Raw genomic sequence first — 57671 nt, 5'->3', positions numbered from 1 at the left:
GTCTTGGCCTTGGCCAATGCTTTGTGTGGGAGGGGGCTTGCCCCCGATGGCGGTGGGCCAGTCAACAGATGCAGTGACTGACACTCAGCCATCGGGGGCAAGCCCCCTCCCACACTGAATCTGCGCCACCCTACGTCCTGCGCCCATTACACGCTTTCCGGAGTTTTACCATGACGGCCCATGCCGATCTTTCGCCGACCCTTCAACTTGCCATCGACCTGATCCGTCGCCCCTCGGTGACGCCGATCGACGCCGATTGCCAGAAGCTGATGATGCAGCGCCTGGGCGACGCCGGTTTTGCGCTGGAGCCGATGCGCATCGAAGACGTGGACAACTTCTGGGCCACCCACGGCAAGCATGACGGCCCGGTATTGTGCTTTGCCGGCCACACCGACGTGGTGCCGACCGGCCCGGTACAGGCGTGGCAAAACGACCCGTTCGACGCACTGATCGACGAAAACGGCATGCTCTGCGGGCGCGGCGCGGCGGATATGAAAGGCAGCCTGGCCGCGATGCTGGTTGCCTCCGAGCGCTTTGTGAAGGACTACCCGGACCACAAGGGCTCGGTCGCCTTCCTGATCACCAGCGATGAAGAAGGCCCGGCGCACCACGGAACCAAGGCCGTGATCGAGCGCCTGGCGGCACGCAAGGAACGCCTGGACTGGTGCATCGTCGGCGAACCGTCGAGCACTGCTCTGGTGGGCGACGTGGTCAAGAACGGCCGTCGCGGCTCCCTCGGCGCCACCCTGACCGTGCGCGGCGTACAAGGCCACGTGGCCTACCCGCACCTGGCAAAGAACCCGATTCACCTGGCCGCGCCAGCCCTGGCTGAACTGGCCGCCGAGCATTGGGACAACGGCAACGCCTTCTTTCCGCCGACCAGCTTCCAGATCTCCAACCTCAACTCCGGCACTGGCGCCACCAACGTGATCCCGGGTGACCTGACGGCGGTGTTCAATTTCCGCTTCTCCACCGAATCCACCGTCGAAGGCCTGCAACAACGGGTCGCGGCGATTCTCGACAAGCATGGCCTGGACTGGCATGTGGAATGGGCGCTGTCGGGCCTGCCGTTCCTCACCGAGCCAGGCGCGCTGCTCGACGCCGTGTCGGCGAGCATCAAGGCGATCACCGGCCGTGAGACCCAGGCGTCCACCAGCGGCGGGACCTCCGATGGACGGTTCATCGCCACGCTGGGTACCCAGGTGGTCGAACTGGGCCCGGTGAACGCGACGATCCACCAGGTCAACGAACGCATCCTGGCCAGCGACCTCGACGTGCTCACCGAAATCTACTACCAGACCCTGATCAAGTTGCTCGCCTGATGCTGGCCTGCCCCATTTGCAGCGCACCGCTCAACGCGGTGGACAATGGCGTGGCGTGCCCCGCCGGGCACCGTTTTGACCGTGCGCGCCAGGGTTATCTGAACCTGTTGCCGGTGCAGCACAAGAACAGCCGCGACCCGGGCGATAACCTGGCGATGGTCGAGGCGCGCCGCGACTTCCTCAACGCCGGGCACTACGCCCCGGTGGCCAAGCGCCTGGCCGAACTGGCCGCCGAACGCGCGCCGCAACGCTGGGTGGATATCGGCTGTGGCGAGGGTTACTACACCGCACAGATCGCCGACGCCCTGCCCCACGCCGACGGCTACGCCCTGGATATCTCCAAGGAAGCGGTCAAGCGTGCGTGCAAGCGCAACCCGGCGCTGACCTGGTTGATCGCCAGCATGGCCCGCGTACCCTTGGCCGATGCCAGCTGCCAGTTTCTCGCCAGTGTGTTCAGCCCGTTGGACTGGCAAGAGGCCAAACGCCTGCTCAGCCCCGGCGGCGGCTTGATGAAAGTCGGCCCCACCCGCGGCCACCTGATGGAACTGCGCGAGCGTCTGTACGACGAAGTGCGCGAATACACCGACGACAAGCACCTGGCCCTGGTACCGGACGGCATGAGCCTGGCGCACAGCGAGACCCTGGAGTTCACCCTTAGCCTGGCTGAGCCCAAGGACCGCGCTAACCTGCTGGCCATGACGCCCCACGGCTGGCGCGCCAGTGCCGAGCGCCGTAGCGAGGTGATTGAGGCCGTCGAACCGCTGCGGGTCACCGTATCGATGCGTTACGATTATTTCGTGCTTCAATAACCGACTTTTAAACATCCGCGAATGGATTTTCGAATCCCGCAACGAGGAACATCCATGCGCCAACCCGATATCGAGATTTACCTGAAGGACGCCGACGTCGACCACAAGGCCATTGCCGCCTGGCTGGGCGCCGCCCTCGGCCCGTGCAGCGACTGGGTGCAGAAGGGTCAGACCTACAAGTGCAAGGCCGGCAACGTGCCCGTGACCTGGCTGCCGAAAGCCGTAGGCAAGTGGAACAGCCTGTATCTGGAAAGTGACCAGACGCCGTGGGAAGACGACATTGCCTGCGCCCGCGCTGCGTTTGCTGCGCTGAATGTGGAAGTGCGCTGCGCGCCAGGGAGCTGGGTCGAGGAGGAAGGTGAGGAAAGCGCCGACACCTGGATTCGCATCAGCACAGACGGTGAAGAGCAGATCACCTGGAAAACTGCCTGAGCCTGAGCGGTAAACCACAATCAACATGTGGGAGGGGGCTTGCCCCCTCCCACATGGGTCCTGCGGTGTAACAAATCCGCATTACAAACCGACCACATCCTCTGCCTGCAAGCCCTTCTCGCCGCTCACCACGGCGTATTCCACCTGCTGGCCCTCGGCCAGGGAACGGTGGCCCTCGCCACGAATGGCGCGGTAGTGCACAAACACATCCTTGCCATCTTCACGCTGGATAAAGCCATAGCCCTTGGCGTCGTTGAACCACTTCACATTACCGGTTTCACGCGTTGCCATCTGTTCACCCCCACTTGATTGTTATTGTTGAGTCGGTCGCGTTGAACTGCCGAGTATAAGACAGGCTCAAAAACGATCAACTCAAGTTTACATCGCTGCTTTTTTGCCGATTTTCGGCGAATACGGCACACTACCCGCCCGAGCGCCTGCTCGGTTTTTCCCACTTGAAGCAGCTCGCCTATGACCCGCTCCCCGTTCCGCCGTCTGGTGTTTGGCACCTTGCGCCGACTGCTGTACCTCTGGGTTCGCTCGGAGACGATCAACCAGTCGTCCCTAACCCTTAACCTCGACCGCAGCCGACCGGTGTTCTATGTCCTGCAATCGCCCTCCCTGACCGAACTGGCCGTAGTCGACGCCGAGTGCACCAAGGCCGGCCTGCCGCGCCCGGTGTTGCCGGTGTCGGTGGGCCCGCTGATGGAGCCCGCGGCATTCTTCTACCTCACGCCCGAGCCCGATTGGCTCGGCCGCCAGGACAAGCGCGGCGCGCCGCCAACCCTGACCCGCCTGGTCGACACCCTCACCGCGCACGCCGAAGAGAATGCACAAATCATTCCGGTCAGCGTGTTCTGGGGGCAGTCACCCGAGAGCGAGTCCAGCCCGTGGAAACTGCTGTTTGCCGACAGTTGGGCGGTCACCGGGCGTCTGCGTCGTTTGTTGAGCATCCTGATCCTCGGGCGCAAGACCCGCGTGCAATTCTCCGCGCCCATCAACCTGCGTGAATTGATCGAGCACAATAAAGGTCACGAACGCACCGTGCGAATGGCCCAGCGCATCCTGCGTGTGCACTTTCGTAACCTGAAAACCGCTGTCATCGGCCCCGACCTGTCCCACCGCCGCAACCTGGTGAAGGGCCTGGTGAATATGCCGCTGGTGCGCCAAGCCATCGCCGACGAAGCCGAGCGCGAAAAGATCAGCCCCGAAAAGGCCAAGGCCCAGGCGTTGCGCTATGGCAACGAGATTGCCTCGGACTACACCTACACCGCGATCCGCTTCCTGGAAGTGGTGCTGAGTTGGTTCTGGAACAAGATCTACGACGGCATCAAGGTCAATAACATCGAAGGCGTGCAAAAAGTTGCCCAGGGCTACGAAGTTATCTATGTCCCATGCCACCGCAGCCATATCGACTACCTGCTGCTGTCCTACCTGCTGTTCAAGAACGGCCTGACCCCGCCGCACATCGCCGCCGGGATCAACCTGAACATGCCGGTGATCGGCAGCCTGCTGCGCCGTGGCGGTGCGTTTTTCATGCGCCGCACCTTCAAGGGCAACCCGCTGTACACCTCGGTGTTCAACGAATACCTGCACACCCTGTTCACCAAGGGCTTCCCGGTGGAGTACTTCGTCGAAGGCGGGCGCTCGCGCACCGGGCGCATGCTGCAACCGAAAACCGGCATGCTGGCAATCACCCTGCGCAGCTTCCTGCGCTCCTCGCGCATGCCGATTGTGTTCGTGCCGGTGTATATCGGCTATGAGCGCGTACTCGAAGGCCGCACTTACCTCGGCGAACTGCGTGGCGCGAGCAAAAAGAAAGAATCGATCTTCGATATTTTCAAAGTGGTCGGCGCGCTCAAGCAGCGTTTTGGCCAAGTCGCGGTCAACTTTGGCGAGCCGATCAAGCTGGCGGAATTCCTCGATGCCGAGCAACCCGACTGGCGCGCCCAGGAGCTCGGCCCGAACTACAAGCCGGCGTGGCTCAACGAAACCACCAACCGCCTCGGCGAACAGGTAGCGCGGCATTTGAACGAAGCCGCGGCAGTCAACCCGGTGAACCTGGTGGCCCTGGCGTTGCTGTCCACCACGCGCCTGGCCCTGGACGAACAGGCCATGGCCCGTCAGTTGGACCTGTACCTGGCGCTGTTGCGCCGCGTGCCCTACTCGCCCCATACCACGCTGCCCGAAGGCGACGGCATGGCGCTGATCAAGCACGTCAAGGACATGGACCTGTTGTCGGAACAGAGCGATGCCCTGGGCAAAATCCTGTACCTGGACGAGCAGAATGCTGTCCTGATGACCTACTACCGCAACAACGTACTGCACATCTTCGCCCTGCCGGCGCTGCTGGCGAGCTTCTTCCAGAGCAGTTCGCGCATGAGCCGCGAGCAGATCCTGCGCTACACCCACGCGCTGTATCCGTACCTGCAATCGGAGCTGTTTATCCGCTGGTCGCTGGAAGAGTTGGATACGGTGATCGACCAGTGGCTGGAAGCGTTCATCGAGCAAGGGCTGCTGCGCTTCGAAAACGACGTATACCTGCGCCCGGCACCGAGTTCACGGCACTTTGTATTGCTGACGCTGCTGTCCAAGAGCATCGCCCAGACCCTGCAACGCTTCTACATGGCGATCTCGCTGTTGCTCAACAGTGGCCAGAACAGTATCAGCGCCGAAGAGCTGGAAGACCTGTGCACGATCATGGCCCAGCGCTTGTCGATCCTGCATGGCCTCAATGCTCCGGAGTTCTTCGACAAGAGCCTTTTCCGACATTTTATCCAGACGCTGCTGGAGCAGGATGTGCTGCGCCGCGATGAAGCCGGCAAATTGAGCTATCACGACCTGCTCGGCGAACTGGCTGAAGGCGCCGCCAAGCGCGTGCTGCCGGCCGAAATTCGCTTGTCGATCCGCCAGGTGGCCTTGCATCGCGTGGATGGTGCTGGGGAGGCGCCAGTCGAACCTGCCCCGCTCAAGCCTGAAGAAAGCCGCTAGATTGAATAAGGTGCCGGAAGGATTCCGGTGCCGCTTACAAGGAGCCGCACCATGAAAAAAATCATTCTCCTGGGCCTCACCGCCCTGCTCGGAGCCTGCCAATCCATGCACCCTGCGCCCAAGGCCAGCCTCGACGGCGAGGTCTTCTACCTGCAACGCATCGCCCTGCCGCCGACCGCGACCTTGAGTGTCAGCCTGCAGGACGCGTCCCTGGCGGATGCGCCCGCCGTGACCCTGGCCGAGCAAAAAGGCCCGGTCAAAGGCCAGGTGCCGTTGCCGTTTCACCTGAGCTACGACCCCGCCCAGGTCAAGCCCGGCCACAGTTATTCGCTCAGCGCTCGCATCGAACTGGATGGCAAGCTACTGTTTATCACCACCGAACGGCACGCCGTGCAGCTCAACGGCCAAGACCCACAACCGCTGCGCCTGCGGGTTGACGCGGTCGCTCACTGAATTCATCGAACATAAGGAAGCGCCCATGCTCCGTAACTCCCTTCGCCTCACTGCCCTGTGCGCCGGCCTGCTGCTCGGCGCCAACGCCATGGCCTTGGACCTTGGCAGCCTGTCCCAGGGCGACGCCAGCGGCGGCCTCAAGGACGCACTGACCCAAGGCGCACAGATTGCCGTGAAACAGCTGGGCGTGCCCGGTGGCTTCAGCAACAACCCCGAAGTGAAGATCGGCTTGCCGGGCAAGCTGGGCAAAGTCGCCGACAAGCTGAAAATGTTCGGGCTGGGTGATCAGGTCACTCAACTGGAAGACAGCATGAACAAAGCGGCTGAAACGGCCGTGACCCAAGCCCAGCCGATCCTGGTGAACGCCGTGAAAAACATGAGCGTGACCGACGCCAAGGGCATCCTCACCGGCGGCCAGGACTCGGCCACCCAGTACTTGAACAAAAGCAGCCGCGAACAAATTCGCGCCAAGTTCCTGCCGATCGTCAAGGCCGCCACCGACAAGGTCGGCGTGGCCCAGCAGTACAACGCCCTGGCTGGCAAGGCTGCGGCCTTCGGTGCGGTCGACGCCAAGAGCGCCAATGTCGAGAACTACGTGACCGAGCAGGCGCTGGACGGTTTGTTCAAGATGATTGCGCAACAGGAAGAAACCATTCGCAAGAACCCGGCGGCGGCGGCCACCAGTTTGGCGAAGAAGGTGTTTGGCGCGTTGTAAGCTGCGAGAGGATCGTTCCCTGCAACGGGGAACGATCCTAATGCATGACCGAATCAGCCAGTCGCCCCATCATCAGGGTGGCGAAGCAACCGATCGCAACCGATGTCGCACGGTTGATCTTCAATGGCGTCAGCCAGCTCTTCGGCATCCCTTCGAATCGGCTTCCCAGTAGCACCCACGCAGCCCCCACCGGGACCACCACCAACGCCAAAGTCCCCATGAAGGCGACATAGCCTGGCGCAGTAGTAAAGGCGTCGGCTGGCGCAATAAACGACACCATCAGCAAACCCTTTGGGTTCATGACCGTCATGGCAAAGAAATACAGCCCGGTGAAGCGGTCCTTGCCCGCACCCACGTCACTGCTTTTACGTTGCCAGAGCTTGCAAGACACATACAGCAGGTAGCAAGCCGCGGCCAGTTGTGTCGCCTTCAGCGCCCACGGTGAATAGGCGGCCAGATAGAGCAATGCAACGCCCCATACCGTGACCTGCAGCAGGTAAGCCAGGCATTCGATAAACGCCAACCGCCATGACGCCCTGAACCCGAACAACACCCCGGCACGGAACAGCAGGGTGTTGGTGGGGCCAGGGGCAAGCAGTAGCAACATCAAGGCTGAAACGGTGGCCAACATGATTACGCGTCGTCCTTCCTCACTCGGAACCACGCAGCATACAGGGCCGGCAGGAACAATAGCGTCAACGCCGTCGCCACAATCAACCCGCCCATGATCGCCACCGCCATCGGCCCGAAGAACACACTGCGAGACAGCGGGATCATTGCCAGCACCGCCGCCAGCGCTGTGAGAACGATCGGCCGGAAGCGTCGGACGGTGGCTTCGATAATCGCCTGCCACGGCGCCAGGCCAGCCTTGATGTCCTGTTCGATCTGATCCACCAGGATCACCGAGTTACGCATGATCATCCCCGACAACGCGATAGTGCCGAGCATGGCCACAAAACCGAAGGGTTGGCGGAATACCAACAGGAACAATGTCACGCCGATCAAGCCCAACGGCGCCGTCAGAAATACCATCGCCGTGCGTGAGAAACTGCGCAATTGCAGCATCAGCAGGGTCAGCACTACCACGATGAACAGCGGCACGCCGGCCTTGACCGAGTTCTGCCCACGGGCGGAGTCTTCGACGGTACCGCCGACGTCCAACAGATAGCCGTCCGGCAACTCGGCACGTACGCCTTCCAGGGTCGGCAGGATCTGCTGGACCAGGGTCGCCGGTTGTTCCTTACCGTAGATGTCCGCGCGCACGGTCACCGTCGGCAGGCGGTTGCGGTGCCAGATGATGCCTTCTTCGAAGCCATATTCGAGGGTCGCGATCTGCGACAGGGCCACGCTCCTGCCGTTGTCGGTGGGCACGGCGAGGCTCGGCAGCAACGACAGTTCTGTACGTTCATGCACGGTGCCGCGCAGGAGGATTTCGATCAACTCGTTGTCCTCCCGGAATTGGCTGACGCTGGAGCCGGTCAAGGAACTCTGCAGGAACTTCGACAAGTTGGCGGTGCTCACGCCAAGGGCACGGGCGCGGTCCTGGTCGATATTGAGGTAGACGATTTTACTCGGCTCTTCCCAGTCCAGGTGCACATTGGCCACGTGGGGATTTTCGCGCACCTTGGCCGCCACCTTGCGTGCCAGGGCGCGGACCTCTTCGATATGTTCACCGGTCACGCGAAACTGCACCGGGTAGCCCACGGGAGGGCCGTTCTCCAGGCGGGTAACGCGCGAGCGCAGGGCGGGGAATTGTTCGTTGAGGGTTTCGATCAGCCAGGTGCGCAGGCTTTCGCGTTCTTCGATGGTTTTGGCCAGCACCACAAATTGGGCAAAGCTGGCGGCGGGTAATTGCTGGTCCAGAGGCAGGTAGAACCGCGGCGAACCGGTGCCCACATAGGCCACGTAGTTGTCGATGCCGGCATGTTCCTTCAGCAAGGCTTCGAGCCGTTTGACCTGGTCGGCGGTGCTGCTCAGGGAAGCGCCTTCGGCGAGTTTCAGGTCGACCATCAGTTCCAGGCGGCCAGAAGCCGGGAAGAACTGTTGCGGTACAAAACGGAACAGCGCCACCGAGCCGATAAACAGCAGCAGGGTCAGCACAATGACGGTTTTACGCCGCTGCACGCACCACTCCACCAAACGCCTGACGCGCTGGTAGAACGGCGTGCCGTAGGGATCCGGGCCGTCGACGCCGTGTTTGGCCGCATGAATCTTCGCCAGGTCCGGTAGGAGTTTTTCCCCCAGATACGGCACAAACACCACCGCCGCCACCCATGACGCCAGCAGCGCAATGGTCACCACTTGGAAGATCGAGCGGGTGTATTCGCCGGTACTCGATTGCGCCGTAGCAATGGGCAGGAAGCCGGCCGCCGTGATCAACGTACCGGTGAGCATCGGGAATGCGGTGCTGGTCCAGGCGAAACTGGCGGCCTTGAGCCGGTCGTAGCCCTGCTCCATTTTGATCGCCATCATTTCCACGGCGATAATTGCATCATCCACCAGCAAGCCCAGGGCCAATACCAAGGCGCCGAGGGAAATCTTGTGCAAGCCGATGCCGAGGTAATACATGGTGGCAAAGGTCATCGCCAGCACCAACGGAATCGCCAGGGCGACCACCATGCCAGTGCGTACGCCGAGGGAGAAGAAACTCACCAGCAATACAATGGCCAACGCTTCGGCCAGCACCTGAACGAATTCTCCGACACCGGTTTTCACCGCCGCCGGCTGGTCCGACACCTTGCGCAACTGCATGCCTGCCGGGAGATTCTTCTGCAAGCGTGCGAATTCCCCTTCCAGCGCCTTGCCCAGCACCAGGATGTCGCCACCGTCGCGCATCGCCACCGCCAGGCCGATGGCGTCGTCGCCCATAAAGCGCATGCGCGGTGCCGGTGGGTCGTTGAAGCCGCGGTGGATCTCGGCGACATCGCCGATACGGAAGGTCCGATCACCCACACGAATCGGGAAATCACGGATCTCTTCGACCGTCTTGAAGTTGCCGGAGACCCGCAGCTGCACACGTTCACTCGGCGTTTCAAAGAAACCGGCGGTGGAGACCGCATTCTGTTCCTGCAACGCCTGTTGCACCGCCGCCAGGGGCAAGCCGAGGGTGGCAAGCTTGAGGTTGGACAGTTCAATCCAGATCTTCTCGTCCTGCAGGCCCAGCAGCTCCACCTTGCCCACATCGGGTACGCGTTGCAGCTGAATCTGGATGCGGTCGGCGTAGTCCTTGAGCACGGCGTAATCGAAGCCGTCGCCAGTCAGGGCGTAGATATTGCCGAACGTGGTACCGAACTCGTCGTTGAAAAACGGCCCCTGGATATCCGGCGGCAAGGTCTGGCGAATATCGCTGATCTTCTTGCGCACCTGGTACCACAGCTCGGGAATCTGCGCCGAGCGCATGGCGTCACGGGCGATAAAAGTGACCTGGGACTCACCGGGGCGCGAGAACGAAACGATGCGTTCGTACTCGCCGGTCTCCATCAGCTTTTTCTCGATGCGCTCGGTAACCTGGCGCGAGACTTCCTGGGCGGTGGCCCCCGGCCAATTGGTTTTGATCACCATGGCCTTGAAGGTAAACGGCGGGTCTTCGCTTTGCCCCAGCTTGGTGTAGGACAAGGTGCCGACCACTGCCAGAAGTATCATCAGGAACAGTACGATCTGGCGATTACGCAACGCCCATTCGGAAAGATTGAAACCCATCGGGGACTACTCCTTGTTGGCCGCCAGGTTCACGACACGATTGGAGCGATCCACCGGGCGCACTTGCTGGCCCTCATGGAGCACGTGCACGCCGGCGGCAATCACCCAGTCAGAGGGGCTCAGCCCTTCCAGAACCGGCACGGTTTTTTCACCGAAGGCGCCGATACGAACCGGGGTGCGCTTAAGGGAGTTGTCCGCCAGTACGCGCCAGACGTAGGAAGCACCGTTTTCCGCGCTGAGGGCAGACAGCGGGACCGACAGCGGAACAACGCCGTCGGCCTGTATGAATACGCGAGCACTCTGGCCCAGTTCGGCCGGGACTTTGCCGCTGGTGAACGCGACTCGGGCGGCAAAGGTGCGTGATTTTGGATCGGCGGCGGGGGACAATTCACGTATACGTCCGGCAAACCGCTGGTCTGGCTGGCTCCACAACTCGACCGCTACCGGTTGGCCGACCTTGAACCGACCAAAGCCTTGTTCGGGCAGGCTGATCAGCACTTCTCGCTCACCGTCGGTGGCGAGGGTAAACACGGTCTGGCCGGCGGATACCACTTGGCCGACTTCCACCACGCGCTTGGCGACCACACCGTCCTGTGGCGCACGCAACACGGCGTAGCCGGCCTGGTTATTGGCCACGTCGAACTCGGCCTTGATCTGCTTGAGGCGTGCAACACCTGAGCGGTAGAGATTTTCCGAATTGTCGTACTGGGAGCGACTGACCATCTGACGGTCCATCAGGGTCTTGTAGCGATCACGCTCGGCACGCACCAGGCTCAGGTTGGCCTCGGCGGCCGCGACTTGGGCACGGGTAGCCTCCAATTGCAGGCGCACATCCTGGGGATCGAGTTCCGCCAGCGCCTGGTTGGCCTTGACGCGCTCGCCCTCCTCCACCAGCCGCTTGCTGACTTTGCCGCCGATGCGAAAGGCCAGGTCAGGCTCATAACGGGCGCGCACCTCCCCGGGATAGCTGTCCATCGCCTGCGCCGATGGCTGCGGTTGCACCACCATGGCCGGGCGAATGGACGTTGGGGTCGCTTCTTCATGGCCACAGGCGGCCAATAGGAAGACCAGGCTGGCTGGCAACGCAAGAGGCAGGAAAGAGCTGCGCATGCTGAAGGACCTTTCGCAAATGGAGCTAGGAATAATTATACTTGCCGGTATGTTATTAATACCAAACTCGCCAGTCCAGTATTAAAGGTAAAAATGTCCGACAATCCTGTATCCACCAATAGCCCTGGGCGTCCCAAGGACATGGCAAAACGCCAGGCAATCCTCGAAGCAGCGAAAATCCTGTTTTTGAGCAATGGCTACGCCAACACCAGCATGGATGCCGTGGCCCTTGAGGCCGGCGTGTCGAAACTGACCGTCTACAGCCACTTCACCGACAAAGAGACCTTGTTCACCGCGGCCGTGGTGGCCAAGTGCGAAGAACAGTTGCCGGTAATGTATTTCGAGCTGCCGGAGGGCGTGCCTGTGCAGACGGTGCTGCTGAATATCGCGCGCGGGTTCCATCGACTGATCAACAGCGAGGAGTCGGTGAACCTGCATCGCCTGATGATGACCACCGGCAACCAGGACGTGAAACTCTCACAGATTTTCTTTGAAGCCGGGCCCATGCGCATGTTGCAGGGCATGGAGCGCCTGCTCAGCCGGATTGATCAGAGCGGTGCCCTGAACATCGATAAACCGCTGGTCGCGGCCGAGCACTTCTTCTGCCTGCTCAAGGGCGCGGCGAATTTCTGTTTGCTGTATGGCTGTGGTGACCGGCTGAGCGAAGAAGCGGCCGAAGCCCATGTGCAGGAGGTAGTGGGGTTGTTTATGCGGGCCTATAGAGTTTGAGCGGGCGTGAGCAGGCTTGAGTGGGCTTGAGCAGGCTTGAGCGGGCTTGTTGTGGCGAGCGGGCTTGTCCCGCGTTGGGCTGCGCAGCAGCCCCAGTAAGAACACCACGCTTACTCAGGCAGACCGAGGCGTAGGGTTTTGGGGCTGCTGCGCAGCCCAACGCGGGGCAAGCCCGCTCGCCACCAAGCCCGCTCGCCACAAAGACACTCTGGATACGTTTAAGGCTTGAGCGCTTTCTTGGGATAAATGTCATACCGGCTGGACTTGCCATCCAACGCATGGCTCGGCTTCGGTCCTTCGATACATGGAGCCTTGCGCGGGCGCTTGACCACCACCCGATGGCTGGCCAGCGCCAGCGCCGCCGCGAGCAAGGCCGGCGCATCCGGATCATCCCCCACCAATGGCCGGAACAAGCGCATTTCCTTCTTAACCAGGGCAGTTTTCTCACGGTGCGGGAACATCGGATCGAGATAGATCACCTGAGGCGGCTCGCCCTGCCAATTGAGCATTACATCGATGGAATTGCCCTTGAGCAACTCCATGCGTGCCACGATCGGCGCCACTTCAAAGTCCTGCGCACCGCGCGCCAGGCCATCTTCGAGCAAGGCGCCGATCAGCGGCTGGCGCTCGATCAGGCTCATGGTACAACCCAGGCTGGCGAGTACGAACGCGTCCTTGCCCAGCCCCGCCGTAGCATCCAGCACCCGTGGGCGCACGCCTTGGGCAACGCCCACGGCCTTGGCGATCATTTGCCCGCTACCCCCGCCGTATAAGCGCCGATGGGCCGCTCCCCCTTCGACAAAATCCACACGCACCGGCCCCGGCGCCTCGGGCCCGAGCTGTTGCAATTGCAGGCCATGCTCACCCACTTGCAGGGAGAAATCCGCCTCCGCCAGTTGCAGAGGCAAGCCAAGCTGCTCAGCCCACTGCTCGGCGCGGGCCTGGAAACCCTCGGCCAAGGCCTCGACCCGAATGCGGCTGGCCGCTGGTTGTTCGCTCATCAATCGCTACGCTCAAAAATATTAAGGATCGGCAAACAACGGCCGATAAAAACAACAGTCAGGTATTTTGCCAGAGCTGAGCGTCGACCGAGAAAAATGTCAGACATTCTTCCCCTAACCATCGGTGTACTGCCGACCCATAACCACTACGGCCTGCGCAATACTCAAGCGCTGGCCGGGGTGAGTCATGTATGGCAAGACTTCTTCGCCCGAGCGTTGGCCGAGCAGCTCGGCGATACGCCGGACGCGCTCGCCGCCAAGGCGCCGGCTCCGGTGGATCCTGCGGTTGAACCCAGCGAAGGCGCGGACCTGTTGTCGCAAATCCTCACCCAGCGTGAATGCGATGTAAAAGACACCGAAATCGCCCCACCTGAGCCACTGTTCCTGCCGATCGCGGAATTCGAAACCGACTTGCTGCCCCCGCCGGCCAGCCCGTTTCCAGCTGAAGAAATCGTCGCCCAGCAGCGCCAGCAAGACTTTGAAAGCAGCTGGGTACGCCCGCTTGTCCTGACCGCAGGCCAGCCGCTGCCCGAGCCAGGCCCAGCGCCGGAACCGCGTCCACTGCACCTGCCGATTGCCGAGTTCGAACTGGACCTGCTGCCACCACCGGCCACGCCGTACCCGAGCGAAGAACTCGCGGCCCAGCAGAAGGCCCTGGACTTCGACTACTACTGGGCGCGCCCACTGGTCACCCAGAACCTGCGCCTGGCGGCGTAAGCCTGCGCCATACGCCCAACGCGCAGGCAGCCGCCAGCAACAGCAGCCCACGCGTGAACTTGAAACAACGCCCCGATCATTTCTTGAAGAATTGGCTGGCCTGGCTATACGACATCGAACGCTCGGTGAAGGTAAAAGTGCCCGACTCAAACACCTCCTGCGCCGCCCGGTAGAACTCACCATAGGCCGCCAACGCCATGGCGGAGCCAACGCTGATGCGCTTGACGCCCATCTCGCTCAGTTGCGCCACGCTGAGTTTCAGGCCGCCGGACATCAGCACATTCACCGGCTTGGGCGCAACGGCCTTGACCACCGCCAGCACCTCCTCGGCACTGCGCAGGCCCGGTGCGTACAACACGTCGGCGCCGGCCTCAGCGTAGGCTTGCAGGCGGCGCAGGGTATCGGGCAGATCCAGGCGGCCATGCAGCAGGTTTTCTGCGCGCGCCGTCAGCATGAAGGGAAACGGCAGGCTACGGGCCGCGGCAACAGCCGCTTCCACACGCTCGACAGACAAATCAAAAGGGTAGATCGGGTCGACGGCAATGCCCGTGGCATCTTCGATAGAGCCGCCGACGATACCGGTCGCCGCCGCACGCAGGATGGTCTGGGCACAGCCTTCGGGCGTGTCGCTGAAACCGTTTTCGAGGTCGGCTGCCACCGGCAACGCTGTGGCCCGGGCAATCATGCCGGCATTCACCAGGGTGTCGTCCAATGACAATGCGCCCTCGGCATCCGGGCGGCCCAGGCTGAACGCGTACCCCGCACTGGTGGTGGCGAGGGCTTCAAAGCCGAGGCTGGCGAGCATGATCGCCGAGCCGGCGTCCCACGGGTTGGGCATCACGAACGCGCGATCGCGCTCGTGCAGGGCCTTGAAGGTTTCGGCGCGAAGGGTTTGGGCATCCATGACTGACTCCTGGCGGGGAAAGGAGCCCTAGAGTAACCCCAGTTGCTCCGCTGCGGGTTCCCGATACAAGGTCGGCAAGCCTGGCAGGCCCGGCAAGCGCGCCATCAGTTGGTCGTGAAAACGCAGGGCCAACTGCGCGGCGAGGCGGTTATCGGAGGTGTGCAGGAACATGTAGGGCGTGCGCCCTTCTTCAATCCAACCGGCGATTTTTTCCACCCACGGGAGCAGGAACGGGTCGTTGGCCTCAAGCTCCGGATGACCGATAAACCGTACCTGGGGAAACAGCGTCAGTGCCGCCGGGCGTGGTGGCACCTTGGGTTTTTTCGATTGTGCGTGCAGCACCGCAGCCGAGGTGGATGTGCAACTGAACAAGGCGCGCGGGTCGAGGCAGATCCGCTCGACACCACGGTCACGCAGCAGGCGGTTGAGCATGCGCTCGGCATCGCCCTTGGCGAAGAACTCCGGATGCCGCACTTCCACCGCCATGGGCCGCTCCAAGCCATCGATAAACCCGGCCAGTTCGCCCAGGCGTTGCGGTGAAAAACTCGCCGACAGTTGCAGCCACAGTGGCGCGACGCGCTCACCCAGCGGGCTCATCAGGCCGACAAAACTTTCCGCCGCCGGCAACTGCTCACGCAAGTCGCCGCCATGGCTGATATCACCCGGAAATTTAGCGGTGAAACGAAAATCCCCAGGCATGATTTCGGCCCAGCGCTGCACAGTGGCGGCTGAGGGGCGAGCATAAAACGTGGTATTGCCTTCAACGGCGTTGAAGACCTGGGAATACAGGGCGAGGTAATCGCTGGAACGCGCATCGACAGGGTACAGGTACTCGCGCCAGGCGTTTTCGCTCCAGGACGGGCAGCCAATGTAGTAAGGCAGGCGCATCAGATATGAATATCGAGGCCCAGCACTTCCATATCCCATTCAACAAAACCGGCGGTGGTCAGGTAGCTGGCCAGTGCGGTGGCAACGCTTTTGCTCATGGAGCGAGGGAAGACCATATCTTGCTGACGGGCGGGAAGACCGCTGGTACGGGCGCTGGCGGAGCCTTGGGCGCTGGACGATGCCTCAGACTGGACATCGATGAAGTCCGGCGAGTCCTCAACGGAATCGTCTACCGTGACGTTCGCCTTACGTGGCTTACGCTTGAGGGGGTAGGACTGTGAGGAAAAGCCGTCTATGCGCATACATGCGAACTCGGTATCGGTGATGGCATTTTAGTGGCGCGATCCGTGGCGCGCAAATGCTCTGGTGATAACTAGAACACATAATTTGAAAAAGGTTTAAAAACGCGGGCAAATTCTGACGATTGGCGACTTTTGCCCCAAATTGCCATCATTTTTGGCGTCAAATTATCCCGCGCTCAGCCTTGGTTTGCGCCACCTTGTCGCGCAGGTACACAGGCGCGGCTTGATCGGCCGGAATCGCCTCGCCACGCTCGAATGCAAAGCGCGCCAGGGTCAGCAGGTCTTCGGCGTGGGGCAACATGGTGGCATCCTGGGCCACCAGCGGCACACCCATGCGCTCGCCATACCCCCAACCAGTGCCAGCACCGAACCAATCACCGCTGGCATCCTCCGGCAAAACCGCTGCCTCCGGTGGCTGTACAGCTTCCACCCCCACCAGGCGCATTTCGCCAGCGATTTGGCGGTAGCAGCCCCAATACACTTCATCCATGCGGGCATCGATGGCCGCCGCGACCTGCTGCGCGCCGTGTTCACGCAAGGCGCGCTGTGCCAGCACCGCAAGGTTGGACACCGGCAATACCGGGCGCTCCAGCGCAAAGGCCAGGCCCTGGACCACGCCGATGGCGATACGCACACCGGTAAAGGCCCCCGGGCCACGGCCGAAGGCAATGGCATCCACGGCAGACAGGGTAATGCCCGCCTCTTCAAGCAATTGCTTGATCATCGGCAACAGCTTCTGCGCATGCAGACGCGGGATCACCTCGTAGTGGCTTGTAACTTTGCCATCGTGCAGCAAGGCAACGGAGCAAGCTTCAGTCGCGGTGTCCAGGGCCAGCAGGGTGCTCATCGGTGTCGGTGTCCAAGTCGAAAAAAAGTGCGCCAGTATAAACAACAACGGCCCGCAAGCGGGCCGTTGTCGATGAAGCCGATCACTTGATCAGCTCAGCGCTTGCAGCACCTTGGCGGTGATGGCTTCAACCGAGCCAACGCCAGGGATATGGCTGTACTTCGGCTTGCCTTGGGCAGCCGACAGCTTCTGGTAAAAATCCACCAGCGGCTTGGTCTGGGAATGGTAGACGGACAGGCGATGACGCACGGTTTCTTCGGTGTCGTCCTTGCGCTGCACCAGGTCTTCACCGGTGACATCGTCCTTGCCTGCCACTTTCGGCGGGTTGTAGACGGTGTGGTACACGCGCCCCGAGGCTTCGTGAACGCGACGACCAGCAATACGCTGGACGATTTCTTCATCTTCAACCGCGATTTCGACCACGGCGTCCAACTCGACACCAGCCGTCACCAGGGCTTCAGCCTGGGGAATGGTGCGTGGGAAGCCGTCGAACAGGAAACCCTTGGCGCAGTCAGGTTGCGCGATACGGTCCTTGACCAATGCGATGATCAGGTCATCGGACACCAGGCCACCGGCATCCATGATGCTTTTGGCTTTAACGCCCAGCTCGGTGCCTGCTTTTACCGCAGCGCGCAGCATGTCACCGGTGGAGATTTGTGGAATGCCAAATTTTTCAGTGATGAACTTTGCCTGAGTACCTTTACCGGCCCCGGGAGCTCCCAGCAGAATGACGCGCATCGATGTGCTCCTCAATTTTTTATAGAGATGACGCTCGGATTCGCCGCGTGGGGCCAATCTCGTAAAAATATGGCTCATAAAAATATGGGCCCAAGCCGCCCAAACGGCCAAAGGCTGATCAAGATACACAGCAGGCCCTAACCACACAAGCCGCCAAAAGTCGGAGGAACCCGCGCCGCGCATACGTCATAGGTAGGGTGTGCCTGGGTGCAACCCGGCCGCTCAAACAACGACCGCCCGTTCAGGGCGGTCGTCACGGTTTACCGGCAAGGCGTCGAGAACGCGCAAAAAACCTCAGCCGGTGTTACGCAACCCGGCGGCGATACCGGCCACGGACACCAGCAGCGCTTGTTCCAGAGGGCTGTCCTGCGCCGCTTCCTGTTGACGGGAGCGTGCCAGCAGTTCGGCCTGCAACAGGTGCAAAGGGTCCAGGTAGGTGTTGCGCAGGCGGATGAACTCCAGGGTGTCGGGGCTATGCGCCAGCAGTTGCGACTGGCCAGTCAGGCCAAGTACCACCTGGCACGCCTGCGACAATAGGTCGCGTAAATGCGCACCCAATGGCAGCAGGTCCGGCTGCACCAGGCGCTCGTCATACAGCCGCGCGATGTCGGCATCGGCCTTGGCCAGCACCATTTCCAACATATCGATGCGGGTGCGGAAGAACGGCCACTGCTCGCGCATTTGCCCCAGCAGTTCGCCTTCGCCACGCTCCAGCGCCTTGCTCAGGGCCGCTTCCCAGCCCAGCCAGGCGGGCAACATCAGGCGGGTCTGGGTCCAGCCAAAGATCCACGGAATCGCCCGCAGGCTTTCAATACCACCGGCACGGCGCTTGGCCGGGCGGCTGCCCAGAGGCAAGCGACCGAGTTCCTGCTCCGGCGTCGACTGGCGGAAGTACTCGACGAACTGCGGATTTTCCCGCACTACGGCGCGATAGGCGCTGACACCGTCTGCCGCCAATTCATCCATCAAATGCCGCCACGCAGGCTCCGGTGGCGGCGGTGGCAGCAGCGTCGCTTCCAACACGGCAGCCAGATAGAGATTGAGGTTCTGCTCGGCAATGTCTGGGAGGCCGAATTTGAAACGGATCATTTCCCCTTGTTCGGTGGTACGGAAACGCCCCGCCACCGACCCCGGTGGCTGCGACAGGATCGCCGCGTGGGCCGGGCCGCCGCCACGGCCCACGGTGCCACCGCGACCGTGGAACAACAGCAGTTCCACCTGTTGCTCACGGCAGATATCCACCAAGCGTTCCTGGGCACGGTACTGCGCCCAGGCAGCGGCAGTGGTGCCGGCATCCTTGGCTGAGTCCGAGTAACCGATCATCACTTCCTGCGGGCCCTGCAACCGTGCGCGGTAACCCGGCAACAGCAACAGTTGCTCGATCACCGGGCCCGCGTTATCCAGGTCGGCCAGGGTTTCGAACAGCGGCACCACCCGCATCGGCCGTTGCACGCCCGACTCTTTAAGCAACAGTTGCACCGCCAGCACATCCGAGGCGGCCCCGGCCATGGAGATGACGTACGAACCCAGGGAGGCGGCCGGTGCGGCGGCGACTTCCTTGCAGGTATTCAACACTTCGGCCGTGTCCGCCGACGGCTTGAAATAGCCCGGCAACAGGGGGCGACGGTTGGCCAGCTCTTTCATGAGGAAGCTGATGCGCATCTCCTCGTTCCAGTCTTCGTAACGACCCAGGCCGAGGTAATCGGTGATCTCGGTCATGGCCGCCGTATGCCGACTGGAGTCCTGGCGCACGTCCAGGCGGACCAGGAACAGGCCGAAGGTGACCGCACGACGCAGGCAATCGAGCAATGGGCCATCGGCAATCACGCCCATGCCGCATTCATGCAGCGACTGGTAACAAAGCTCCAGCGGCTCGAGCAGGTCACGGTTGTGTTGCAACACGTCTGCGCTCGCAGGGGTGGCGACAGTCAGCGAGGCCTGGGCCCAACTGCGGGTCGCGCGCAAGCGGTCACGCAGTTGCTTGAGTAACGCCCGATAGGGTTCGACGCTGTCACCGACCTTGGCTTGCAACGCCGGGCTGGCGTGCTGCATCGACAGTTCCGAGGCCAATTGATCGATATCGCGCAGATACAGGTCGGCGGCCATCCAGCGGGCCAGCAATAGCACTTCACGGGTGACCGGCGCGGTGACATTCGGGTTACCGTCACGGTCGCCGCCCATCCAGGACGCAAAGCGGATCGGCGCGGCTTCCAGTGGCAAGTGCAGGCCGGTAGCCGCATGCAGCGCATGGTCGGCCTTGCGCAGGTAATTGGGGATCGCATGCCAAAGCGAATGCTCGATCACCGCAAAACCCCATTTGGCCTCGTCCACCGGAGTGGGCCGGGTACGGCGGATTTCTTCGGTGTGCCAGGCTTCGGCGATCAACCGCTGCAGGCGCTCGCGGATCTGCTCGCGCTCGGCCGTGGTGAGGTCGCGGTGATCCTGCAGCGCCAGTTGCGCGGCGATCGCATCGTATTTCTGGATCAGGGTGCGCCGCGCCACTTCAGTGGGGTGGGCGGTGAGCACCAGCTCGATTTCCAGGCGCCCCAATTGGCGGGCCAGCGACTCGTTGCTGTGGCCTTCGCGTTGCAGGCGGGCCAGCAACTCCGGCAATACGCGTGCTTCGAAGGGCGCCGGTTGCGACTCATCGCGCCGATGAATCAATTGGTACTGCTCGGCAATATTGGCCAGGTTAAGGAACTGGTTGAAGGCCCGGGCGACGGGCAGCAGTTCGTCTTCCTGCAACTGGTTCAAGCTGCTGCTCAGTTCATCGCCAGCCGTTTTATCCGAGACGGCGCCGCGCCGGTCAGCCTTGGCTCCTTTGCGGATCTGCTCGATCTTGGCGAGAAAATCATCGCCGTACTGCTCTCGAATGGTATTGCCCAACAGCTCACCCAGCAGGTGAACATCCTCGCGCAAGCGTGCATCGATATCACTCATCAGCCAATCTCCAGCCAGAAATCCGGGACGCGCAGATCTGTCAGAGTGCCGCCAGCCTGGTTTTATGACAAGACTTTAAACCTTGTGACTTGCAGCTAGTCTCAACTGTGAGTCGTCGCGTTATCCATGCGAGCGACTGGTCACTCATCACCGCCCGCTACCGCAGGCTTTATTGAGGTTGCCATGAAAATTCGAGAACTGGCCCAGCATTGGGAAGAGAACGCCAAGGGTCGCTTGACCAAGACCGAATATGCGATCCATCTGGATGTGGAGGCCGCTGCAAGGCTGGCGGCCATTGCCGAAATGTACCCCAAGCGCAACACCGAAGAACTGCTCGGCGAGCTGATCGGTGCCGCCCTCGAAGAGCTGGAAGCCAGCTTTCCCTACATCAAGGGCCAGCACGTGATTGCCACCGACGAAGAGGGCGATCCTCTGTACGAAGACGTCGGCCCGACCCCGCGCTTCCTGAGTCTATCGCGACGCTATCTGCACGATTTGTCGGCCAGTACCGACGAGCAGAAGCACTGAGCCCCCTCCTTTCCTCCCCCGTTTAACCCCGGTATTCCGGGCCTCTCAGAGGCTCGGCGTACCCCTGCGCGCGGCAAAAGTTCCATCTTTTATTCGCTGACCAATCGGTCAGATTTATTTTTAGGCAAATAGCCATCTCGTCTGAACTTTTGAAAAAAGCCTCCGGTCACAACCAGTAAGCCATCACTTGGAACAGTCGTTTGAAAGGGCACTGGTTGCTTTACCGCCAGCCGCCGCAACCACTGACCAGTGACATGGATTTTGATGTTTTTCAGGAGTTATCCAATGGAGTTGAAGACGATGAAGACCAGCACAGCCAAATCCTCGTTTAACCACCTGCGCGGGCTTAAATTGGCCGCGCTGGCGATCGGCACCAGCTTCGTTCTGGCTGGCTGCGCCGGCAACCCGCCAACCGAGCAATACGCGGTGACTCAGTCCGCGGTAAACAGCGCAGTCAGCGCCGGCGGCACCGAGTACGCAGCAGTTGAAATGAAATCGGCCCAGGACAAGCTCAAGCAAGCCGAGATCGCCATGCACGACAAGAACTACGACGAAGCCCGTCGCCTGGCCGAACAAGCTGAGTGGGACGCTCGCGTCGCCGAGCGTAAAGCCCAGGCCGCCAAGGCCGAACAGGCTGTGAAGGATTCCCAGAAAGCTGTTCAGGAGCTACGTCAGGAAGGCATGCGCCCGGCTGCTATCCAGCAGAAATAAAGCGCCGCACCTGATTGCATTGCACCCGATATCGAATTGAAAGGACGACACGACTATGCGTAAACAATTGATGATCCCTGCCCTGCTGGCGATGAGCGTTGCCCTGGCGGCCTGCTCCACCCCGCCAAACGCGAACCTGGAAAACGCACGGACCAATTTCTCGGCCCTGCAAGCCAACCCGAATGCCACCAAAGTAGCGGCCCTGGAAACCAAGGACGCCCAGGATTGGCTGGACAAAGCCGACAAGGCTTACCGCGACAAGGAAGACCAGAAGAAAGTTGACCAACTGGCCTACCTGACCAACCAGCGCGTTGAAGTGGCCAAAGACACCATCGCGCTGCGCGAATCCGAAGCCAAGCTGAAAAACGCTGGAGACGAACGTGCCCGTGCACTGCTCGAAGCCCGTGATGCACAGATCAAGCAACTTCAGGACAGCTTGAACGCCAAGCAAACCGAGCGCGGCACCCTGGTGACCTTTGGTGACGTGCTGTTCGCTACCAACAAGGCCGACCTGAAGGCCAGCGGCCTGGTCAACATCAACAAGCTGGCTCAGTTCCTTCAGGAAAACCCGGATCGCCAGGTGATCGTCGAAGGTTACACAGACAGCACCGGCAGTGATGCCTACAACCAGAGCCTGTCGGAGCGCCGTGCCGCTTCGGTGCAGGTTGCACTGATCAAGATGGGCGTTGACCCACGCCGCATCGTGACCACCGGCTACGGTAAGGAATACCCGGTTGCCGATAACGGCAGCGTGTCGGGCCGCGCCATGAACCGCCGCGTTGAAGTGACCATCTCCAACGATAACCAGCCGGTCAAGCCGCGCTCGTCCGTCGCCTACTGATCGTCTGACGCAGCATAAAGAACCCCGCCAATAGGCGGGGTTCTTGGTGACGATACATTCATCAGAAAGCGATCGACACTTTACTCTGCTCGACCGTCGCCTGGACTTTGCCTGAATCACCCTCTGCACCAGACTTGTTTCCATCGGCGCCTTGGCCGCCTTGCAGCTTCTCGATCTTTTCCATCAGCTCCTTGAGCAGTTTCTTCAGTTCATCAAGTTCGCCACCGCCTTCGGCGCCCCCACCTCCCTGGCTTTGCATCGCTTCAATCTGCTTTTTCAGCGCCTCAGCCAGCTGTTTGAGCGCGCCGAGTTCATTTTGGCCCGAACCACTGCCCTGAGAACCGACACCGTCCATTGGAGAATTGCCGCCAACACCACCTATGCTCATATAGTCGACTCCGGATTAATGAATTAGAACGAACCGATTCAGCGACGCTGATCAGTCCGAAATCTGTGGTAATCGACTGTAAATGGTTCCGGCGACTCTCGGTTCTGACATGCCTTGAACTATAAACCTGCGGTTTACTTGGGCTCTTGCTCCTAGCGCTCCAAGCCGGTTTCTCACACGGTGGCAGCAGATTTCGGCCCTACTCCTGCAACTGTGGCGTTTCCTGGCCCATGCAACGCACCGCCTGTTTCTTGCTATTCACCAATACGCCCGTCAGGCCTTTTTGTTCGGTATCAAACAGTACCAACACGCCATCGACGCACTGCGCCACCTGGGCGGCCGGGGTCAGGGAGATCTTGTAGTCCTCGCCCGGCACGGTCTTGAGCATGGTGAAGTCACTGAGCAGCAACGCATCTTCCGGCTTGGCGAAGTGCAGGTAGCCGTAGTACCACAGGCAACCAACGGTGCCGATGATAGTGCCGATGCCAGTGAGAATCAGCGGGATCATGTTGCGTTCTTCGCTCATTGCGGGCTCTCTGATGAGTCAACTTTAGGAATGGGGTAGTTCGGAATTTCGCCGAGGCGACGCAGGCCATTGAAGTGTTGCGGGTCATCCAGGTAGCGCAGCATCACGGTTTGCCAGGTCTTGTCGGCAAAGGTCTGCACATGCCCACCTCGGGTCAGTTGCAGCACCCTCGGCGGCGGCGCGGCCTGATACAGGCGGATGCCATTGGACAGCGGCACGATCGGGTCATCCAGGCTGTGGAACAGCAATTTCGGTACACCGGTCAGCTTGGGCATGGCATGGATCGCGCTATCGCCGTCTGGCACCAGCCAGGACAACGGCACCTGAAACGGCCATGTTAACCAGGAGGTGCTCAGGGCGAATTGTCCTACGTCACGATAACTGGCCGGCACGCCATCCAGTACCAGGGCCTTGAGCCGGGCCTGACGCTCCGGGTGGACAGCCAGGTAATGCACCGCCAGTGCGCCGCCCAAGCTTTGGCCGAGGACGATCAAGGGTTGGGCCTGGGTTTCGGGCGCCTTGTCGATCCAAGCGAAGGCGGCATCCAGGTCCTGATAGATCGCCGGCAACGAGGGCTTGCCTTCGGACAGCCCATAGCCGCGATAGTCCAGCAGCAGCACTTGATAGCCCTGCTCCGGTAACCACCAACTGCCACCGAGGTGCCAGGCCAGGTTGCCGCCATTGCCGTGCAGGTGTAGCACGGTGCCCTTGAGCGGCACACCGGGCTTGGCCGGCAGCCACCAGGCGTGCAGCTTGACCCCGTCGGCCGTGGTGAGGGTGACGTCGCGATATGGCAGATGAGCTTTTTCCGGCGTGAACGGCAGGCCGGGCTCGGGATAGAACAACAAGGAGCTGCAACCGCTCAATGTGAGTAGCAGGCAAAGAATGCCGAGGATTCTCATCCGTTGAAGCCTCGCTGATAGTCGAATCGTCGCACCGCCCCTCACAGATTCTCGAGCCGGCTTCGTCAGTACATCCTTTACAGGATATTCGAGTAATCCGCCTCGATCCGGTCCAGGCTCAGGTGGTTGAGGAAGTTGGAGAAGCACATCCACGCCGCCAGCGCGTTCATGTCGCGGAACTGCTCGGGCAGGTACTTGGGTGGCACCACCAGGCCTTCGTCGACCAGTTGGCGCAAGGTACGCATGTCTTCCAGGGTGGTCTTGCCGCAGAACAGCAGCGGCACTTGTTCCAGCTTGCCTTTGCGCACGGCCAGCTGGATGTAGTTGTAGACCATGATAAAGCCCTTGAGGTAGGACAAATCCTTGGTAAACGGCAGGCCATCAGGCACCGAACCACGGAACACCCGGCTGGCGTTGCCATAGCTCTCAGCCATTTCAAAGCCTTGCTCGCGGAAGAACTCGAACACCTGCAGGAAATCGGCGCCCTCCTCCACCATATGGATGGCGCGGGTGCGGTTGGTCAGTTTGCGCAGGCGGCTCGGGTAAGAGGCAAACGTGATGATCTCCATCAGGATCGCCAGGCCTTCCTGGGTCACGGTGGAAGACGGCGGGCCCTTGGACAGGAAGGTGCAGATCGGCTGGTTCTGGCCATTGAGGGTGGTGCCGACGTGCACCAGGCCCTCATGCACTTCGAGGGCACGCACATCACGCTCATTGAACATCGCATCGGCGCGGATCTTGATGTAGTCGGCGCCTGCCGCCGCGTCGGCGACGATCCCGTCGGACTCGAAGACGCGGATGGTTTCTTCGGCCTCGCCAAACACCTTGTTCAACCGCGTCTGCAGCAACGCCACGGCATCCTTGGCGGTAAGGGTCTTGGCCTCGTCCTTGAGGTCGCCACGGCCATCGATATTGTTCAGGTAGTCGGAGAGCATCAGGCCCAGGTCGGCCAGGGTCGGGTCACCGGCATGGAAGGCATCGGAAGCGGCACCGTACAGTTCCTGGGAAATCAGGCCGAAATCCTCGGTGCCACGGGCCTCAAGCATACGCACCACCATGCGGTATTCGCGGCACATGCGACGCATGATCTGCCCCACCGGGCTGAACTGGCCGAGGCGGCGGGTGATATCGCGCTCGATGTTCTGGAACTCCAGCTTGACCGCGCTGGAATCGAACGACAGCGGGCGATTCAGGTAGTAGTCGCGGTCCACGGCGGGCATGGCCTTGCCCTTGGCCTTGAGGAACCCCTGGCGAATGTTCTCGTCCCATTTCACGGCGTCGAGGACGCGGATCGGTGTTTGCGCCAGCACAATGCGATCAGACAAGGTGCGTATCGTCTGCTGGTAATCGTCCACCCGGTGCTTCCCCTTTAAACGTTATTTGCCCACGCGCCGGTAGCGCACGGCTTCCACAAACACATCGGCATTGGCCGGGTCATCCAGGTACGCAAATACCTGGTCCATGGGGCTGTCCACCTGCACGCCGGGGCCCTCGACGGTGTCCACGGTGCTGCCATGCAAGGCATGCTGGCCTATCGCTTGGTGAATTTGCTCAAGGTCGAGGTTATAGACCACCAATTCGTGCTTTTCGTCGAACTCGAACCCTGCCAGGAAGTAATGCCCACCGAACTTGGCGGGTAACGGTGCCGACAGGTACCAACGATTGCCATGGCGCGACACGCTGAACAGGTATTCATCACGCTGGCCGGGCTTGGCTGTAGGGTAGCTCACGGCCTTGTAACGGTGTTCGCCGGCACGGGTGATGCGCAGGTTGAGAGGTTCGCCCCAGGCATTCTTGCTGGCCCACTGGCCCAACAGGGCCTGCGGTGCTGCCTCGCGGGTCGGCAGCGGATCCTTGAAGGTCACCAGGCAACCGCTGAGCAACAGGAAGGACAAGGCGATTACCGCGACACGCCAGGCATTCATCAAACATCCCCCGGTGTCAGACCGAGGCCAACACCAAATGCATGTAACGCTTGAGAATCTCAAGCATCTCTTCGGCGGCCAGAGGCTCTGGCCCGCCAAGCAGGCCCTGATATTCCATCCGACCGATTATCGCCGTCAACACTTTGGCATCCTGTTGCGGCTCACGCGAGCCCAATACCTGAAAAAACTGCCCGGTGCCCTGCAACAGGATCTGCTGGTGGGAACGCACCAGCTCAGCCAGGCGCGGGTTGAGCAGGGCCTCCTGGCGAAACGCCTGCTCGGCCATCAGGTACTCACGACGGTTGGTCAGTTGGCGCTGCACGTAGTCGGCAGTCAACCGCGCGATGTCGTCCGCCAGTTGCGAGCGTGACTGCGGGCTGCCATCGCCGTAGGCAACCATCTCGCGCAACAAACCTTCGTTACGTACCCACAGCTTGCCCATGAAGGCGGCACTGCGTTCAACGTATTGAGCGAAGGTATCGGTGAGCAGGTCGTCGATATCCTTGAAGTAGTAAGTGGTGGCCGACAGCGGCACGCCCGCCTCCGCCGCCACCGCGCGGTGACGCACGGCACGCACGCCCTCGCGCACCACGATGCGCATGGCCGCATCGAGAATGTCTTGCCTGCGTTGCTCGCTGCCCCGACGGCTGGCCTTGCGGCCCTGGTACTGGACGCTTTCAGCCACGGCAGCGGCAATGCCGGCGGCGCCTTCTTGAGCGGTTACGCGGTTCACGACACACATCCTTGAACAGTTCAAAAACCTGGCGCTGTTTGCTTGACGCTTATAGACGCCCCATAAAAAAGCCGCCTTATAAAAGGCGGCTTCGGATTTCGCTACGGTTACGCTTGTGGCCGCATATGCGGGAACAGGATCACATCGCGGATCGACGGCGAGTTGGTCAACAACATCACCAGGCGGTCGATCCCAATGCCTTCACCGGCCGTTGGCGGCATGCCGTATTCCAGGGCACGCACGAAGTCTGCGTCGTAGTGCATGGCTTCGTCGTCACCGGCATCCTTGTCGGCCACCTGCGCCATGAAGCGCTCGGCCTGGTCTTCCGCGTCATTGAGCTCGGAATAGGCGTTGGCGATTTCGCGACCGCCGATGAACAGTTCGAAACGGTCCGTGACGTTCGGGTTGTCATCGTTGCGACGGGCCAACGGCGACACTTCGAACGGGTACTGGGTAATGAAGTGCGGCTGTTCCAGCTTGTGCTCCACCAGCTCTTCGAAAATCATTACCTGCAGCTTGCCCAGGCCTTCGAAGCCCAGCACCTTGGCCCCGGCTTTCTTGGCGATGGCACGGGCCTTGTCAATGTCGGTCAGGTCGTCGGCGGTCAGCTCAGGGTTGTACTTGAGGATCGAATCGAATACCGACAGGCGCACGAATGGCTCGCCGAAATGGAACACCTTGTCGCCGTATGGCACGTCGGTGCTGCCCAGGACCAGTTGCGCCAGCTCGCGGAACAGCTCTTCGGTCAGGTCCATGTTGTCTTCGTAGTCGGCGTAGGCCTGGTAGAACTCCAACATGGTGAATTCAGGGTTGTGACGCGTCGAGACGCCTTCGTTACGGAAGTTGCGGTTGATCTCGAACACCTTTTCGAACCCGCCAACAACAAGCCGCTTGAGGTACAGCTCCGGCGCAATGCGCAGGAACATTTCCATGTCCAGCGCGTTGTGGTGGGTTTCGAACGGCTTGGCTGCGGCACCACCGGGGATGGTTTGTAGCATCGGGGTTTCCACTTCCAGGAAGTCACGCTTCATCAGGAAGGCGCGGGTGTGGGCAATCACTTGCGAACGCACGCGGAAGGTGTGGCGCACATCTTCGTTGACGATCAGGTCAACGTAGCGCTGGCGGTAGCGCTGCTCGGTGTCGGACAGGCCGTGGTGCTTGTCTGGCAGCGGACGCAGGGATTTGGTCAGCAGGCGCACGCTGGTCATTTCAACGTACAGGTCGCCCTTGCCGGAACGGGCCAGGGTGCCTTCGGCGGCGATGATGTCGCCCAGGTCCCAGGTTTTCACGGCGGCCAGGGTTTCTTCCGGCAGGGTCTTGCGGTTGACGTAGACCTGGATGCGCCCGGACATGTCCTGGATCACCATGAACGAGCCACGGTTGAGCATGATGCGACCTGCCACCTTGACCGGGATCGCAGCCTCTGCCAGCTCTTCCTTGGTCTTGTCCGCGTATTGCTTCTGCAAGTCTTCGCAGTAGGCATCGCGACGGAAGTCGTTGGGGAAGGCGTTGCCCTTGGCGCGCTCGGCAGCAAGCTTTTCCTTGCGCAGGGCGATCAGGGAGTTTTCTTCCTGTTGCAGGGCTTGCGGGTCGAGTTGTTGGTCGCTCATGTCTTTAGATTTTCCATCACAGGTTCGTTGCCCCCGCCAATGACGGGGGACTTGAGGTCGGGCTGACGGTTTACAGCCCCGATTTCAGGCTGGCTTCCAGGTATTCGTCGATATCGCCGTCGAGCACCTTGTCGCAGTCACTGCGTTCGATGTTAGTGCGCAAATCCTTGATCCGCGACGCATCAAGCACATAAGAACGGATCTGGTGGCCCCAGCCGATATCCGACTTGGTGTCTTCCAGCGCCTGGGAAGCGGCGTTGCGCTTCTGCATTTCCTGCTCGTACAACTTGGCCCGCAGCATTTTCATGGCGGTGTCCTTGTTCGCGTGCTGGGAACGTTCGTTCTGGCAACTGACCACGGTGTTGGTCGGGACGTGGGTAATACGGACAGCCGAGTCGGTGGTGTTTACGTGCTGGCCACCGGCACCGGAGGAGCGGTAGGTGTCGATCCGTAGGTCGGCCGGGTTGATCTCGATTTCCACCTTGTCATCGATCTCGGGCGAGACGAACACTGCGCAGAACGAGGTGTGGCGACGGTTGCCGGAGTCGAACGGGCTCTTGCGCACCAGGCGGTGTACGCCGATCTCGGTACGCAGCCAACCAAAGGCGTATTCACCCTTGATGTGCACGGTCGCGCCCTTGATACCCGCGACTTCACCGGCCGACAGTTCCATGATGGTGGCGTCGAAACCGCGCTTGTCGGCCCAGCGCAGGTACATGCGCAACAGGATGTTGGCCCAGTCCTGGGCTTCGGTGCCGCCGGAACCGGCCTGGATATCCAGGTAGGCGTTGTTCGGGTCCATCTCGTGGCTGAACATGCGACGGAATTCAAGCTTGGCGAGGTTTTCCTCGAGACGGGCCAGCTCGGCGACGACATCGCCCACTGCGCCTTCGTCGTTCTCTTCGACGGCCATGTCCAGCAGGTCGCGGCAATCGGCCAGACCGGTGTTCAACTCGTCGAGGGTATCGACGATCTGCGCCAGCGCAGAACGCTCGCGGCCCAGTTCCTGGGCGTATTCAGGTTTGTTCCAGACACTCGGATCTTCAAGCTCGCGATTGACTTCGGTCAGACGCTCATGCTTTTGATCGTAGTCAAAGATACCCCCGAATAGTTTCGGAGCGCTCGGACAGGTCCTTGATGGTGTTAAGGATCGGGTTGATTTCCATGGCGGGCAGCACTCGTTGGCGAACTTTTGAAAGCCGGCGAGTATAACGGCAAACGGCTGCAAACGGCAGTCCGCTTGGCGAAAAGGCAGACTACGCAGGGTTAAATGTGGGAGGGGGCACGCCCTCTCACACATTTTGATCGGTTGCGGCCTCAGGTCACTCGATGCCCACCTGGTTACGCCCGTTATGCTTGGCCGTATACAACCCCTTGTCCGCCGCCATGATCAGTTGTCGGCAATCGGTGCCTTGCACGGGCGTCATGGTCGACAGGCCGATGCTGATGGTCAGGCTGGAGCCTTCGGTCGGAGCGATATGGGGGATTTTCAGGGCCGCGACGGCCATGCGTAGCTTTTCCGCGACTAACCGCGCACCACCGGGCGAGGTGTTGGGCAGCACCAGGGCGAATTCTTCGCCGCCATAGCGCGCCGGCAAGTCCGAGGGGCGGCTGCTGGCTTCGCGGATGCTGGCGGCGACCTTGCGCAAGGCTTCGTCGCCTTCGACGTGGCCAAAGCTGTCGTTGTAGGTCTTGAAGAAATCCACATCGATCATCAGCAGCGACAACTGGGTCTGGTCGCGCAAGGCGCGGCGCCACTCCAGTTCCAGGTATTCGTCGAAGTGGCGGCGGTTGGACAGGCCCGTGAGGCCGTCGGAGTTCATCAGGCGCTGCAGCACCAGGTTGGTGTCCAGCAACTGTTGCTGGCTGACCCGCAGCGCGCGGTACGCCGCATCACGCTGCAACAAGGTCATGTACGAGCGCGAGTGGTAGCGAATACGCGCCACCAGTTCGATATTGTCCGGCAGCTTGACCAGGTAATCATTGGCCCCGGCCGAGAACGCCGCGCTCTTGATCAGGGGGTCTTCCTTGGTGGAAAGCACAATGATCGGAATGTTTTGCGTGGCCGGGTGGTTGCGGTATTCGCGCACCAGGGTCAGGCCATCCAGGCCGGGCATCACCAGGTCCTGCAGGATCACCGTGGGCTTGATGCGGATCGCCTGGGCAATCGCCTGGTGCGGATCGGCACAGAAGTGGAAGTCGATGTTTTCTTCGTGGGCCAGGCCGCGTCGTACGGCTTCACCGATCATCGCCTGGTCATCGACCAGCAACACCATGGCGGCGTTTTCGTCGGTCTTGATGTCGTCGATCTGTAAGTCATTCATGTGCAGTCACCTGAATTACTGCCTGCAAACCAGCAGCCGGAGGTACGGATCATTTTGCAAACACCTCCAGCAATCGGGGCGCAATTCTATCCAATGGGCGAATTTCAACAGCAGCATCAATCGCCGCCGCCGCTTTGGGCATGCCATACACCGCCGAACTCTGCTGGTCCTGGGCGATGGTCAAATATCCTTGTTCACGCATCAATTTGAGGCCCTGGGCTCCGTCACGGCCCATGCCGGTCAGCAATACGCCGACGGCATCGCCATTCCAGTGGCTGGCGACGCTTTCGAAAAACACGTCGATGGACGGCCGGTAAATTTCGTTCACCGGCTCTGCGGTATAGGCCAGCGTGCCATTTTTCAACAGGCGTATATGGTGGTTGGTGCCGGCCAGCAGCACCACGCCGCTTTGTGGCGGCTCGCCTTCGCGTGCCAGACGCACCGGCAGGCCGGAGGCGCTGCTCAACCACTCGGCCATACCGGCGGCGAACACCTGGTCCACATGCTGCACCAGCACAATGGCGGCGGGAAAGTCCCGGGGCAAGCCCTTGAGGAGGATTTCCAGGGCAGCCGGCCCACCGGCCGAGGAACCGATCGCCACCAGGCTCTGGCGTTTGCCGGTGCTGCGCGGGGCTGCGGTTTCGGCGCGTACGCGGCTGCCACGCTGGCCAATCAGCCAGCCAATATTGAGGATCTTGCGCAACAACGGCGCCGCCGCGTCCTTGGGGTTGCCCACGCCGAGCGCCGGTGTATCCACCACATCCAGGGCACCATGGCCCATGGCCTCGAACACACGGCTGACATTGGCCTGGCGGTCGACCGTGACGATCACGATCGCGCACGGGGTCTCGGCCATGATCCGCCGGGTGGCCTCCACACCGTCCATCACCGGCATGATCAGGTCCATCAGGATCAGGTCCGGCGTCAGTTCGGCGCAGCGCTGCACCGCTTCGAGGCCATTGCTGGCAACCCACACCACCTGGTGCGCGGGCTCGAAACTCAAGGCACGGCGCAGGGCTTCCACGGCCATGGGCATGTCATTGACGATCGCAATCCTCATGCCCGGGCCCCTCCAATCAGTTCCACCACGGCGTCCAACAGGGCGTCGTCGTGAAAGCTGGCTTTGGCTAAATAATAGTCGGCGCCAGCGTCCAGTCCCCGACGTCGGTCCTCTTCGCGATCCTTGTACGACACCACCATCACCGGCAACGATTGCAAGCGCGTGTCACGCCGCAGGAGTGTGACCAATTCAATACCGTCCATGCGAGGCATATCGATGTCAGTGATCAGCAGGTCAAAGTCTTCCGAGCGCAAGGCGTTCCAGCCGTCCATGCCATCGACCGCCACGGCCACTTCATAACCGCGATTGAGCAGCAATTTGCGTTGCAACTCGCGCACGGTGAGCGAGTCGTCGACCACCAGCACCCGCTTGCGTGGCGCTTCGGTGGCCTGCCGGCTGCGCCGGGCGATACGCTCCAGGCGGCCGGTGTTGAGCAGTTTGTCCACCGAACGCAGCATGTCTTCGACATCGACGATCAAGACGACCGAGCCATCGTCCAGCAAGGCGCCGGCAGAAATATCCTGGACCTTGCCCAGGCGATCATCCAGCGGCAACACCACCAGGGTGCGCTCGCCGACAAAACGCTCCACGGCAATGCCGTACACCGCATCGCGCTCGCGAATCACCACCACCTTCAGGGTTTCGTCATTGCTTTGCCCCGGCGGGCGCTGCAGCAACTGGCTGGCCGCGACCAGGCCGACATGCCGGCCTTCGTGCCAGAAGTGCTGGCGCCCTTCCAGTTGCACAATGTCGTCGGGGGCCAGGTCGCACATGCGCTCGATGTGGGCCAGCGGAAAGGCATAGGCTTCTTCGCCGACCTCCACCACCAGGCTGCGCACCACCGACAGGGTCAACGGCACTTCGAGGTGGAAACGACTGCCCTGCCCCGGCGTCTGCTCCAGCACCACCGCCCCCCGCAATTGGCGCACCATATGCTGCACCGCGTCCAGGCCGACCCCGCGCCCGGACACCTCGGTGACCTTGTCCCGCAGGCTGAAGCCCGGCAGGAACAGGAACGTCAGCAGTTCTTCTTCGCTCAGGCGCAGGGCGGTGTCCAGCGGGGCCAGGTGCCGATCGACGATGGTGGCGCGCAGGCGCTCGAGGTCGACGCCACTGCCGTCGTCGCTTAACTCCAGCACCAACAGCCCAGCCTGATGGGACGCGCGCAGGCGGATCAAGCCCTCTGCCGGCTTGCCCGCGAGCAGGCGCTGTTCGGGCAGTTCAATGCCATGGTCGACGGCATTGCGCAGCAGATGGGTCAGCGGCGCTTCGAGCTTTTCCAGCACGTCGCGGTCGACCTGGGTTTTTTCGCCCTCGATTTCCAGGCGCACCTGCTTGCCCAGGCTGCGGCCGAGGTCGCGCACCATGCGCACCTGCCCGGCCAGCACATCGGCAAACGGGCGCATGCGACAGGCCAACGCGGTGTCGTAGAGCACTTGGGCGCGTTGCCCGGCCTGCCAGCCGAACTCATCCAGCTCGGCGGTTTTTTCTGCGAGCAGGGCCTGGGCTTCACTCAACAGGCGCCGGGTGTCAGCCAGGGCTTCCAGGGCTTCGAGGGGCAAGCCGAGGGGCTTGAGGTGGCCATCGAGATGGTCCAGGGCGCGCGCACTGTTGCTCTGGATCCGCTTGAGGCGTTGCAGGCTGGCCAGGTAAGGCTTGAGCCGCTGGGTTTCCACCAGGGATTTGCTGGACAGGTCCAACAGGCTGTTCAGGCGCTCGGCGGTGACCCGCAATACCCGCTCGCCCCCTTCGGTCATGCGTTTGTTGTGGCGCGGTGGCTCGCCGATAACAGGCGGCGCGGGCTCGGGTTCAGGCGGCAGCGCCTCGACCACAGGGGCGGGAACCGGTACCGGCTCCGGCGGCGGGGCGACTTTCGCCACGGGCTGCGACGGATCGAGCAAGCGCTCCATCAACGCCACATAGGCCTCGATATCTGCCGGCCCCACGGTGTTGCCCGGGGTGGCGATACGCATCAGCAGGTCGGTGCCTTGCAGCAGCGCATCGATATGTTCGGGTTGCAGGTACAGGCGACTTTCCTGGGCGCTGACCAGGCAATCCTCCATGACATGCGCCACGCTGACCCCGGCGTCCACACCGACAATCCGCGCGGCCCCCTTGAGCGAGTGCGCGGCACGCATGCAGGCCTCGAGCTGGTCGGCTTGGGTCGGGTTGCGCTCCAGGGCCAGCAGGCCCGCGTTCAAGACCTGGGTCTGCGCATCGGCTTCCAGGCTGAACAGTTCCAGCAGCGAGGCATCACGCATCTGGTCGGGGGTCATGTGAGGCTCCGGGTCACGGCAGACAACAATTGCGCCTCATCCAGCCAACGCAGGCTGCGGCCTTTCCACTGCAACACCCCTTGGGTGAAGCGAGCGCTGGCCTGGGTGCCGGAGGCCGAGGCTGCCTTCAAGGTACGCTCATCGATGGCGTGGATGCCGTCGACTTCATCCACTGGCACCACCACCGGACCATCCTGCGCGGCGATGATCAACATGCGCGGCATGCTCCGCCCACCGCTGGCGCTGGTGCCGGCGGCGTCCAGGCCCAGCAGTTCCACCAGCGACAGGCACGCCACCAGCGCGCCGCGCACATTGGCCACACCGAGCAACGCCCGGGAGCGCTGGTGCGGCAGGGAGTGAATCGGTTGCAACGGCGCCACTTCCACCAGGCAACGCGTGGCGATACCCAGCCATTCTTCGCCGAGGCGGAACATCAGCAACGAACGGGTGACGATATCCTGATCGAGTTCGACCGCTGCCCGGCGGTGGTCGTCCTGTTGCAGGGCGTAGCGGTCCAGCAAGCGCGTGGCGGCGGCGGAGTACACCGCGCAGTTGCGGCAGTGAATATGGTCGGCCAGCAGTGGGCAGGACTTGTCACCATGGATGCCGATACGGTTCCAGCAATCATCGATGGCCTGGGTGTCGGCCAGGGTCAGGTCCAGGCCGGCGGTGTCGAGCGCGTCAGGGCTACTCATCGTTTGGACTCACTGTCAGCTCGCTCACTACGGGCAGCACGCGCCTGCAAGCGGCGTGCCCCCGCGCTGTCGCCCTGGGATTCGAGTAACGCAGCCAGGTGCATCAAGGCCTGCGCGTGCTGCGGTTCCAGATACAAGGCTTTTCGATAATACCCCTGGGCTTCCAGGGCGCTGCCGGCCACATCACTGAGCAGCCCCAACCAGTAGAACACCTGGGCGACCGGTGGGTGGGCATTCAAATAACGTTCACAGGCCGCACGGGCCTCGGCGCTTTTGCCCTCGTTGGCCAGGGTGGCGATCTGGCTGAGCAAGTCACCGGCCTCGGATGGCGGCGCCTTGATCGGCACGCCATGGGGGCGAACCGTGCTGAAGGGGCGTGGCTTGAGCGGAATCGGTGCAGCACTGCGCGGCGGCGCCGGCATGGGCCTTGGCACAAAGGCCGGCTCCGGTTGGTCCGGCGCGCCCTGCCGACTGAAGGCGAACGACTGCGGCACCCCAATCGAGCGCATGCCATGGCGGCCCAGCAGGCTGCCCTCGGCCGGGCCGATAAACAGCACGCCGTCCACGTGGGTCAGGGCCTTGAGCACGTCGAACACTTGTTTTTGCGTCGGCTGGTCGAAATAGATCAGCAGGTTGCGACAGAACACAAAGTCGTAGCTGGGCTCATTCGCCAGCAATCCGGGGTCGAGCAGGTTGCCGACTTGCAGGCGTACCTGTTCGCGTACGCGGTCGGCGATATGGAACCCGTCGGCGTGCTCCACGAAGTGGCGCTCACGAAAGGCCAGGTCCCCTCCCCGAAAGGAGTTCTTGCCATACACGCCGCGCCGGGCACGCTCCACCGACAGCGGGCTGACGTCGATGCCTTGCACCTTGAATTGGTGCGGTGCCAGGCCGGCGTCGAGCAAGGCCATGGCGATCGAATAGGGCTCTTCGCCGGTGGAACACGGCAGGCTGAGGATGCGCAACGCGCGCATTTGCTTGATCTCCGCCAGGCGGGCGACCGCCAGCCGCGCCAGGGTCGCGAAGGATTCGGGGTAACGGAAAAACCAGGTTTCGGGGACGATCACTGCTTCGATCAGCGCTTGCTGTTCATCATGGGAACGTTGCAGGTGCTGCCAATATTCATCCGCCGTCTGCGCCTGGCTCACCTGGCTACGCTGGCGCACGGCACGCTCGATGATCGCCTCGCCGACCGAAGCGACGTCCAGGCCGATGCGTTGCTTCAGGAACGCAAAAAACCGTGGGTCGTTGCTCATAGGCTCTGCTCGGCGGAAAACAGCAAGGCGCGCACTTCATCGGTGAGCAATTCGTTGACGCCGATCCACTGCATCAAGCCCAAGGCATCTTCACGCACCGGCCCCAGGTACGGCGCCGCGCGGTTGTCCAGGCCGTACGGCTTGAACTCCCCCAGGTCGCAACGCAGGGTGTCCGTGGCTTGTTCCAGGATCAGCCCCAGCCAGCGCGCCTGGAGCCAGGGTTCGGGCTGGTAATTGACCAGCACCAAGCGTGTGCTGGTGCGGACCTGGGCCGGTTTGCCGAAGGCCAGGGCGCTCAGGTCGATAACCGGCACCATCGCGCCCCGATGGGCAAAGATGCCTGCGACCCACTGCGGTGCATGGGCGATGGGTTTGAGCAACAGGCGCGGCAGCACCTCGGCCACCTCAGTGGCCCTGAGGGCATAACGCTCGTCACCGATGTGGAACACCAGGAACAAGGCCTTTTTCGCTGCCGGGACGGCGCCGCGTTTAGCCGCGAGGTCGCTCATCAGACTTTGAAACGCGACACGCCGCTGCGCAGACCGACCGCCACCTGGCTCAGCTCATCGATGGCAAAGCTGGCCTGGCGCAAGGACTCGACGGTCTGGCTGCTGGCATCGCCCAGTTGCACCAGGGCGTGGTTGATCTGCTCGGCACCCGTGGCCTGGGCCTGCATGCCTTCGTTGACCATCAACACCCGCGGCGCCAGGGCCTGCACCTGATGGATGATCTGCGAGAGTTGTTCGCCCACTTGCTGCACTTCGAACATGCCCCGGCGCACTTCTTCGGAGAACTTGTCCATGCCCATCACCCCGGCGGACACCGCCGACTGAATCTCGCGCACCATCTGTTCGATATCGTAGGTGGCCACGGCGGTCTGGTCGGCCAGGCGCCGTACCTCGGTGGCCACCACGGCAAAGCCCCGACCGTACTCACCGGCTTTCTCGGCCTCGATGGCCGCGTTGAGGGACAACAGGTTGGTCTGGTCGGCGACCTTGACGATCGTCACGACCACCTGGTTGATGTTGCCGGCCTTCTCATTGAGGATCGCCAGCTTGGCGTTGACCAGGTCGGCGGCGCCCATCACCGAGTGCATGGTCTCTTCCATGCGCGCCAGGCCCTGCTGGCCGGAACCGGCGGCGACCGAAGCCTGGTCGGCAGCCGTGGACACTTCGGTCATGGTACGGACCAGGTCCTTGGAGGTGGCCGCGATCTCCCGCGAAGTGGCGCCGATTTCGGTGGTGGTTGCCGCGGTTTCAGTGGCTGTGGCCTGCTGCTGCTTGGAGGTAGCGGCAATCTCGGTGACCGAGGTGGTGACCTGCACCGACGAACGCTGTGCCTGGGCAACCAGGGCAGTCAGCTCGGTCATCATGTCGTTGAAGCCGGTCTCCACCTCGCCGAACTCGTCCTTGCGCGCCAGGTTCAGGCGTTTGCTGAGGTCACCGGTACGCATGACGCCGAGGATCTCGACGATGCGGTGCATCGGCGCCATGATCGCGCGCATCAATAACAGGCCACACAGGCCGGCGGCGAGGATGGCAACGATCAGCGACACCGCCATGCTGATCTTGGCGGACAGCACCGCGTCGTCGATGGCCGCCGTGGCCCGGTCGGATACGTCCTTGTTTTCAGTGATGATGTCGTTGAGCTTCATGCGCCCTTCGGTCCAGATCGGCGTCAATTGCTCTTCAAGCAACACGTTCGCCCCCGGCAGGTCGTTGGCCTCAATCCGAGCCAGCACCTCGGCCAGCGCTTTGTTGTAGTTGATGTGCGACGCCTTGAAGTTATCGAACTCCATGCGGTCAGCCTGGCCATGAACGGTTTTTTCATAGCTGGCCATCAGCAGTTCAATGCGCGTTTCGAAAGACTTGTAGTCGGTCTTGTCGGAACTGGTGAGGGTCTTTTCGTCGCGCAAGCCAATGATGTCGACAGTCAGCAAATAGCTGTCGACCCACGCGCTGCGAATCATCGAACTGAGGTAAACCCCGGGGACCGCATCGTCGCGGACCGATTCCTGGCTGGCTTCGATCTTCAGCAACCGTGAGTAGGACACCACGACCATCAGCAGCATTATCGCGATAATGACCGCAAAGCTCGCCAAAATTCGCTGGCGCAAGGTCCAATTCTTCACAGTATTTCCTCGAAGGGCCATTCAAATGGAGGGGAGTATAGCTGAGCAGAAGCCCTCATTTATCAATGGGTTTTGATGTGGCGCGCGCAGAACGTAAAAAAAAACCTGTGGGAGGGGGCTTGCTCCCGATAGCGGTGGTTCAGTTGAAGTCTCTACAAACGGGGGCAGCGCCATCGGGAGCCAGCCACCCCTGTTCAAAAATAAAATAAGTTATTGATTTTAAATAATTAAAATCTTGCTTAAACGACCGTATTTTTGTGGCGAGCGAGCGGTTGTGGCGAGCGGGCTTGCTCTCTACAGGGAGTCCAGTAGAAGAGGGAGTGGGCCCTTCTACAGGTTTAACGACGTACGCCTTGTATCTACGAGTTGAGTCTCACCTGTTTTTCCAACTCAACCTTCAAGCCAGGCTCAAGCTTCAATTGGCGCGCCAACTCATCCAGATATGCCTTCTCCATAAAGTTTTCCTCATCCACCAGCATCACACTGGCGATGTACATCTCGGCGGCCATTTCCGGGGTGCTGGCGGCACGGGCCACATCGGCCGGGTCCAGGGGTTTGTTCAGCTCGGCATGCAGCCAGCTTTGCAATTCGCGGTCGTTGTCCAGCTTGGTGAATTCCCCTTCGATCAGCGCGCGCTCGCGTTCATCTACATGACCGTCGGCCTTGGCGGCCGCCACCAATGCCTTGAGGATACCCTGGCTGTGTTGTTCGACCTGGGCCGGTGGCAGGCGGTCGATGGTCTGCGGCTCGCCTTGGGGTGCGCTGGCCTGCTGCGCTTGCCAGTTGCCGTAGGCTTTGTAGGCGATCACACCCAGCGCCGCCAGCCCGCCATAGGTCAGGGCCTTGCCGCCGAATTTGCGCGCTTTCTTGTTACCCAGTAACAACCCCATGGCCCCGGCCGCCAGGGCGCCGCCGCCCGCGCCGCCGAGCAGGCTGCCGAGCCCGCCACCGCCGAGCAAGCCGCCAAGGGCACCTTTGTCGTCCGACTTGCGCTGGCCGCTGGCCTTGTTCTGCAACATGTCCTGGCCAGACTTGAGCAACTGATCGAGCAATCCACGGGTATTCATTCGTAGCCTCCAGACACTAGGGTTCATAGGACCAATAGGCCCCCAGCGTAAAACTAAGTGCCAAAAACCCCCGATCTAGAGTGCTTCCAGATGTAACGCGGCTATCCTTCGGTTAAATCGATATACACTCGAGAAAATCGATAAAAACACCCCACTGGTAATTCCAGCATGATGACCTTGCGTCAAATCCGCCATTTCATCGCCGTGGCCGAGACCGGCTCGATCTCCGCGGCCGCGCAGACCGCGTTCATTTCCCAGTCCACACTGACCCTGGCGATCCAGCAACTGGAGCAGGAAATCGGCGTCAACCTGTTCAACCGCCACGCCAAGGGCATGACCCTGACCCACCAGGGTCATCAGTTCCTGCGCCAGGCGCACTTGATCCTGGCCACCGTCGACAACGCCAAGCGCAGCCTGCAACAGAGCACCGACCAGGTCGCCGGACAATTGATCATCGGCGTGACCAGCCTGGTGGCCGGCTACTACCTGGCCGACCTGCTCACCCGTTTCCAACGCGCCTACCCCAATGTGGAAATCCGCGTAATGGAAGACGAGCGCCCGTACATCGAGCATTTGCTGGTCAGCGGCGAGATCGATGTGGGGGTGCTGATCCTCTCCAACCTCGAAGACCGCCACGCCCTGCAGACCGAAGTGCTCACCCACTCGCCCCACCGCCTGTGGCTGCCGGCGCAACATCCACTGCTGGAGCACGACAGCATCAACCTCGCCGATGTCGCGCGCGAGCCGTTGATTCAGTTGAACGTCGATGAAATGGGCCACAACGCCCAACGCCTGTGGGCCGGTGCCGGGCTGCATCCGCGCGTGACCCTGCGCACGGCATCCACCGAAGCGGTGCGCAGCCTGGTGGCGGCGGGCCTGGGTGTGTCGATCCAGCCGGATATGACGTACCGCCCCTGGTCCCTGGAAGGCGACATTATTGAAGCGCGACCCATCGCCGACCTCAGCCAGACCCTTGACGTCGGCCTGGCCTGGCGCCGCGGCACGGCGCGACCGGCGCTGGTCGATCCGTTCCTGACCGTCGCGCGTGAGCAGCCACACCCGCGCAAGCCATCTATTTAATCGAATGCGGCATTCAGTATTTAGTATTTGTTGACCTCGCGCTTGACCTCTAGTCTCTGTTCATCCCCCAAGAGAAAGGTCAGGCCCTCGTAAGAGAACGCCCATGGCCACACAAGAAAAGAGATCGCGAAAAATGTCCGGCGCGCCCACCCCGCTGCTCACTGCGTTGCTGATCGACGGCGAACTGGTCCAGGGCCAGGGTTTTGCCGAGCCGATCCTCAACCCGGCCACCGGCGAAGTCCTTACCCAGATCGCCGAAGCCAGCGCCGAGCAGGTCGAAAGCGCCATCCTCGCCGCCCACCGGGCGTTTGCCGGCTGGTCGCGGACCACGCCGCAGCAGCGGTCGAACATCCTGCTGGGCATTGCCGAAGCCATCGAGAAACAGGCCGACTACCTGGCCCGCCTCGAATCCCTGAACTGCGGCAAGCCGTTGCACCTGGCGCGCCAGGATGACTTGAGCGCCACCGTCGATGTGTTCCGCTTCTTCGCCGGGGCCGTGCGGTGCCAGACCGGCCAGCTCAGCGGCGAATACCTGCCGGGCTACACCAGCATGGTGCGGCGTGATCCGATTGGCGTCGTTGCCTCCATCGCGCCATGGAATTACCCGCTGATGATGGCCGCGTGGAAGATCGCCCCTGCGCTCGCCGCGGGTAATACATTGGTATTCAAGCCCTCGGAACACACGCCGCTGTCGATCCTCGCCCTTGCCCCGGTCCTTAAAGCGCTGCTGCCACGCGGAGTGATCAATATTCTGTGTGGCGGCGGCGAAGGGGTGGGCAGCCATCTGGTCAGCCACCCGAAGGTGCGCATGGTGTCACTGACCGGCGACATCGTCACCGGGCAGAAAATCCTCCAAGCCGCGTCCAAAACCCTGAAACGCACGCACCTGGAATTGGGCGGCAAGGCGCCGGTGATCGTGTGCAACGACGCCGACTTGCAAGCCGTGGTCGAGGGCGTGCGCGCCTATGGTTACTACAACGCTGGCCAGGATTGCACTGCGGCATGCCGCATCTACGCCCAGGCGGGCATTCACGACAAACTGGTCGCCGACCTCGGCGCCGCCGTCAGCAGCCTGCGCTTTGCGGGCAAGCGCGATGCCGACAACGAACTCGGCCCGCTGATCAGTACGCGCCAGCGCGACCGCGTCGCCAGTTTTGTCGAACGCGCCCTCGGCCAACCGCATATCGAGCGGATCACCGGCGCCGCCGTGCATTCCGGCGCAGGCTTTTATTACCAGCCGACCTTGCTCGCCGGCTGTAAGCAGCACGATGAAATCGTCCAGCGCGAAGTGTTCGGCCCCGTGGTCACGGTGACGCGCTTCGAGGAGCTGGAACAGGCGGTGGACTGGGCCAATGATTCGGAATACGGCCTGGCCTCCTCCGTGTGGACCCAGAACCTGGACAAGGCCATGCAAGTGGCGGCGCGCCTGCAATACGGCTGCACCTGGATCAACAGCCATTTCATGCTGGTCAGCGAAATGCCCCACGGCGGCTTGAAGCGCTCGGGGTATGGGAAAGATCTGTCCAGTGATTCGCTACAGGACTACAGCGTGGTGCGCCACATCATGGCGCGCCACGGCCAGCACCTTTAAAACAACAACTAAGCTCATGCGTCACCGGTTGCACAAAACTGCCCCGACCATAATTAAAGAAGAGGGAACCCCCATGTCCGCGCACAAGACCGCACTGCTCAGTGCCCTGACCACCGCGCTGCTGACGAGCGTCAGTCTCCACGCCGCCGAGCCGCTCAAGGCGGTGGGTGCTGGTGAAGGCCAGTTGGATATCGTCGCCTGGCCCGGCTATATCGAACGTGGCGAGAGCGACAAAGCCTACGATTGGGTCACAGGTTTCGAGAAAGAAACCGGCTGCAAGGTCAATGTGAAAACCGCCGCCACCTCTGACGAAATGGTCAGTTTGATGGCCAAGGGCGGTTACGACCTGGTCACCGCGTCGGGCGATGCGTCGCTGCGGTTGATCGTCGGCAAGCGTGTGCAGCCGATCAACACCGCATTGATCCCCAACTGGAAGAGCATCGACCCGCGCCTGAAAGATGCGCCGTGGTACGTGGTCGGGCAGCAAACCTACGGCACGCCGTACCAATGGGGCCCGAACGTGTTGATGTACAACACCAACGTGTTCAAGACAGCACCCACCAGTTGGAGCGTGCTCTTCGAGGCGCAGAACCTGCCGGACGGCAAGCCGAACAAAGGTCGCGTGCAGGCGTATGACGGCCCAATCTACATCGCCGATGCGGCGCTGTACCTCAAGTCGACCAAGCCGGAACTGGGCATCCAGAGCCCGTATGAGCTGACCGAAACCCAGTACAAGGCCGTGCTTGAGCTGTTACGCGCCCAGCAACCGCTGATCCACCGCTACTGGCACGACACCACCGTGCAGATGAGTGACTTCAAGAACGAAGGCGTGGTGGCCTCCAGCGCCTGGCCTTATCAGGTCAACGGCCTGGTCAACGAGAAGCAGCCGATCGCCTCGACTATTCCCAAGGAAGGCGCCACCGGCTGGGCCGACACCACCATGTTGCACAGCGAGGCCAAGCACCCGAACTGCGCCTACAAGTGGATGGACTGGTCGCTGCAGCCGAAGGTCCAGGGCGATGTCGCGGCCTGGTTCGGCTCGCTGCCAGCGGTACCGGCGGCCTGCACCGGCAGCGAACTGCTGGGGGCCGAGGGTTGCAAGACCAACGGCTTCGACCAGTTCGACAAGATCGCCTTCTGGAAAACCCCGCAGGCTGAAGGCGGCAAGTTCGTGCCGTACAGCCGCTGGACCCAGGACTACATCGCGATCATGGGCGGCCGCTGAGGCTTCCCAGACAACATAGGTCTCCTGTGGGAGGGGGCTTGCCCCCGATTGCGATGTGTCAGCCAACCTATCTGTCACTGAACCACCGCTATCGGGGGCAAGCCCCCTCCCACATTGACCGCATTCATAGATGTTTTGATTTTTCAGAAGTCCAGGCCGGGCCGCTGCGACGACCCGCGCCTTTTGGGAGCACCGCACCATGACGCTTGCAGTCCAATTCACCCACGTCTCCCGTCAGTTCGGCGAAGTGAAAGCCGTTGACCGGGTTTCCATCGATATCCAGGACGGCGAGTTCTTTTCCATGCTCGGCCCTTCCGGCTCCGGCAAGACCACTTGCCTGCGCCTGATTGCCGGGTTCGAGCAGCCGAGCGCAGGCTCGATCCGTATTCACGGCGAGGAAGCCGCGGGCTTGCCGCCGTATCAGCGCGACGTCAATACCGTGTTCCAGGATTACGCGCTGTTCCCCCATATGAACGTGCTCGACAACGTGGCCTATGGCCTGAAAGTCAAAGGCGTGGGCAAGCCCGAACGCCTCGAGCGCGCCGAAGAAGCCCTGGCCATGGTCGCCCTCGGTGGCTATGGCGAGCGCAAACCGGTGCAACTCTCCGGCGGGCAGCGCCAGCGCGTGGCCCTTGCCCGCGCCCTGGTCAATCGCCCACGCGTATTGCTGCTGGACGAACCCCTGGGCGCGCTCGACCTCAAGCTGCGCGAGCAGATGCAAAGCGAGCTGAAAAAGCTGCAACGCCAACTGGGCATCACCTTTATCTTCGTCACCCACGACCAGACCGAAGCCCTGTCGATGTCTGACCGCGTGGCCGTGTTCAATAAGGGTCGCATCGAGCAGGTGGATACGCCGCGCAATCTCTATATGAAGCCGGCCACCGTGTTCGTCGCCGAGTTCGTCGGCACCTCCAACGTGATTCGCGGTGAACTGGCCCAGCGCCTCAGCGGCAGTGCGCAGCCGTTCTCGATCCGCCCGGAACACGTGCGGTTCGCCGAAGGCCCGTTGGGGGCTGGCGACGTGGAAATCAGCGGCCTGTTGCATGACATTCAGTACCAGGGCAGCGCCACCCGCTATGAATTGAAACTGGAAAACGGCCAGGCGCTGAACATCAGCCAGGCCAACAACCAGTGGCTGGACATCAGCAGCGGCCATCAGGTCGGCCAGCCCATCACCGCCCGTTGGGCGCGGGGAGCCATGACTCCGCTGACCGATATCGCAGGCGAGGTCTGACATGAGCCTGGCCCTTTCCCAACCACCGATGCGCAGGTTTTCCAACCTGCTGTACCGCAAGCCCAACCTTTACCTGGCGATGCTGCTGGTGCCGCCGCTGATCTGGTTCGGCGCGATCTACCTGGGTTCGTTGTTGACCCTGCTGTGGCAAGGCTTTTATACCTTTGACGACTTCACCATGGCGGTCACCCCGGACCTGACCCTGGCCAACTTCGCCGCGCTGTTCCAGCCGTCGAACTTCGACATCATCCTGCGCACCCTGAGCATGGCGATCGTGGTGTCGATCGCCAGCGCGATAGTGGCCTTCCCGATTGCCTACTACATGGCGCGCTACACCACGGGCAAGACCAAGGCGTTCTTCTACATCGCGGTAATGATGCCCATGTGGGCCAGCTATATCGTCAAGGCCTATGCCTGGACCTTGCTGCTGGCCAAGGGCGGTGTGGCGCAGTGGTTCGTGCAGCACCTGGGCCTGGAGCCGGTGTTGCAGTTCGTGCTGGGCATTCCCGGCGTGGGCGGCAGCACCTTGAGCACCTCACACCTGGGCCGGTTCATGGTGTTCGTCTATATCTGGTTGCCGTTCATGATCCTGCCGATCCAGGCCTCGCTGGAGCGTTTGCCACCGTCGCTGCTGCAAGCCTCGGCCGATCTGGGCGCCAAGCCGCGCCAGACGTTCATGCAGGTGATCTTGCCGCTGTCGGTGCCGGGGATTGCCGCCGGTTCGATCTTCACGTTTTCGCTGACCCTGGGCGATTTCATCGTGCCGCAACTGGTCGGCCCACCGGGTTACTTCGTCGGCGGCATGGTGTATGCCCAGCAAGGCGCCATCGGCAATATGCCCATGGCCGCGGCGTTCACCCTGGTGCCGATCGTGCTGATCGCGGTGTACTTGTCCATCGTCAAACGCCTGGGGGCCTTCGATGCACTCTGAGAAATCATCACTCGGCTTGAAGATTGCAGCCTGGGGCGGCCTGGTGTTCCTGCACTTTCCGATCCTGATCATCTTCCTTTACGCCTTCAACACCGAAGAAGCCGCGTTCAGCTTCCCGCCCCAGGGCTTTACCCTGAAGTGGTTCAGCGTGGCCTTCGCCCGGCCCGACGTGCTGGACGCGATCAAGCTGTCGCTGCAAATTGCAGGCATCGCCACCCTGATCGCCATGGTGCTCGGCACGCTCGCGTCGGCCGCCCTGTATCGCCGTGAGTTCTTTGGCAAGCAAGGCGTGTCGTTGATGCTGATCCTGCCGATTGCACTGCCGGGGATCATCACCGGTATCGCCCTGCTGGCAACGTTCAAGACCCTGGGCATCGAGCCGGGGATGTTCACCATCATCGTCGGCCATGCGACCTTCTGCGTGGTGATCGTCTACAACAACGTCATCGCTCGCCTGCGCCGCACCTCCCACAGCCTGATCGAAGCGTCGATGGACCTGGGCGCCGACGGCTGGCAGACCTTCCGCTACATCATCATGCCCAACCTCGGTTCGGCGCTGCTGGCCGGCGGCATGCTGGCGTTTGCGCTGTCGTTCGACGAAATCATCGTCACCACCTTCACCGCAGGGCACGAGCGCACCTTGCCGCTGTGGCTGCTCAACCAGCTCAGTCGCCCACGGGATGTACCGGTGACCAACGTGGTGGCGATGCTGGTGATGATCGTGACGATGTTCCCGATTCTGGGGGCCTATTACCTGACGCGCGGCGGTGAAAGCGTGGCCGGTAGTGGCGGTAAATAACTTTTTTATTGAAGGCACCGCGCTCAAATGTGGGAGGGGGCTTGCTCCGATGGCGGTACATCAGCCCCCCATGTGTTGACTGACACACTGTTATCGGGGGCAAGCCCCCTCCCACATGTGAACCCGGTTCTTTCAGTGACATAACAATAGTGTTGAGGAGGATTGAACCATGCAAACCAAACTCTTGATCAACGGCCACCTGGTCGAAGGCGAAGGCCCGATCCAAGCCATCTTCAACCCGGCACTCGGCCGCGTGCTGGTGGAAATCAAGGAAGCCAGCGAAGCCCAGGTCGACGCCGCCGTGCGCGCCGCCGATGCGGCCTTTGAAAGCTGGTCGCAGACCGCGCCCAAGGATCGTTCGCTGTTGCTGCTCAAACTGGCGGACGTGATCGAAGCCCATGGCGAAGAGCTGGCCAAGCTGGAATCGGACAACTGCGGCAAGCCTTACAGCGCGGCGCTGAACGACGAGATCCCGGCGATTGCCGACGTGTTTCGTTTCTTCGCCGGCGCCAGCCGCTGCATGAGCGGTTCGGCCGGCGGCGAATACCTGCCCGGCCACACCTCGATGATCCGACGCGACCCGGTGGGCGTGATCGCCTCCATCGCGCCGTGGAACTACCCGCTGATGATGGTCGCCTGGAAGATCGCCCCAGCCCTCGCTGCGGGTAATACCGTAGTGCTCAAGCCATCGGAACAAACCCCGCTGACCGCGCTGCGCCTGGTCGAGCTCGCCTCGGAGATATTCCCGGCCGGCGTACTCAACCTGGTTTTCGGTCGTGGGCCTACCGTGGGCAACCCCCTGGTGACTCACCCGAAAGTGCGCATGGTGTCGTTGACCGGCTCCATCGCCACCGGCGCGAATATCATCGCCAGCACTGCTGACAACGTGAAGCGCATGCACATGGAACTGGGGGGCAAGGCCCCGGTGATCATCTTCAATGACGCCGATGTCGATGCCGCCGTCGAGGGCATTCGCACCTTCGGTTTCTATAACGCGGGCCAGGATTGCACGGCCGCCTGCCGCATTTATGCGCAGGCCGATATCTACGACGCCTTTGTCGAAAAGCTCGGCGCCGCCGTCGCCAGCATCAAGTACGGCTTGCAGGATGACCCCAGCACCGAGCTGGGGCCGCTGATCACCGCGCAGCATCGCGACCGTGTCGCCGGGTTTGTCGAACGCGCCATGGCGCAGCCGCATATTCGCCTGGTCACCGGCGGCAAGGCGGTCGAAGGCAACGGTTTCTTCTTTGAACCGACGGTGTTGGCTGATGCGCAGCAGGATGACGAGATCGTGCGCCGTGAAGTGTTCGGGCCGGTGGTGTCGGTGACCAAGTTCACCGATGAGGCGCAGGTGCTGGGCTGGGCCAATGATTCGGACTACGGTCTGGCGTCATCCGTATGGACGGCCGATGTGGGGCGCGCCCATCGCCTGGCCGCTCGTTTGCAATACGGCTGCACCTGGGTGAACACCCACTTCATGCTCGTCAGCGAAATGCCCCACGGCGGCCAGAAGCTGTCGGGGTATGGCAAAGACATGTCCATGTATGGGTTGGAGGACTACACCACGGTTCGCCATGTGATGTTCAAGCACTGATCCACGCCCAAACGCTTTAACGCTTTAACGCTTTAACGCTTTAACGCTTTAACGCTTTAATTGTAGGAGCGAGCTTGCTCGCGAAGAACGCAAGAGCACCGCGGTCAATCAGAATGTCCGCGTTATCGTTGACGTTCTTCGCGAGCAAGCTCGCTCCTACAGTTGAAACACCTACAGCGATAAAACCCAGGTTTCCCCCATGGACATCACCCACCGCGACGTCCTCAACGACGTCGCCATCTCCCTCCCACGGTTAGAGATGTAAACGATGTCCCCGGTTTATACCGGTTGCTCCCTCCCACCTTTGGATCTTCATAATGGTTGGGTAATGTGTTCACTCACAGCCCGGAAATGTCTTGTTTCATATGCGGCGCCATCACCCCGACATCAATCATTTTTCCTACGTCATAGAACCGCTTAAGCTATCCGGCGTCTGTTTAATGTCCGTTGCGTTTGGTCGAAGGCATGTCCGAACCGTTATTTTTGATCCGTTACGTGCCAGGAACGGCGCTGGATTTGCTCACGACAGGTTGTGTCTATGCACCGCAGGAATTTGCTTAAAGCATCCATGGCCATTGCGGCTTACACCGGATTGTCAGCCAGTGGCCTGCTGGCCGCGCAGGCCTGGGCCGGGAACCGTGCCGCCGACGGCAAGGCCGTGGCGTTCGATTTCGAAACGCTGAAGGCCCAGGCCAAACAGCTCGCCGGGACCGAATATAAAGACACCAAACAGGTGCTGCCGCCGACACTGGCGACCATGACCCCGCAGAATTTCAATGCCATCGGCTACGACGGCAAGCATTCGCTGTGGAAGGAGTTGAACGGCCAATTGGACGTGCAGTTCTTCCACGTTGGCATGGGCTTCAAGACGCCGGTGCGCATGCACAGTGTCGACCCGAAGACCCGGGAAGCCCGCGAAGTGCATTTCCGCCCTTCGCTGTTCAACTATGAAAAAACCACGGTCGACACTCAGCAACTGACCGGCGACCTGGGCTTCTCTGGCTTCAAGCTGTTCAAGGCACCGGAACTGGATCGCCACGACGTGCTGTCGTTTCTCGGCGCCAGCTACTTCCGCGCGGTGGATTCCACCGGCCAGTACGGCCTTTCCGCACGAGGCCTGGCGATTGATACCTACGCGAAAAAGCGCGAGGAGTTCCCCGACTTTACGCAATTCTGGTTCGAAACCCCGGACAAGGACGCCACGCGTTTCGTGGTCTACGCCCTGCTCGACTCGCCGAGTGCCACCGGCGCCTATCGCTTTGATATCGACTGCCAGGCCAACCAGGTGGTGATGGCCATCGACGCCAATATCAATGCGCGCACCGCCATCGAACAACTGGGTATCGCGCCGATGACCAGCATGTTCAGTTGCGGCACCCACGAACGGCGCATGTGCGACACCATCCACCCGCAAATCCACGACTCGGACCGCCTGGCGATGTGGCGTGGCAATGGCGAGTGGATTTGCCGCCCATTGAACAACCCGGCCAAGCTGCAATTCAACGCCTTCGCCGACACCGACCCGAAAGGTTTCGGCCTGGTGCAGACCGACCATGAGTTCGCCAGCTACCAGGACACCGTGGACTGGTACAGCAAGCGCCCAAGCCTGTGGGTCGAACCCACCACCGCCTGGGGCGAAGGCTCGATCGACCTGCTGGAAATCCCGACCACCGGCGAAACCCTCGACAATATCGTGGCCTTCTGGACGCCGAAAAAACCCGTGGCGGCCGGCGATTCGCTCAATTATGGCTACAAACTGTACTGGAGCGCCCTGCCGCCGGTGAGCACGCCGTTGGCGCAAGTCGATGCGACTCGTTCCGGCATGGGCGGTTTCACCGAAGGGTGGGCACCGGGCGAGCATTACCCGCCAGTTTGGGCACGCCGTTTCGCCGTGGACTTCAAGGGCGGCGGCCTGGATCGCCTGCCACCCGGCACCGGTATCGAGCCCGTGGTCACCTGTTCCCATGGTGAAGTGAAAGACTTCAGCGTGCTGGTGCTCGACAACATCAAGGGCTACCGCATTCTGTTCGACTGGTACCCGACCAGCGACAGCGTGGAGCCGGTGGAACTGCGCTTGTTTATCCGCACCCAGGACCGCACCTTGAGCGAAACCTGGCTGTACCAGTACTTCCCGCCGGCACCGGACCAGCGTAAGTACACATGATGCGTTGACTTGAACATGGGCGCGGGCTTGCTCACCACAGCAAGCCCGCGCCCATGTTCAGCGGCGACTCAGAACCGCGACACGCTTTTCATCGCGCCAATCAGATACCGCATCGCCACCTGATCGCTTTCGGTCAGGGCGCGATACTGCGCCAGTAATTCAGCTTCATCGGAACTCAACCTTTGGGCGCGCGAGTACACCCTGCGGGTCAGAAAAGACACCACCACACCGGCTACACCATAGGACTTGGCCATGGACTGTTTCTCCTGATATCGATCAAAACTCCGTGTGCCCATTACCCGCCTCCCGTGAAGCGCAATGCTTCGGCAGACAAACCGGCTGACTCCCTGGGCCAGGAATCAGACTTACCCTAAGCGTAGAAACAATCTCGTGACGTGTGGGATTTTTTTAGAGTATTCACTTAAATAATTGGGTCAGGAATAAATACCTACAGCCCTATCCCACAGTTGCGGGCAAAAAAAAACCCACCGGGCCAGGGTGGGTTTTGTGAGCGCGGATGAAGGCTCAATCCCTGAGATCAGACTCATGAATCGGCTGGTCGCGATGAGTCGCCCGTTGGTACTGGGCCGGCCAGATTGCCTTGCGCCCACCGAGATCATCGTCGGCATGCAGCGGCCAGTACGGGTCACGCAGCAGTTCACGGGCGAGGAAAATGATATCGGCCTGGCAGGTGCGCAGGATGTGCTCGGCCTGGGCCGGTTCGGTGATCATGCCGACGGTGCCGGTGGCGATGCCCGACTCTTTGCGCACACGCTCGGCGAAGCGTGTCTGGTAGCCCGGCCCCGTGGGGATCTCGGCATTGGCGGCGGTGCCACCGGAGGACACGTCGATCAGGTCCACACCCAGGTCTTTGAGGCGACGCGCCAGTTCCACGGTTTCATCCGGGTTCCAGCCGTCTTCCACCCAGTCGGTGGCCGAAACCCGCACAAACAACGGCAACTCCTGGGGCCAGGCTTCGCGCACCGCTTCGGTCACTTGCAGCACCAGGCGGATACGGTTTTCAAAGGACCCGCCGTATTGGTCCTGACGCTGGTTGCTGATGGGCGACAGAAATTGATGTAACAGGTAACCATGCGCCGCGTGGATTTCCACCACCTCGAAACCCGCGGTCAACGCACGCTTGGCGGCGGCGACAAAGTCGCTGATCACTTGCTGGATCTGAGCGTCATCCAGTTGCCGGGGTTGCGTGTGGTTCGGGTCAAAGGCAATCGGCGACGGCCCCACCGGCACCCAGCCGCCGTCTTCCGGCTTGACGCTGCCATGCTTGCCGATCCACGGCCGATGGGTGCTGGCCTTGCGCCCGGCGTGGGCCAGTTGAATGCCGGCCACCGCGCCCTGGGCGGCGATAAAGCGGGTGATGCGTTGCAAGGGTGCGATCTGTTCATCGTTCCACAAGCCCAGGTCTTGGGCGGTGATACGGCCATCGGCGGTGACCGCGGTGGCTTCGGTAAAAATCAGCCCGGCGCCGCCGACGGCACGACTGCCAAGGTGGACGAGGTGCCAGTCATTAGCCAGGCCATCGACACAGGAGTATTGGCGCATCGGCGACACGGCAATGCGATTGAGCAGGGTCAATTGGCGCAGGGTATAGGGTTCGAGCAGCTGACTCATGGCGCACCTCTTCTTGGCTTTTGGGCACTTCTGTAGGAGCGAGCTGGCTCGCGAAAGCCTCATAGACACCGTTTATCGAGGATCGAGGCGTTACCGTAAACGTTTTTCGCGGGCAAGCCCGCTCCTACACAACAGTGCTTAGAGCCTAGTCGACAACGCTGGATTGCACAGGGTTCAGAAACGAAAACGGGAGCCGATTGCCGGCTCCCGTGGTGCGGCCTCTTACATTTCGACCTGGGTGCCCAGCTCGATCACCCGGTTGACCGGGAGCTTGAAGAAACGCAGGTTGCCGTTGGCGTTCTTCAACATGAACGCGAACAAGCCCTCGCGCCAGCGCGCCATGCCTTTGATCCGCGAGGCGATGACCGTTTCGCGGCTGAGGAAGTACGTGGTGCGCATCGGGCTGAAATCCAGCTCGTCCAGATGGCACAGTTTCAACGCTTCAGGCACGTCCGGCTCATCGGTAAAGCCGAAGTGCAGGATCACGCGGAAGAAACCTTCCCCGTAGGCATCCACCTCGAAGCGCCGTGCGGCCGGCACCCGCGGAATATCCTCATAGACCACCGTCAGCAACACCACCTGCTCGTGCAGCACCTGGTTATGCAGCAGGTTGTGCAACAGCGCGTGGGGCACAGCGTCGGGCCGTGCGGTGAGGAACACCGCGGTGCCCTGCACACGATGGGGCGGTTGCACACGGATGCTGCCGATAAAAATCGGCAGTGGCAGGCCGCCTTCGTCGAGGCGATCCATCAGCAGTTCCTTGCCGCGTTTCCACGTCGTCATCAGGACAAACAACACGATCCCCGCCAACACCGGGAACGCACCGCCCTGGACGATTTTCGGCACGTTGGCGGCGAAGAACAGGCCGTCCACCAGCAGGAAACCGATCAATACCGGAATCGCCAGCAGCGGTGGCCACTTCCACAGCAACAGCATCACCGCCGACACCAGGATACTGGTGATCAGCATGGTGCCAGTCACCGCGACACCGTAGGCGGAAGCCAGGGCATTGGAGGACTCGAAGCCCAGTACCAGCAGGATCACGCCCACCATCAACGACCAGTTCACAGCACCAATGTAGATCTGGCCTTGCTCGGCGCTGGAGGTGTGCTGGATGTGCATACGGGGGATGTAGCCCAGCTGGATCGCCTGGCGAGTCAGGGAGAACGCACCGGAAATCACGGCCTGGGACGCAATCACCGTCGCCAGGGTCGACAGCACCACCAGCGGAATCAACGCCCAGCTCGGCGCCAGCAGGTAGAACGGGTTGCGCGCCGCTTCGGGGTTTTCCAGCAACAACGCGCCCTGGCCGAAATAGTTGAGCACCAGCGCCGGCAGCACGAGGGCGAACCAGGCACGGGCGATGGGCTTGCGCCCGAAGTGGCCCATGTCAGCGTACAGCGCCTCGGCACCGGTCAAGGCCAGCACCACAGCGCCGAGAATCGCCACGCCCATGCCGGGGTGGACGACAAAGAAGCGCACACCCCAGACCGGGTTCAGCGCGTTGAGCACTTCCGGATGCTGGCTGATGCCATGCACCCCCAGGCCGGCCAGCACCAGGAACCACAACACCATGACCGGGCCGAACAGCTTGCCGATACGGTCGGTGCCGTGTTTCTGGATCAGGAACAGGCCCACCAGCACCACCAGCGACAACGGCACGACCCAGCGCTCAAGCCCATCAAAGGCCAGTTCAAGGCCCTCTACCGCCGAGAGTACCGAGATTGCCGGGGTGATCATGCTATCGCCGTAGAACAGCGCGGCACCGATCAGGCCGAGAATCACCAGCACCGACCGCAACTTGGGATACGGCGACGCCGCCCGCCGCGCCAGCGCCGTCAGGGCCATGATGCCGCCCTCGCCCTGGTTGTCGGCGCGCAGGATAAACAGCACGTACTTGATCGACACCACCCAGACCAGCGACCAGAAAATCAACGCCAGAATGCCGAAGACCCCGTCATGATTGACTGAAACCCCATACCCCCCGGCAAACACCTCTTTAAGGGTATAGAGCGGGCTGGTACCAATATCGCCGTACACCACCCCGACCGCCGCCACCAGCATGCCTATCGGCTTGGCGTTTGAATGCTCGGCACCCGCTGCCTGACTACTTGCCTGACCCATCAACCACTCCTGCCCTTTGACCTGAGGTCTTTTATAAACAACGCGCCTAAGCTGACCCTAGCATGCGCTGTTTTACTTCTCGTAACAGACGTTTTATTGACCCAGGGCTTTCCCCGCGAGCAACGGCGCGAAGCATAGCGCAGCACTCGTCGCATTTCCCTGCATAAAGCTGGTCAAGTGCGTTGCCCGTCGCTAGAATTGCGCACTTTTTGATCAGAGGCGCAGCAAGCGCCCGTCCGCAGCCCTGTCATGCCCGACTGGCGGCGTCATTCAATACCGAGGTTAGACATGTCCACCACCATCGCAAAGGCCAACCCCAAGGTTGGCTTTGTTTCCCTGGGTTGCCCAAAAGATATTCAATAAATACAAATAATCCAGGCAAAAAAAAGGCCCTGAGCAGCAAGGAAACTCCTTACTACTCAGGGCCTTATAACTTTCACCCGACTCAGCCGAATCATAAACTTCTTTATCTCGCACACTCTTCGACAACCTAGAACAGCCCACCCAACGCTGCTGGCTCCCAATTCATGATCACAAGCTCTCCGCTGACATCGGCTTTCCCCTGCCGCTGATTCGCCGTGCTGTACCGGATGTCCACTGTCTCAAAGTGAAACCCCTTAAACACTTGCCGGATGTCCGGGTGGTCATTGATGCTGACCATCACCTTGCCCTGGCAGCGCCGCATGAATTCGGCCATCCGCTCATAGTTTTCAAAGGGGAAATCCACGCCATAGCCGGCGGTCTGCCAGTAAGGCGGATCCATGTAGTGGAAGGTATGGGCACGGTCATAGCGCTCTGCGCACTCTAGCCAGCCCAGGTTCTCGACGTAAGTCCCGGAAAGACGCTGCCACGCAGCCGAGAGGTTTTCCTCAATTCGTAGCAGGTTGATCGTCGGAGCAGTGGTTGCGGTGCCGAACGTCTGCCCTGTCACCTTGCCCGCAAATGCATGGTGCTGCAGGTAGAAAAACCGGGCCGCGCGCTGGATGTCGGTGAGGGTTTCAGGCCGAGTCATCTTCTGCCACTCGAACACCTGGCGTGAACTGATCGCCCATTTGAACTGGCGCACGAATTCTTCCAGGTGATTCTGCACAACGCGGTACAGCGTGACCAGGTCGCCATTAATGTCGTTGAGAACTTCAACGGGCGCGGCCTGTGGTCGCATGAAGTAGAGCGCGGCGCCGCCGGCAAAGACTTCAACGTAGCATTCGTGGGGTGGAAATAGCGGGATAAGACGATCGGCCAGACGGCGTTTGCCGCCCATCCAAGGGATGATGGGTGTGGACATATAAAAGCAAGACCTTTGCTGTATGAATAAACAGTGCTAGGCTCGTTACGCTTTGTGCACGAAGCAGGAGCCTTGGCTGGACTTGCAGGGGAAATCTGCGGGGAAGGTGGCCGGGCGGGATGTTGGCGCATCCTGCCCGACCGCTCCTTTCATTTCGATGTAGAGACTGCTTTTGCGTAGGCCTGGCATGCCCTCAAGGCAATTAGTCCCTGGTCCCCGTCATCGGTGATGGCGAGAATTCGTTGAGCATGCGCTGGGTCAAGTTGGGCGCGCGCGGCTCCATGAACCACGCCGGCGGTGCCGGGGGTGGCAGGCACGTTGCAGCCACCGGCTGAATCCGCGGCGTCGAGAAGGACTGACAGCCTGACATCAGAAGTGGCAAGGCGATCGCGCAGAACAGCCTGGTTGCGTTGGGCATCGGATAATTCCCTGGTGTGTTGTTGGTCCTGGCCGGCGAGTTGCTTCTCCAGGGCCAGGCGCTTATCGGTCTCGTCGCGGGCTTGGTCGGCGGCGGCATTGGTGATCGCCGCCAGGTCATCCTTGTGCAGGCCGGCCTGCTCGGCGAGCTTCTTGCCCATGCGCCAGTCCTGCACCTGCCAGGCGCCGCCAAAGCCGATGACCATCGCCAGCAGGATCGCGGCCAGGATCTGCCCGGGCGTCATGCCAGCACCTTTTTCGCCTTGTCCCACAGCAGCAGGCGATCTTCCAGGCCGTTGATCCCACCGTTAATGCGGCGGGTGATCTTCACGAAGTCGCCCTGGTCCGCCAGCGTGTTCAGGCCTTCCATAGACCAGAACCAAGCCGCCGACATCGCGGCGTGCTGCGGCAGCTCGAGCAGCTCTGGCTTACTGAGCAGGTCCAGGCCCAGGGCTTCACCGCACGCGGCGTAGTTGGCTCGACCGGTGATCTGGATCAGGCCCCGGCCACGATACTTGGAGCCGTCGCCCGGCACAGTGTTGCCCAGGTCTGCGCGCCCTTCATAGCCGACCTGCTGCGCCGTCGGCCCCCACAACTCCTTCAGCCAGCGGAACTGGCCCGACTCGTGCCCAACCTGGGCGATGAAGGCGGCGACCCGGAGCAAGCCGACAATTCCGTAACGGTTCATGGCCGTGTTCAGGGCAGGAACAAAAACGCCGGCTTGGCGGCCGGCGTTCGGAAGAATCTGCAGCAGCTGCTGCTCGGTGATGGGCATACTTTTCTCCATACGAAAAAAACCATACATTGGCGATAGTTAAAAGTAAAACCAACTCGATCCACTTAGGTGGACAATGCAGCACCAATAATGGCCGTGCAATTGATTACAACATAGTGTTCCGAAGCCGTTATTATTTGACAGACTTTTCGATTAGCACTTAGTCGGTACCTGTGTAAAAATCCGAATACGCATGTAAGGAACGCGTAAATACTGCACAAAGCCGTAAAAACTAAAAAGTTCCATGCCCGCGGTGGCCTCGACTAAAAAACCGCGCAACCACTGGTAATTTAAAACTACCAGGCTAGGAGCATCATGAAAGTAAACAAAACGTCAGCAACACTCTCACTGGCTGCCTTATTGATCGGTATAGAGATCGCCGTTCGCGCCTCGGGCCTAGTTGACTTTCCACTGTATGATGCAAATAAAGAAATCGGGTATATCCCCAAGCCTTCACAGGCCGGTTCATTTCTACACAAAAACATATGGCAATTTAATTCTTTGAGTATGGGTTCCGGTCCATTTAAGCCAAGCAGCGGTATTGATGTATTGCTCATCGGTGACAGCGTTGTTTTAGGAGGCAACCCCTACAAACAACAAGACAGGCTTGGGCCTGTCTTGCAGATTGAAAGCAAGCACGCCGTCTGGCCAATTTCTGCAGGAAGCTGGTCGATTAGCAACGAGCTAATCTACTTAAAGGCTCATCCCGATGTGCTAAAGGATATTGATACTTTTATTTTCGTGTTGAATTCGGGGGACTTTCAAGGTCCATCTTCCTGGGGCTGCGAGACAACCCATCCACGAGAGTATCCCTACTCAGCAGCCTACTACGTCTTCAAAAAATACATTTACGACTTCCAGCCGTGCACTGGCGTACTAAAGGAACTAACCGTCGCAGAGGGAGACTGGAAGACTGCGCTTAAAGAGTTTTTTGAGTTTGAAACCGTCAAAGGTAAGCCTGTTTCTTTTTTCTTATACCCTAACAAAAAAGAATCAGCAGGGAGTATCGAGGTTTCCACCTTCGAGGGGTACGCGGCTGACTTACTGCAAGCAAGTAATGGCAGAGCACACGTGTTTAGCATTTTTCGTGACCCTCGATGGAGCGAGCAATTCTTTCGGGATGAAATACATCCAACGGTTGAGGGAACCAAAGTACTGGCCTCCATCATAAACGGCTCTTCGCATTTAAGGGTGTAGAAAAAATCTGACCGGCTGGAAAAGGAGTCGAGGATCTTAGAAAATGTAAGCTC

Annotated in this window: 53 protein-coding genes; 20 read left to right on the top strand and 33 right to left on the bottom strand. The window is 61.2% G+C overall.

Features of this window, described 5'->3' with window-relative positions; genetic code table 11:
* Positions 1–170 precede the first annotated feature (170 nt).
* Genes dapE through AC1Q6I_RS10155 form a run of 3 tightly spaced genes read left to right on the top strand, consistent with a single transcriptional unit; the run spans position 171 to position 2563 of the window.
* The gene (dapE, locus tag AC1Q6I_RS10165; RefSeq protein ID WP_024073815.1) at positions 171–1322 is read left to right on the top strand and encodes a succinyl-diaminopimelate desuccinylase; all 1152 of its coding nucleotides are present in this window, start codon (positions 171–173) and stop codon (positions 1320–1322) included.
* Positions 1322–2131, top strand: coding sequence for a putative RNA methyltransferase (locus tag AC1Q6I_RS10160; RefSeq protein WP_024073814.1), 810 nt, complete (start codon positions 1322–1324; stop codon positions 2129–2131). Before dapE ends, AC1Q6I_RS10160 begins: the two co-directional genes overlap by 1 nt.
* A gap of 54 nt (positions 2132–2185) precedes the next feature.
* Entirely contained in the window at positions 2186–2563 is a 378-nt protein-coding gene (locus AC1Q6I_RS10155) for a hypothetical protein (RefSeq protein WP_024073813.1), read from the top strand.
* Between the two features lie 81 nt (positions 2564–2644).
* On the opposite strand, the gene AC1Q6I_RS10150 is transcribed toward AC1Q6I_RS10155, so the two are convergent.
* Complete coding sequence (locus AC1Q6I_RS10150) at positions 2645–2854, bottom strand: cold-shock protein (RefSeq protein WP_024073812.1); 210 nt, start codon at positions 2852–2854, stop codon at positions 2645–2647.
* A 180-nt stretch (positions 2855–3034) separates the two neighbouring features.
* On the opposite strand from AC1Q6I_RS10150, the gene plsB reads away from it, so the two are divergent.
* The 3 genes from plsB to AC1Q6I_RS10135 are packed head-to-tail and all read left to right on the top strand — an operon-like array spanning position 3035 to position 6722.
* Positions 3035–5554: a glycerol-3-phosphate 1-O-acyltransferase PlsB gene (gene plsB, locus AC1Q6I_RS10145; protein WP_024073811.1), complete on the top strand. Its 2520-nt coding sequence runs from the start codon at positions 3035–3037 to the stop codon at positions 5552–5554.
* Between the two features lie 51 nt (positions 5555–5605).
* Positions 5606–6007, top strand: a complete 402-nt coding sequence (locus AC1Q6I_RS10140; RefSeq protein WP_041160855.1) for a YbaY family lipoprotein — start codon at positions 5606–5608, stop codon at positions 6005–6007.
* A gap of 25 nt (positions 6008–6032) precedes the next feature.
* A complete protein-coding gene (locus tag AC1Q6I_RS10135) occupies positions 6033–6722 on the top strand; it encodes a DUF4197 domain-containing protein (RefSeq protein WP_024073809.1) in 690 nt (229 codons plus the stop codon).
* A gap of 37 nt (positions 6723–6759) precedes the next feature.
* Here the strand turns inward: AC1Q6I_RS10135 and AC1Q6I_RS10130 are convergent, their stop codons facing one another.
* Genes AC1Q6I_RS10130 through AC1Q6I_RS10120 form a run of 3 tightly spaced genes read right to left on the bottom strand, consistent with a single transcriptional unit; the run spans position 6760 to position 11531 of the window.
* Positions 6760–7353, bottom strand: coding sequence for a LysE family translocator (locus tag AC1Q6I_RS10130; RefSeq protein WP_024073808.1), 594 nt, complete (start codon positions 7351–7353; stop codon positions 6760–6762).
* Positions 7354–7355: 2 nt separating this feature from the next.
* A complete protein-coding gene (locus AC1Q6I_RS10125; protein ID WP_024073807.1) occupies positions 7356–10421 on the bottom strand; it encodes an efflux RND transporter permease subunit in 3066 nt (1021 codons plus the stop codon).
* A 6-nt stretch (positions 10422–10427) separates the two neighbouring features.
* Positions 10428–11531: an efflux RND transporter periplasmic adaptor subunit gene (locus AC1Q6I_RS10120; RefSeq protein ID WP_102625511.1), complete on the bottom strand. Its 1104-nt coding sequence runs from the start codon at positions 11529–11531 to the stop codon at positions 10428–10430.
* Positions 11532–11624: 93 nt separating this feature from the next.
* Between AC1Q6I_RS10120 and AC1Q6I_RS10115 the strand changes: the two genes are divergently transcribed.
* Positions 11625–12260: a TetR/AcrR family transcriptional regulator gene (locus AC1Q6I_RS10115; RefSeq protein WP_024073805.1), complete on the top strand. Its 636-nt coding sequence runs from the start codon at positions 11625–11627 to the stop codon at positions 12258–12260.
* 218 nt (positions 12261–12478) lie between these two features.
* On the opposite strand, the gene AC1Q6I_RS10110 is transcribed toward AC1Q6I_RS10115, so the two are convergent.
* A complete protein-coding gene (locus AC1Q6I_RS10110; protein ID WP_102625205.1) occupies positions 12479–13261 on the bottom strand; it encodes a class I SAM-dependent methyltransferase in 783 nt (260 codons plus the stop codon).
* Positions 13262–13357: 96 nt separating this feature from the next.
* Here AC1Q6I_RS10110 and AC1Q6I_RS10105 point away from each other — a divergent pair, with 96 nt between their 5' ends.
* On the top strand, positions 13358–13978 hold the full coding sequence (locus AC1Q6I_RS10105) for a hypothetical protein (protein ID WP_024073803.1): 621 nt from the start codon (positions 13358–13360) through the stop codon (positions 13976–13978).
* 76 nt (positions 13979–14054) lie between these two features.
* Here AC1Q6I_RS10105 and AC1Q6I_RS10100 read toward each other — a convergent pair whose 3' ends face one another.
* From AC1Q6I_RS10100 to ppc, 6 genes are all read right to left on the bottom strand, one after another.
* Complete coding sequence (locus tag AC1Q6I_RS10100) at positions 14055–14882, bottom strand: isocitrate lyase/PEP mutase family protein (RefSeq protein WP_102625206.1); 828 nt, start codon at positions 14880–14882, stop codon at positions 14055–14057.
* Positions 14883–14909: 27 nt separating this feature from the next.
* Positions 14910–15770: a DUF72 domain-containing protein gene (locus AC1Q6I_RS10095; protein ID WP_024073801.1), complete on the bottom strand. Its 861-nt coding sequence runs from the start codon at positions 15768–15770 to the stop codon at positions 14910–14912.
* Positions 15770–16072: a hypothetical protein gene (locus tag AC1Q6I_RS10090; RefSeq protein WP_024073800.1), complete on the bottom strand. Its 303-nt coding sequence runs from the start codon at positions 16070–16072 to the stop codon at positions 15770–15772. Before AC1Q6I_RS10090 ends, AC1Q6I_RS10095 begins: the two co-directional genes overlap by 1 nt.
* A 160-nt stretch (positions 16073–16232) precedes the next feature.
* Entirely contained in the window at positions 16233–16919 is a 687-nt protein-coding gene (tsaB, locus tag AC1Q6I_RS10085; RefSeq protein WP_024073799.1) for a tRNA (adenosine(37)-N6)-threonylcarbamoyltransferase complex dimerization subunit type 1 TsaB, read from the bottom strand.
* Between the two features lie 90 nt (positions 16920–17009).
* Positions 17010–17657: an adenylate kinase gene (adk, locus tag AC1Q6I_RS10080; RefSeq protein ID WP_024073798.1), complete on the bottom strand. Its 648-nt coding sequence runs from the start codon at positions 17655–17657 to the stop codon at positions 17010–17012.
* 294 nt (positions 17658–17951) lie between these two features.
* Positions 17952–20597, bottom strand: a complete 2646-nt coding sequence (gene ppc / locus AC1Q6I_RS10075; RefSeq protein WP_024073797.1) for a phosphoenolpyruvate carboxylase — start codon at positions 20595–20597, stop codon at positions 17952–17954.
* A 183-nt stretch (positions 20598–20780) separates the two neighbouring features.
* Between ppc and AC1Q6I_RS10070 the strand changes: the two genes are divergently transcribed.
* From AC1Q6I_RS10070 to lptF, 3 genes are all read left to right on the top strand, one after another.
* The gene (locus tag AC1Q6I_RS10070; protein ID WP_024073796.1) at positions 20781–21125 is read left to right on the top strand and encodes a hypothetical protein; all 345 of its coding nucleotides are present in this window, start codon (positions 20781–20783) and stop codon (positions 21123–21125) included.
* A 285-nt stretch (positions 21126–21410) separates the two neighbouring features.
* Positions 21411–21836: a DUF4398 domain-containing protein gene (locus AC1Q6I_RS10065; RefSeq protein ID WP_041160854.1), complete on the top strand. Its 426-nt coding sequence runs from the start codon at positions 21411–21413 to the stop codon at positions 21834–21836.
* 55 nt (positions 21837–21891) lie between these two features.
* On the top strand, positions 21892–22677 hold the full coding sequence (gene lptF / locus AC1Q6I_RS10060) for a lipotoxin F family OmpA-related lipoprotein LptF (RefSeq protein WP_024073794.1): 786 nt from the start codon (positions 21892–21894) through the stop codon (positions 22675–22677).
* A gap of 61 nt (positions 22678–22738) precedes the next feature.
* Here the strand turns inward: lptF and AC1Q6I_RS10055 are convergent, their stop codons facing one another.
* The 16 genes from AC1Q6I_RS10055 to AC1Q6I_RS09980 form a co-directional block, all read right to left on the bottom strand.
* On the bottom strand, positions 22739–23065 hold the full coding sequence (locus AC1Q6I_RS10055; protein WP_024073793.1) for a hypothetical protein: 327 nt from the start codon (positions 23063–23065) through the stop codon (positions 22739–22741).
* A gap of 199 nt (positions 23066–23264) precedes the next feature.
* Positions 23265–23591, bottom strand: coding sequence for a PA3694 family proteiin (locus AC1Q6I_RS10050; protein ID WP_024073792.1), 327 nt, complete (start codon positions 23589–23591; stop codon positions 23265–23267).
* Positions 23588–24493, bottom strand: a complete 906-nt coding sequence (locus AC1Q6I_RS10045; protein WP_069075379.1) for an alpha/beta hydrolase — start codon at positions 24491–24493, stop codon at positions 23588–23590. Before AC1Q6I_RS10045 ends, AC1Q6I_RS10050 begins: the two co-directional genes overlap by 4 nt.
* Before the next feature lie 77 nt (positions 24494–24570).
* Complete coding sequence (locus tag AC1Q6I_RS10040) at positions 24571–25848, bottom strand: flavohemoglobin expression-modulating QEGLA motif protein (RefSeq protein ID WP_024073790.1); 1278 nt, start codon at positions 25846–25848, stop codon at positions 24571–24573.
* Between the two features lie 21 nt (positions 25849–25869).
* Complete coding sequence (locus AC1Q6I_RS10035; protein ID WP_024073789.1) at positions 25870–26418, bottom strand: hypothetical protein; 549 nt, start codon at positions 26416–26418, stop codon at positions 25870–25872.
* 16 nt (positions 26419–26434) lie between these two features.
* A complete protein-coding gene (locus tag AC1Q6I_RS10030; RefSeq protein ID WP_024073788.1) occupies positions 26435–27151 on the bottom strand; it encodes a TetR/AcrR family transcriptional regulator in 717 nt (238 codons plus the stop codon).
* Between the two features lie 107 nt (positions 27152–27258).
* The gene (gene lysS / locus AC1Q6I_RS10025; protein ID WP_024073787.1) at positions 27259–28761 is read right to left on the bottom strand and encodes a lysine--tRNA ligase; all 1503 of its coding nucleotides are present in this window, start codon (positions 28759–28761) and stop codon (positions 27259–27261) included.
* Between the two features lie 70 nt (positions 28762–28831).
* Positions 28832–29927, bottom strand: a protein-coding gene (prfB, locus tag AC1Q6I_RS10020; protein ID WP_102625207.1) for a peptide chain release factor 2 whose coding sequence is annotated in 2 segments (ribosomal slippage) — positions 28832–29854 and positions 29856–29927 — 1095 coding nt in all. Because the reading frame shifts where the segments join, the coding sequence is not laid out codon by codon here.
* A 156-nt stretch (positions 29928–30083) separates the two neighbouring features.
* A complete protein-coding gene (locus AC1Q6I_RS10015) occupies positions 30084–31085 on the bottom strand; it encodes a response regulator (protein WP_024073785.1) in 1002 nt (333 codons plus the stop codon).
* Positions 31086–31134: 49 nt separating this feature from the next.
* Entirely contained in the window at positions 31135–32145 is a 1011-nt protein-coding gene (locus AC1Q6I_RS10010) for a chemotaxis response regulator protein-glutamate methylesterase (RefSeq protein WP_069075378.1), read from the bottom strand.
* Entirely contained in the window at positions 32142–34421 is a 2280-nt protein-coding gene (locus AC1Q6I_RS10005; RefSeq protein WP_024073783.1) for a hybrid sensor histidine kinase/response regulator, read from the bottom strand. Before AC1Q6I_RS10005 ends, AC1Q6I_RS10010 begins: the two co-directional genes overlap by 4 nt.
* Entirely contained in the window at positions 34418–35116 is a 699-nt protein-coding gene (locus AC1Q6I_RS10000; RefSeq protein WP_102625208.1) for a chemotaxis protein CheW, read from the bottom strand. Before AC1Q6I_RS10000 ends, AC1Q6I_RS10005 begins: the two co-directional genes overlap by 4 nt.
* Positions 35113–36372, bottom strand: coding sequence for a CheR family methyltransferase (locus AC1Q6I_RS09995; RefSeq protein WP_024073781.1), 1260 nt, complete (start codon positions 36370–36372; stop codon positions 35113–35115). Before AC1Q6I_RS09995 ends, AC1Q6I_RS10000 begins: the two co-directional genes overlap by 4 nt.
* Complete coding sequence (locus tag AC1Q6I_RS09990; protein WP_024073780.1) at positions 36369–36881, bottom strand: chemotaxis protein CheW; 513 nt, start codon at positions 36879–36881, stop codon at positions 36369–36371. Before AC1Q6I_RS09990 ends, AC1Q6I_RS09995 begins: the two co-directional genes overlap by 4 nt.
* Entirely contained in the window at positions 36881–38503 is a 1623-nt protein-coding gene (locus AC1Q6I_RS09985; protein WP_024073779.1) for a methyl-accepting chemotaxis protein, read from the bottom strand. The genes AC1Q6I_RS09990 and AC1Q6I_RS09985 overlap by 1 nt, the downstream gene beginning before the upstream one ends.
* 359 nt (positions 38504–38862) lie before the next feature.
* Complete coding sequence (locus tag AC1Q6I_RS09980) at positions 38863–39570, bottom strand: tellurite resistance TerB family protein (RefSeq protein ID WP_024073778.1); 708 nt, start codon at positions 39568–39570, stop codon at positions 38863–38865.
* Between the two features lie 168 nt (positions 39571–39738).
* Here AC1Q6I_RS09980 and AC1Q6I_RS09975 point away from each other — a divergent pair, with 168 nt between their 5' ends.
* The 8 genes from AC1Q6I_RS09975 to AC1Q6I_RS09940 all read left to right on the top strand — a co-directional run bounded on the left by AC1Q6I_RS09975 (position 39739) and on the right by AC1Q6I_RS09940 (position 50188).
* Entirely contained in the window at positions 39739–40650 is a 912-nt protein-coding gene (locus tag AC1Q6I_RS09975; RefSeq protein ID WP_024073777.1) for a LysR family transcriptional regulator, read from the top strand.
* 133 nt (positions 40651–40783) lie between these two features.
* Complete coding sequence (locus tag AC1Q6I_RS09970) at positions 40784–42241, top strand: gamma-aminobutyraldehyde dehydrogenase (protein ID WP_024073776.1); 1458 nt, start codon at positions 40784–40786, stop codon at positions 42239–42241.
* 73 nt (positions 42242–42314) lie between these two features.
* On the top strand, positions 42315–43466 hold the full coding sequence (ydcS, locus tag AC1Q6I_RS09965) for a putative ABC transporter substrate-binding protein YdcS (RefSeq protein ID WP_024073775.1): 1152 nt from the start codon (positions 42315–42317) through the stop codon (positions 43464–43466).
* 199 nt (positions 43467–43665) lie between these two features.
* Positions 43666–44700 carry an ABC transporter ATP-binding protein gene (locus AC1Q6I_RS09960; RefSeq protein WP_024073774.1) on the top strand — a complete coding sequence of 345 codons (1035 nt, stop codon included), beginning with the start codon at positions 43666–43668 and terminating at the stop codon, positions 44698–44700.
* A 1-nt stretch (position 44701) separates the two neighbouring features.
* A complete protein-coding gene (locus tag AC1Q6I_RS09955) occupies positions 44702–45631 on the top strand; it encodes an ABC transporter permease (protein WP_069075375.1) in 930 nt (309 codons plus the stop codon).
* A complete protein-coding gene (locus tag AC1Q6I_RS09950) occupies positions 45621–46430 on the top strand; it encodes an ABC transporter permease (protein ID WP_102624406.1) in 810 nt (269 codons plus the stop codon). Before AC1Q6I_RS09955 ends, AC1Q6I_RS09950 begins: the two co-directional genes overlap by 11 nt.
* Positions 46431–46599: 169 nt before the next feature.
* Positions 46600–48024 carry a gamma-aminobutyraldehyde dehydrogenase gene (locus AC1Q6I_RS09945; RefSeq protein WP_102624407.1) on the top strand — a complete coding sequence of 475 codons (1425 nt, stop codon included), beginning with the start codon at positions 46600–46602 and terminating at the stop codon, positions 48022–48024.
* Between the two features lie 538 nt (positions 48025–48562).
* Positions 48563–50188: a glucan biosynthesis protein D gene (locus AC1Q6I_RS09940; RefSeq protein ID WP_102624409.1), complete on the top strand. Its 1626-nt coding sequence runs from the start codon at positions 48563–48565 to the stop codon at positions 50186–50188.
* A 68-nt stretch (positions 50189–50256) separates the two neighbouring features.
* Here AC1Q6I_RS09940 and AC1Q6I_RS09935 read toward each other — a convergent pair whose 3' ends face one another.
* The 6 genes from AC1Q6I_RS09935 to AC1Q6I_RS09910 form a co-directional block, all read right to left on the bottom strand.
* Entirely contained in the window at positions 50257–50442 is a 186-nt protein-coding gene (locus tag AC1Q6I_RS09935) for a hypothetical protein (protein WP_024073768.1), read from the bottom strand.
* Between the two features lie 271 nt (positions 50443–50713).
* Positions 50714–51820 (bottom strand): NADH:flavin oxidoreductase/NADH oxidase, encoded by a 1107-nt coding sequence (locus tag AC1Q6I_RS09930; protein ID WP_102624410.1) that lies wholly within the window; start codon positions 51818–51820, stop codon positions 50714–50716.
* Positions 51821–52042: 222 nt separating this feature from the next.
* The gene (locus AC1Q6I_RS09925; protein WP_102624411.1) at positions 52043–53944 is read right to left on the bottom strand and encodes a potassium transporter Kup; all 1902 of its coding nucleotides are present in this window, start codon (positions 53942–53944) and stop codon (positions 52043–52045) included.
* A 490-nt stretch (positions 53945–54434) separates the two neighbouring features.
* Entirely contained in the window at positions 54435–55229 is a 795-nt protein-coding gene (locus AC1Q6I_RS09920; RefSeq protein ID WP_102642943.1) for a DNA adenine methylase, read from the bottom strand.
* A 149-nt stretch (positions 55230–55378) separates the two neighbouring features.
* On the bottom strand, positions 55379–55891 hold the full coding sequence (locus AC1Q6I_RS09915; protein ID WP_102642942.1) for a lysis system i-spanin subunit Rz: 513 nt from the start codon (positions 55889–55891) through the stop codon (positions 55379–55381).
* Positions 55888–56421 (bottom strand): glycoside hydrolase family 19 protein, encoded by a 534-nt coding sequence (locus AC1Q6I_RS09910; RefSeq protein ID WP_102642941.1) that lies wholly within the window; start codon positions 56419–56421, stop codon positions 55888–55890. The genes AC1Q6I_RS09915 and AC1Q6I_RS09910 overlap by 4 nt, the downstream gene beginning before the upstream one ends.
* Before the next feature lie 315 nt (positions 56422–56736).
* Between AC1Q6I_RS09910 and AC1Q6I_RS09905 the strand changes: the two genes are divergently transcribed.
* A complete protein-coding gene (locus AC1Q6I_RS09905; protein ID WP_102642940.1) occupies positions 56737–57618 on the top strand; it encodes a hypothetical protein in 882 nt (293 codons plus the stop codon).
* Positions 57619–57671 lie beyond the last annotated feature (53 nt).

It is taken from the genome of Pseudomonas sp. MPR-R2A5 (assembly GCF_058793055.1).
Note: the sequence above shows the minus strand (reverse complement) of the source record. Positions and strands in the feature narration are given on the sequence as shown.

Coding starts and splice junctions, on each gene's coding strand:
- dapE (WP_024073815.1), top strand. CDS start 171: ATGACGGCCCATGCCGATCTTTCGCCGACCCTTCAACTTGCCATCGAC.
- AC1Q6I_RS10160 (WP_024073814.1), top strand. CDS start 1,322: ATGCTGGCCTGCCCCATTTGCAGCGCACCGCTCAACGCGGTGGACAAT.
- AC1Q6I_RS10155 (WP_024073813.1), top strand. CDS start 2,186: ATGCGCCAACCCGATATCGAGATTTACCTGAAGGACGCCGACGTCGAC.
- AC1Q6I_RS10150 (WP_024073812.1), bottom strand. CDS start 2,854: ATGGCAACGCGTGAAACCGGTAATGTGAAGTGGTTCAACGACGCCAAG.
- plsB (WP_024073811.1), top strand. CDS start 3,035: ATGACCCGCTCCCCGTTCCGCCGTCTGGTGTTTGGCACCTTGCGCCGA.
- AC1Q6I_RS10140 (WP_041160855.1), top strand. CDS start 5,606: ATGAAAAAAATCATTCTCCTGGGCCTCACCGCCCTGCTCGGAGCCTGC.
- AC1Q6I_RS10135 (WP_024073809.1), top strand. CDS start 6,033: ATGCTCCGTAACTCCCTTCGCCTCACTGCCCTGTGCGCCGGCCTGCTG.
- AC1Q6I_RS10130 (WP_024073808.1), bottom strand. CDS start 7,353: ATGTTGGCCACCGTTTCAGCCTTGATGTTGCTACTGCTTGCCCCTGGC.
- AC1Q6I_RS10125 (WP_024073807.1), bottom strand. CDS start 10,421: ATGGGTTTCAATCTTTCCGAATGGGCGTTGCGTAATCGCCAGATCGTA.
- AC1Q6I_RS10120 (WP_102625511.1), bottom strand. CDS start 11,531: ATGCGCAGCTCTTTCCTGCCTCTTGCGTTGCCAGCCAGCCTGGTCTTC.
- AC1Q6I_RS10115 (WP_024073805.1), top strand. CDS start 11,625: ATGTCCGACAATCCTGTATCCACCAATAGCCCTGGGCGTCCCAAGGAC.
- AC1Q6I_RS10110 (WP_102625205.1), bottom strand. CDS start 13,261: ATGAGCGAACAACCAGCGGCCAGCCGCATTCGGGTCGAGGCCTTGGCC.
- AC1Q6I_RS10105 (WP_024073803.1), top strand. CDS start 13,358: ATGTCAGACATTCTTCCCCTAACCATCGGTGTACTGCCGACCCATAAC.
- AC1Q6I_RS10100 (WP_102625206.1), bottom strand. CDS start 14,882: ATGGATGCCCAAACCCTTCGCGCCGAAACCTTCAAGGCCCTGCACGAG.
- AC1Q6I_RS10095 (WP_024073801.1), bottom strand. CDS start 15,770: ATGCGCCTGCCTTACTACATTGGCTGCCCGTCCTGGAGCGAAAACGCC.
- AC1Q6I_RS10090 (WP_024073800.1), bottom strand. CDS start 16,072: ATGCGCATAGACGGCTTTTCCTCACAGTCCTACCCCCTCAAGCGTAAG.
- tsaB (WP_024073799.1), bottom strand. CDS start 16,919: ATGAGCACCCTGCTGGCCCTGGACACCGCGACTGAAGCTTGCTCCGTT.
- adk (WP_024073798.1), bottom strand. CDS start 17,657: ATGCGCGTCATTCTGCTGGGAGCTCCCGGGGCCGGTAAAGGTACTCAG.
- ppc (WP_024073797.1), bottom strand. CDS start 20,597: ATGAGTGATATCGATGCACGCTTGCGCGAGGATGTTCACCTGCTGGGT.
- AC1Q6I_RS10070 (WP_024073796.1), top strand. CDS start 20,781: ATGAAAATTCGAGAACTGGCCCAGCATTGGGAAGAGAACGCCAAGGGT.
- AC1Q6I_RS10065 (WP_041160854.1), top strand. CDS start 21,411: ATGGAGTTGAAGACGATGAAGACCAGCACAGCCAAATCCTCGTTTAAC.
- lptF (WP_024073794.1), top strand. CDS start 21,892: ATGCGTAAACAATTGATGATCCCTGCCCTGCTGGCGATGAGCGTTGCC.
- AC1Q6I_RS10055 (WP_024073793.1), bottom strand. CDS start 23,065: ATGAGCATAGGTGGTGTTGGCGGCAATTCTCCAATGGACGGTGTCGGT.
- AC1Q6I_RS10050 (WP_024073792.1), bottom strand. CDS start 23,591: ATGAGCGAAGAACGCAACATGATCCCGCTGATTCTCACTGGCATCGGC.
- AC1Q6I_RS10045 (WP_069075379.1), bottom strand. CDS start 24,493: ATGAGAATCCTCGGCATTCTTTGCCTGCTACTCACATTGAGCGGTTGC.
- AC1Q6I_RS10035 (WP_024073789.1), bottom strand. CDS start 26,418: ATGAATGCCTGGCGTGTCGCGGTAATCGCCTTGTCCTTCCTGTTGCTC.
- lysS (WP_024073787.1), bottom strand. CDS start 28,761: ATGAGCGACCAACAACTCGACCCGCAAGCCCTGCAACAGGAAGAAAAC.
- AC1Q6I_RS10015 (WP_024073785.1), bottom strand. CDS start 31,085: ATGAATGACTTACAGATCGACGACATCAAGACCGACGAAAACGCCGCC.
- AC1Q6I_RS10010 (WP_069075378.1), bottom strand. CDS start 32,145: ATGAGGATTGCGATCGTCAATGACATGCCCATGGCCGTGGAAGCCCTG.
- AC1Q6I_RS10005 (WP_024073783.1), bottom strand. CDS start 34,421: ATGACCCCCGACCAGATGCGTGATGCCTCGCTGCTGGAACTGTTCAGC.
- AC1Q6I_RS10000 (WP_102625208.1), bottom strand. CDS start 35,116: ATGAGTAGCCCTGACGCGCTCGACACCGCCGGCCTGGACCTGACCCTG.
- AC1Q6I_RS09995 (WP_024073781.1), bottom strand. CDS start 36,372: ATGAGCAACGACCCACGGTTTTTTGCGTTCCTGAAGCAACGCATCGGC.
- AC1Q6I_RS09990 (WP_024073780.1), bottom strand. CDS start 36,881: ATGAGCGACCTCGCGGCTAAACGCGGCGCCGTCCCGGCAGCGAAAAAG.
- AC1Q6I_RS09980 (WP_024073778.1), bottom strand. CDS start 39,570: ATGAATACCCGTGGATTGCTCGATCAGTTGCTCAAGTCTGGCCAGGAC.
- AC1Q6I_RS09975 (WP_024073777.1), top strand. CDS start 39,739: ATGATGACCTTGCGTCAAATCCGCCATTTCATCGCCGTGGCCGAGACC.
- AC1Q6I_RS09970 (WP_024073776.1), top strand. CDS start 40,784: ATGTCCGGCGCGCCCACCCCGCTGCTCACTGCGTTGCTGATCGACGGC.
- ydcS (WP_024073775.1), top strand. CDS start 42,315: ATGTCCGCGCACAAGACCGCACTGCTCAGTGCCCTGACCACCGCGCTG.
- AC1Q6I_RS09960 (WP_024073774.1), top strand. CDS start 43,666: ATGACGCTTGCAGTCCAATTCACCCACGTCTCCCGTCAGTTCGGCGAA.
- AC1Q6I_RS09955 (WP_069075375.1), top strand. CDS start 44,702: ATGAGCCTGGCCCTTTCCCAACCACCGATGCGCAGGTTTTCCAACCTG.
- AC1Q6I_RS09950 (WP_102624406.1), top strand. CDS start 45,621: ATGCACTCTGAGAAATCATCACTCGGCTTGAAGATTGCAGCCTGGGGC.
- AC1Q6I_RS09945 (WP_102624407.1), top strand. CDS start 46,600: ATGCAAACCAAACTCTTGATCAACGGCCACCTGGTCGAAGGCGAAGGC.
- AC1Q6I_RS09940 (WP_102624409.1), top strand. CDS start 48,563: ATGCACCGCAGGAATTTGCTTAAAGCATCCATGGCCATTGCGGCTTAC.
- AC1Q6I_RS09935 (WP_024073768.1), bottom strand. CDS start 50,442: ATGGCCAAGTCCTATGGTGTAGCCGGTGTGGTGGTGTCTTTTCTGACC.
- AC1Q6I_RS09930 (WP_102624410.1), bottom strand. CDS start 51,820: ATGAGTCAGCTGCTCGAACCCTATACCCTGCGCCAATTGACCCTGCTC.
- AC1Q6I_RS09925 (WP_102624411.1), bottom strand. CDS start 53,944: ATGGGTCAGGCAAGTAGTCAGGCAGCGGGTGCCGAGCATTCAAACGCC.
- AC1Q6I_RS09920 (WP_102642943.1), bottom strand. CDS start 55,229: ATGTCCACACCCATCATCCCTTGGATGGGCGGCAAACGCCGTCTGGCC.
- AC1Q6I_RS09915 (WP_102642942.1), bottom strand. CDS start 55,891: ATGACGCCCGGGCAGATCCTGGCCGCGATCCTGCTGGCGATGGTCATC.
- AC1Q6I_RS09910 (WP_102642941.1), bottom strand. CDS start 56,421: ATGCCCATCACCGAGCAGCAGCTGCTGCAGATTCTTCCGAACGCCGGC.
- AC1Q6I_RS09905 (WP_102642940.1), top strand. CDS start 56,737: ATGAAAGTAAACAAAACGTCAGCAACACTCTCACTGGCTGCCTTATTG.